The organism is Mesorhizobium sp. P3_A10 (assembly GCF_056403175.1).
Genome location: NZ_JBFUFZ010000005.1, coordinates 1 through 56414, shown reverse-complemented (window position 1 = coordinate 56414; position 56414 = coordinate 1). Strand labels below are relative to the sequence as shown.

At 63.9% G+C, this 56414-nt stretch carries 49 protein-coding genes (1 of these 49 running past the window's edge); 28 read left to right on the top strand and 21 right to left on the bottom strand.

The features are described from left to right. On the top strand, positions 1 to 463 hold the 3' portion of the coding sequence (locus AC1DXU_RS19740) for a response regulator (RefSeq protein ID WP_477371701.1). The gene continues 167 nt to the left of window position 1, outside the view; 463 of the gene's 630 nt are visible here — the last part of the coding sequence; its start codon lies beyond the left edge, outside the window; it ends in the stop codon at positions 461 to 463. A 7-nt stretch (positions 464 to 470) separates the two neighbouring features. Further along, a complete protein-coding gene (glcF, locus tag AC1DXU_RS19735) occupies positions 471 to 1796 on the top strand; it encodes a glycolate oxidase subunit GlcF (protein WP_477371699.1) in 1326 nt (441 codons plus the stop codon). A gap of 5 nt (positions 1797 to 1801) precedes the next feature. Here the strand turns inward: glcF and AC1DXU_RS19730 are convergent, their stop codons facing one another. After that, positions 1802 to 2722 carry a bifunctional 5,10-methylenetetrahydrofolate dehydrogenase/5,10-methenyltetrahydrofolate cyclohydrolase gene (locus AC1DXU_RS19730; protein WP_477311839.1) on the bottom strand — a complete coding sequence of 307 codons (921 nt, stop codon included), beginning with the start codon at positions 2720 to 2722 and terminating at the stop codon, positions 1802 to 1804. Between the two features lie 307 nt (positions 2723 to 3029). Continuing rightward, positions 3030 to 3776, bottom strand: a complete 747-nt coding sequence (locus AC1DXU_RS19725; protein ID WP_477371697.1) for a L,D-transpeptidase — start codon at positions 3774 to 3776, stop codon at positions 3030 to 3032. Positions 3777 to 3987: 211 nt separating this feature from the next. Here AC1DXU_RS19725 and AC1DXU_RS19720 point away from each other — a divergent pair, with 211 nt between their 5' ends. Further along, positions 3988 to 4626, top strand: a complete 639-nt coding sequence (locus tag AC1DXU_RS19720; RefSeq protein WP_477371695.1) for a DNA-3-methyladenine glycosylase I — start codon at positions 3988 to 3990, stop codon at positions 4624 to 4626. Position 4627: 1 nt separating this feature from the next. Here the strand turns inward: AC1DXU_RS19720 and AC1DXU_RS19715 are convergent, their stop codons facing one another. After that, positions 4628 to 4876: a hypothetical protein gene (locus tag AC1DXU_RS19715; protein WP_477371693.1), complete on the bottom strand. Its 249-nt coding sequence runs from the start codon at positions 4874 to 4876 to the stop codon at positions 4628 to 4630. Between the two features lie 489 nt (positions 4877 to 5365). Here AC1DXU_RS19715 and hisS point away from each other — a divergent pair, with 489 nt between their 5' ends. The 8 genes from hisS (at position 5366) to AC1DXU_RS19675 (ending at position 14203) form a co-directional block, all read left to right on the top strand. Further along, on the top strand, positions 5366 to 6868 hold the full coding sequence (hisS, locus tag AC1DXU_RS19710) for a histidine--tRNA ligase (protein ID WP_477371691.1): 1503 nt from the start codon (positions 5366 to 5368) through the stop codon (positions 6866 to 6868). Between the two features lie 312 nt (positions 6869 to 7180). Continuing rightward, positions 7181 to 8299 carry an ATP phosphoribosyltransferase regulatory subunit gene (locus tag AC1DXU_RS19705; RefSeq protein WP_477371689.1) on the top strand — a complete coding sequence of 373 codons (1119 nt, stop codon included), beginning with the start codon at positions 7181 to 7183 and terminating at the stop codon, positions 8297 to 8299. After that, positions 8299 to 8997 (top strand): ATP phosphoribosyltransferase, encoded by a 699-nt coding sequence (gene hisG, locus AC1DXU_RS19700; RefSeq protein WP_477371688.1) that lies wholly within the window; start codon positions 8299 to 8301, stop codon positions 8995 to 8997. The genes AC1DXU_RS19705 and hisG overlap by 1 nt, the downstream gene beginning before the upstream one ends. A 76-nt stretch (positions 8998 to 9073) precedes the next feature. Next, complete coding sequence (locus AC1DXU_RS19695) at positions 9074 to 10846, top strand: AMP-binding protein (protein WP_477371686.1); 1773 nt, start codon at positions 9074 to 9076, stop codon at positions 10844 to 10846. Between the two features lie 115 nt (positions 10847 to 10961). Then, positions 10962 to 12065, top strand: a complete 1104-nt coding sequence (locus AC1DXU_RS19690; protein ID WP_477371684.1) for a calcium:cation antiporter — start codon at positions 10962 to 10964, stop codon at positions 12063 to 12065. Positions 12066 to 12225: 160 nt separating this feature from the next. Beyond that, positions 12226 to 12729: a carboxymuconolactone decarboxylase family protein gene (locus AC1DXU_RS19685; protein ID WP_477371682.1), complete on the top strand. Its 504-nt coding sequence runs from the start codon at positions 12226 to 12228 to the stop codon at positions 12727 to 12729. Continuing rightward, on the top strand, positions 12726 to 13586 hold the full coding sequence (locus AC1DXU_RS19680; RefSeq protein ID WP_477371680.1) for a sigma-70 family RNA polymerase sigma factor: 861 nt from the start codon (positions 12726 to 12728) through the stop codon (positions 13584 to 13586). Before AC1DXU_RS19685 ends, AC1DXU_RS19680 begins: the two co-directional genes overlap by 4 nt. A gap of 239 nt (positions 13587 to 13825) precedes the next feature. After that, complete coding sequence (locus tag AC1DXU_RS19675; protein WP_477371678.1) at positions 13826 to 14203, top strand: hypothetical protein; 378 nt, start codon at positions 13826 to 13828, stop codon at positions 14201 to 14203. 247 nt (positions 14204 to 14450) lie between these two features. Here AC1DXU_RS19675 and AC1DXU_RS19670 read toward each other — a convergent pair whose 3' ends face one another. Further along, entirely contained in the window at positions 14451 to 15359 is a 909-nt protein-coding gene (locus tag AC1DXU_RS19670) for a hydrogen peroxide-inducible genes activator (protein ID WP_477371676.1), read from the bottom strand. A 127-nt stretch (positions 15360 to 15486) separates the two neighbouring features. Between AC1DXU_RS19670 and katG the strand changes: the two genes are divergently transcribed. After that, positions 15487 to 17676, top strand: coding sequence for a catalase/peroxidase HPI (katG, locus tag AC1DXU_RS19665; RefSeq protein ID WP_477371674.1), 2190 nt, complete (start codon positions 15487 to 15489; stop codon positions 17674 to 17676). Positions 17677 to 17750: 74 nt separating this feature from the next. On the opposite strand, the gene AC1DXU_RS19660 is transcribed toward katG, so the two are convergent. Continuing rightward, positions 17751 to 18428, bottom strand: a complete 678-nt coding sequence (locus AC1DXU_RS19660; RefSeq protein ID WP_477311856.1) for an MIP family channel protein — start codon at positions 18426 to 18428, stop codon at positions 17751 to 17753. A gap of 318 nt (positions 18429 to 18746) precedes the next feature. Here AC1DXU_RS19660 and AC1DXU_RS19655 point away from each other — a divergent pair, with 318 nt between their 5' ends. The 3 genes from AC1DXU_RS19655 to AC1DXU_RS19645 all read left to right on the top strand — a co-directional run bounded on the left by AC1DXU_RS19655 (position 18747) and on the right by AC1DXU_RS19645 (position 21273). Further along, positions 18747 to 20036, top strand: coding sequence for an RsmB/NOP family class I SAM-dependent RNA methyltransferase (locus AC1DXU_RS19655; protein WP_477371672.1), 1290 nt, complete (start codon positions 18747 to 18749; stop codon positions 20034 to 20036). A gap of 138 nt (positions 20037 to 20174) precedes the next feature. Continuing rightward, the gene (locus tag AC1DXU_RS19650) at positions 20175 to 20633 is read left to right on the top strand and encodes a PaaI family thioesterase (protein ID WP_477311858.1); all 459 of its coding nucleotides are present in this window, start codon (positions 20175 to 20177) and stop codon (positions 20631 to 20633) included. A 4-nt stretch (positions 20634 to 20637) separates the two neighbouring features. Further along, on the top strand, positions 20638 to 21273 hold the full coding sequence (locus AC1DXU_RS19645; protein ID WP_477371670.1) for a 5'-methylthioadenosine/S-adenosylhomocysteine nucleosidase: 636 nt from the start codon (positions 20638 to 20640) through the stop codon (positions 21271 to 21273). A 9-nt stretch (positions 21274 to 21282) separates the two neighbouring features. Here AC1DXU_RS19645 and AC1DXU_RS19640 read toward each other — a convergent pair whose 3' ends face one another. Continuing rightward, positions 21283 to 21600, bottom strand: a complete 318-nt coding sequence (locus AC1DXU_RS19640; RefSeq protein ID WP_477371668.1) for a hypothetical protein — start codon at positions 21598 to 21600, stop codon at positions 21283 to 21285. Between the two features lie 84 nt (positions 21601 to 21684). Here AC1DXU_RS19640 and AC1DXU_RS19635 point away from each other — a divergent pair, with 84 nt between their 5' ends. Both AC1DXU_RS19635 and guaA read left to right on the top strand, forming a co-directional pair. Then, on the top strand, positions 21685 to 22188 hold the full coding sequence (locus AC1DXU_RS19635; protein WP_477371666.1) for a MarR family winged helix-turn-helix transcriptional regulator: 504 nt from the start codon (positions 21685 to 21687) through the stop codon (positions 22186 to 22188). A gap of 56 nt (positions 22189 to 22244) precedes the next feature. Further along, positions 22245 to 23807 (top strand): glutamine-hydrolyzing GMP synthase, encoded by a 1563-nt coding sequence (gene guaA / locus AC1DXU_RS19630; protein WP_477371665.1) that lies wholly within the window; start codon positions 22245 to 22247, stop codon positions 23805 to 23807. 430 nt (positions 23808 to 24237) lie between these two features. Here the strand turns inward: guaA and AC1DXU_RS19625 are convergent, their stop codons facing one another. After that, a complete protein-coding gene (locus AC1DXU_RS19625; RefSeq protein WP_477371663.1) occupies positions 24238 to 25380 on the bottom strand; it encodes an NAD(P)/FAD-dependent oxidoreductase in 1143 nt (380 codons plus the stop codon). A 113-nt stretch (positions 25381 to 25493) separates the two neighbouring features. Between AC1DXU_RS19625 and AC1DXU_RS19620 the strand changes: the two genes are divergently transcribed. The 5 genes from AC1DXU_RS19620 (at position 25494) to AC1DXU_RS19600 (ending at position 32221) form a co-directional block, all read left to right on the top strand. Further along, a complete protein-coding gene (locus AC1DXU_RS19620) occupies positions 25494 to 26399 on the top strand; it encodes a LysR substrate-binding domain-containing protein (protein ID WP_477371661.1) in 906 nt (301 codons plus the stop codon). Positions 26400 to 26489: 90 nt separating this feature from the next. Beyond that, entirely contained in the window at positions 26490 to 28568 is a 2079-nt protein-coding gene (locus tag AC1DXU_RS19615) for a hydantoinase/oxoprolinase family protein (RefSeq protein ID WP_477371659.1), read from the top strand. Between the two features lie 4 nt (positions 28569 to 28572). After that, complete coding sequence (locus AC1DXU_RS19610; RefSeq protein WP_477371657.1) at positions 28573 to 30558, top strand: hydantoinase B/oxoprolinase family protein; 1986 nt, start codon at positions 28573 to 28575, stop codon at positions 30556 to 30558. Further along, positions 30555 to 30857 (top strand): (2Fe-2S)-binding protein, encoded by a 303-nt coding sequence (locus AC1DXU_RS19605; protein WP_477312603.1) that lies wholly within the window; start codon positions 30555 to 30557, stop codon positions 30855 to 30857. Before AC1DXU_RS19610 ends, AC1DXU_RS19605 begins: the two co-directional genes overlap by 4 nt. Then, a complete protein-coding gene (locus tag AC1DXU_RS19600; RefSeq protein ID WP_477371655.1) occupies positions 30854 to 32221 on the top strand; it encodes an FAD/NAD(P)-dependent oxidoreductase in 1368 nt (455 codons plus the stop codon). The genes AC1DXU_RS19605 and AC1DXU_RS19600 overlap by 4 nt, the downstream gene beginning before the upstream one ends. A gap of 143 nt (positions 32222 to 32364) precedes the next feature. Here AC1DXU_RS19600 and AC1DXU_RS19595 read toward each other — a convergent pair whose 3' ends face one another. Then, positions 32365 to 33690, bottom strand: a complete 1326-nt coding sequence (locus tag AC1DXU_RS19595) for an NAD(P)/FAD-dependent oxidoreductase (protein ID WP_477371654.1) — start codon at positions 33688 to 33690, stop codon at positions 32365 to 32367. Positions 33691 to 33913: 223 nt separating this feature from the next. Between AC1DXU_RS19595 and AC1DXU_RS19590 the strand changes: the two genes are divergently transcribed. Next, positions 33914 to 34390, top strand: coding sequence for an Lrp/AsnC family transcriptional regulator (locus tag AC1DXU_RS19590; protein WP_192259777.1), 477 nt, complete (start codon positions 33914 to 33916; stop codon positions 34388 to 34390). A gap of 130 nt (positions 34391 to 34520) precedes the next feature. Here the strand turns inward: AC1DXU_RS19590 and AC1DXU_RS19585 are convergent, their stop codons facing one another. The 7 genes from AC1DXU_RS19585 to AC1DXU_RS19555 all read right to left on the bottom strand — a co-directional run bounded on the left by AC1DXU_RS19585 (position 34521) and on the right by AC1DXU_RS19555 (position 42921). Beyond that, positions 34521 to 36176 (bottom strand): ABC transporter ATP-binding protein, encoded by a 1656-nt coding sequence (locus tag AC1DXU_RS19585; protein WP_477371652.1) that lies wholly within the window; start codon positions 36174 to 36176, stop codon positions 34521 to 34523. Then, a complete protein-coding gene (locus AC1DXU_RS19580; protein WP_477371650.1) occupies positions 36173 to 37024 on the bottom strand; it encodes an ABC transporter permease in 852 nt (283 codons plus the stop codon). The genes AC1DXU_RS19585 and AC1DXU_RS19580 overlap by 4 nt, the downstream gene beginning before the upstream one ends. Beyond that, positions 37021 to 37971, bottom strand: a complete 951-nt coding sequence (locus tag AC1DXU_RS19575; RefSeq protein WP_454585467.1) for an ABC transporter permease — start codon at positions 37969 to 37971, stop codon at positions 37021 to 37023. Before AC1DXU_RS19575 ends, AC1DXU_RS19580 begins: the two co-directional genes overlap by 4 nt. Positions 37972 to 38057: 86 nt before the next feature. Further along, entirely contained in the window at positions 38058 to 39668 is a 1611-nt protein-coding gene (locus AC1DXU_RS19570) for an ABC transporter substrate-binding protein (protein WP_477371648.1), read from the bottom strand. Positions 39669 to 39732: 64 nt separating this feature from the next. Then, on the bottom strand, positions 39733 to 40425 hold the full coding sequence (locus AC1DXU_RS19565) for an HAD-IA family hydrolase (RefSeq protein WP_477371646.1): 693 nt from the start codon (positions 40423 to 40425) through the stop codon (positions 39733 to 39735). 267 nt (positions 40426 to 40692) lie between these two features. Next, complete coding sequence (locus AC1DXU_RS19560) at positions 40693 to 42066, bottom strand: aminotransferase class III-fold pyridoxal phosphate-dependent enzyme (protein WP_477371644.1); 1374 nt, start codon at positions 42064 to 42066, stop codon at positions 40693 to 40695. A 15-nt stretch (positions 42067 to 42081) separates the two neighbouring features. Continuing rightward, positions 42082 to 42921 carry a GNAT family N-acetyltransferase gene (locus AC1DXU_RS19555; protein WP_477371643.1) on the bottom strand — a complete coding sequence of 280 codons (840 nt, stop codon included), beginning with the start codon at positions 42919 to 42921 and terminating at the stop codon, positions 42082 to 42084. A 320-nt stretch (positions 42922 to 43241) separates the two neighbouring features. On the opposite strand from AC1DXU_RS19555, the gene AC1DXU_RS19550 reads away from it, so the two are divergent. After that, a complete protein-coding gene (locus tag AC1DXU_RS19550) occupies positions 43242 to 43910 on the top strand; it encodes a haloacid dehalogenase type II (RefSeq protein WP_477371641.1) in 669 nt (222 codons plus the stop codon). 16 nt (positions 43911 to 43926) lie between these two features. Then, positions 43927 to 45201: an NAD(P)/FAD-dependent oxidoreductase gene (locus AC1DXU_RS19545; RefSeq protein ID WP_477371639.1), complete on the top strand. Its 1275-nt coding sequence runs from the start codon at positions 43927 to 43929 to the stop codon at positions 45199 to 45201. A 39-nt stretch (positions 45202 to 45240) separates the two neighbouring features. Here the strand turns inward: AC1DXU_RS19545 and AC1DXU_RS19540 are convergent, their stop codons facing one another. The 6 genes from AC1DXU_RS19540 to argE all read right to left on the bottom strand — a co-directional run bounded on the left by AC1DXU_RS19540 (position 45241) and on the right by argE (position 51821). Beyond that, on the bottom strand, positions 45241 to 46698 hold the full coding sequence (locus tag AC1DXU_RS19540) for an NAD-dependent succinate-semialdehyde dehydrogenase (protein ID WP_477371638.1): 1458 nt from the start codon (positions 46696 to 46698) through the stop codon (positions 45241 to 45243). Between the two features lie 18 nt (positions 46699 to 46716). Next, positions 46717 to 47760, bottom strand: a complete 1044-nt coding sequence (locus tag AC1DXU_RS19535) for a tartrate dehydrogenase (RefSeq protein WP_477371636.1) — start codon at positions 47758 to 47760, stop codon at positions 46717 to 46719. Positions 47761 to 47770: 10 nt separating this feature from the next. Further along, positions 47771 to 49234 carry an aldehyde dehydrogenase family protein gene (locus tag AC1DXU_RS19530; protein ID WP_477371634.1) on the bottom strand — a complete coding sequence of 488 codons (1464 nt, stop codon included), beginning with the start codon at positions 49232 to 49234 and terminating at the stop codon, positions 47771 to 47773. 150 nt (positions 49235 to 49384) lie between these two features. After that, positions 49385 to 49738, bottom strand: a complete 354-nt coding sequence (locus tag AC1DXU_RS19525; protein ID WP_477371632.1) for a cupin domain-containing protein — start codon at positions 49736 to 49738, stop codon at positions 49385 to 49387. Between the two features lie 23 nt (positions 49739 to 49761). Continuing rightward, entirely contained in the window at positions 49762 to 50685 is a 924-nt protein-coding gene (locus AC1DXU_RS19520; RefSeq protein WP_477371630.1) for a 2-hydroxyacid dehydrogenase, read from the bottom strand. An 11-nt stretch (positions 50686 to 50696) separates the two neighbouring features. Next, entirely contained in the window at positions 50697 to 51821 is a 1125-nt protein-coding gene (argE, locus tag AC1DXU_RS19515; protein WP_477371628.1) for an acetylornithine deacetylase, read from the bottom strand. Between the two features lie 240 nt (positions 51822 to 52061). Here argE and AC1DXU_RS19510 point away from each other — a divergent pair, with 240 nt between their 5' ends. The 3 genes from AC1DXU_RS19510 to AC1DXU_RS19500 form a co-directional block, all read left to right on the top strand. Then, positions 52062 to 52964 (top strand): GNAT family N-acetyltransferase, encoded by a 903-nt coding sequence (locus tag AC1DXU_RS19510; protein WP_477371626.1) that lies wholly within the window; start codon positions 52062 to 52064, stop codon positions 52962 to 52964. 476 nt (positions 52965 to 53440) lie between these two features. Further along, positions 53441 to 53629, top strand: coding sequence for a hypothetical protein (locus AC1DXU_RS19505; RefSeq protein ID WP_477371624.1), 189 nt, complete (start codon positions 53441 to 53443; stop codon positions 53627 to 53629). Positions 53630 to 54043: 414 nt separating this feature from the next. Then, on the top strand, positions 54044 to 56414 hold a 2371-nt coding region (locus AC1DXU_RS19500), incomplete at its 3' end, for a VCBS domain-containing protein (RefSeq protein WP_477371623.1).

Sequence of the window (56414 nt, the reverse complement as noted above, 5' to 3'; positions counted from 1 at the left end):
TGCTGATATTCAAGAAAGGCTGTCAAGCATTGAAGCAAGGATCGGTGACGCGTCGGACGTAAAACGTCCCGAAGTTCCGCGAGAACAAGAAGAACAAAAGAAGCGGCTTCTTTGGGTCGATGATTTCCCTTCGAATAATGCGTTTATCGTCGAGCATCTGCGGGAAAAAGGTATCGACGTTGAGATATCGCTGAGCACGGAAGACGCCTTGAAAAGGCTAGAGCATAGGTCATATCCGGCTATCGTCACTGATCTAGGAAGAATAGAGAATGGTGTGGACAACCCGTTTGCTGGGTTGGATCTGATAGAAAGAATTAGAGGAAAGGGGAGTAAGGTTCCTATTTTGGTGTTCGCAGGACAAAGGGGGATTCAAAATACACAAAAGTTAACGTCAGCGGGGGCCGAAAACGTTACTTCGTCAGGGGTGGACGTTATGACATTTATCGAAAAGTACGTTAGCTGATCTTCCGATGCAAACCTCGTTCACCCCCGCCCAGCTTGCCGATCCTGATGTCGCGGAATCGGAGAAGATCCTGCGCAAATGCGTGCATTGCGGCTTCTGCACCGCCACCTGCCCGACCTATGTGACGCTCGGCAACGAACTGGATTCGCCGCGCGGGCGGATTTATCTGATCAAGGACATGCTGGAGAACGGCCGGCCGGCCGACAAGCAGATCGTCACCCATATCGACCGCTGCCTGTCCTGCCTCGCCTGCATGACCACCTGCCCGTCGGGCGTCAACTACATGCATCTGGTCGACCACGCCCGCGCCCATATCGAGGAGACCTACAGGCGCCCGCTGCTGGACCGGCTGACGCGCGCCATGCTCGCCCTTGTCTTGCCTTATCCCACGCGCTTTCGCGCCGCGCTGAAACTGGCGAAACTGGGCAAGCCGTTCATCGGCCTGTTTGAAAAGCTCCCGGCTCTGAAGCCGCTCGGCGCGATGCTCAGGCTTGCTCCGGTTTCGATCCCGGCGGCCTCGCCGATGGCATCTCCCGGCATTCATGCCGGGCAAGGGGCGAAAAAGGGCCGCGTCGCCATCCTCACCGGCTGCGCGCAATCGGTGCTCGATCCCGCCATCAACGACACGACGATTGCATTGCTGACCCGGCTTGGCGTCGAGGTCGTGGTGCCCAAGGGCGAAGGCTGCTGCGGCGCGCTGGTGCATCACATGGGACGCGAGGAAGCAGCCCTCGCCTCGGCCAGGCAGAATGTCGACGCCTGGACGCGCGCCATCGAACAGGGCGGGCTGGATGCCATCGTCATCACCGCGTCGGGCTGCGGCACCACCATCAAGGACTATGGCTTCATGCTGCGCCTCGATCCGGCCTATGTCGACAAGGCGGCGCGGGTCTCGGCGCTGGCCAAGGACATCACCGAATATCTGGCAAGCCTCGACCTGCCGGAGCCGGTGCGCAAGCCGGGCACGGTGGTTGCCTATCACTCGGCCTGTTCGATGCAGCACGGCCAGAAGATCACCCGCCAGCCGAAGGAGCTTTTGCAGAAAGCCGGCTTCGTCGTGCGCGAGCCGCGCGAGGGCCATCTGTGCTGCGGTTCGGCCGGCACCTACAACATCCTGCAGTCCGAGATTTCGGCACAGCTGCGCGACCGCAAGGTGAAAAATATCGAGGCCACGGGTGCGCAAATCGTCGCCACAGGCAACATAGGCTGCATCACCCAGATCGCCTCGGCGGCGAAGCTGCCGGTGGTGCACACGATCAAACTGCTCGACTGGGCCTATGGCGGCCCGAAGCCGGAGGGTGTTTCGGAAGCAGAGCTCGTCGCGGCGGAGTAGCGCTCTTATTCGGCCGCCAGCCTGTCCACCACGCCATAGGTCGCCTGATAGCGTGCCCGCTGCCGGCTGAGCGCCACCATCGTATTGCGCAGCAGGATCGCCACGGTGATCGGGCCGACGCCGCCCGGCACCGGCGTGATCCACGACGCGACGTGCCTGACGCTCTCGGTGTCGACATCGCCGACGATACGGCTGGTCCCGTCAGGCCCGATCTCGGCATTGATGCCGATATCGATGACGGCGGCACCCGGCTTGACCATGTCGGCCTTGATCAGGCGCGGCTTGCCCACGGCGACGAACAGCGCGTCGGCGCGGCGCGCATGTGCGGCGACCGAGCGTGTCATGTGGTGGCACACCGTCACTGTCGCGCCTTCGCTCATCAAAAGGAAGGCGATCGGCTTGCCGACGATCTCGGAATGGCCGACGACCACGACCTCGAGCCCCTTGAGGTCGAGCCCGGTTTCCTTCAGCAGTTCGACCGAAGCCGCCGCTGTGCAAGGGGCGAGGTCGAGCTGGTTGTAGACGATGTTGCCGATCGAGGCCGGATGCATGCCCTCGACATCCTTCAGCGGATGCACTGCCGCCTGCAGCGTCCTGACCGGGATATGTGCCGGCACCGGCCGCTGGATGATGATGCCGGTGACGCGCGGATCGGCGTTGAGGCCATGGATCGCCGCTTCCAGTTCGCCGGCGGTGATGTCGGCGGCAAACCGCCTTTCCTCGAAACCGATGCCGGCCAGCTCCGCCTTGGCGCGTTGGTTGCGCACATAGACGCCGACCGCCGCGGTGTCACCGACGGTGATCGACACCAGCTTGGGCGGAAAACCCTCGGCGGTGGCGATCGCCGCATCCTCGCGCACCGCAGCGATGATGCGCTGGGCGACCGGGCCGCCCTTGAGATAGCGGCTGTCGTCGGACAGGGACATGGAAGAACCTCTGGAAGCGTTGCCGCCGACATAGCAAAAGAACAAGGCGGCAGGCAGTGCGAAAGCGAAGTGCTCTACGCGGCCTGATGGCGCAGGCCCGCTTCACCGGAACTTGCCTCACCGGAAACAGAAAGGGCAGCGCGGTTTCCCGCGCTGCCCTTTCGTGACTGACCGCATCCCCACACGGCCCGTCCCCCGTTAACTCGTTGCCAATTCTAAGCAGACTCCCAAAAGCGCGCTATGACTTGAGTGCAACAGCACGCGCTAAAAACTACTCAGCGCTGCCTAACCGGCTGATTCGCACTAACTATATCACCACCACGGTGGTTCCGACATTGACTCTTTCGTAAAGGTCAACCACGTCCTCATTGCGCATGCGGATGCAGCCCGAAGAAACCGCGCCGCCGATCGTCCACGGCTGGTTGGTGCCATGGATGCGATACTCCGTCGTGCCGATATAGAGCGCGCGCGCGCCAAGCGGATTCTCCTCGCCGCCGGCCAGATAGGTTGGGAGATAGCGCCCCTTGGCCGCCTCTCGCGAAATCATCTCCGCCGGCGGACGCCAGTCCGGCCAGACGCGCTTGTTGGTGATCTTGTGCGTGCCCGACCATTCGAAGCCCGGCTTGCCGGTGCCGACGCCATAACGCCGCGCCCTGCCGTTCTTCTCGACCAGATAGAGGAAATTCTGCGTCGTATCGATGACGATCGTGCCCGGCTTCTGCGTGCCGTCATAGGCAACTTCCTGCGGCAAATAGATCGGGTTGATCTGCGGGCGCATGACCATGCGCTTGGCCGGCGCCTGAACGGCGGCAGTGCGCACCTGATCGGGTTGCGCCTGTTGTGCATAACGAAGCCGCGGCTGCTGCTGCACCACTTGCCGGTTCTGCCGCACGATGCCGGGCGCCCGGCCAAGCTGCAGCACCCAGGGCGCCGAAAGGTCGGGGCTCACCATCACCGGCGGCCTCTCGGCATAGCGGTCGCCGGCACTGGAGGACGTGACGCCGGCGGCAAGTATGGCCGCGGCACCGAACAGGGAAATCAGCACTGTCTTCATCGGAACGCACCTTGATCGTCGAACATTTTCGGGGTGGAAAGCCTCCCCGGTTCGCCGAACATTGGCGGCAAGCAGCAACCGAAACATGAATCGGAATGCGTAAAATGCGGTTCTGTCAGTAAACCTTTTGGTGTGGTTACCGGCGGGTTCAGGAATCTGGTAAAGCCGGAGTAAACCGGCGCGAACGCTGTTAACGAACGGAATTTTGGCGATGGAGAATGAAAAACCCGGCCTGATCGTTGGCCCCGACGGTGTCGCGCGCTGCTTCTGGCACGGCAATCTGCCGGACTATCTGCATTACCACGACCATGAATGGGGCCGGCCGGTCGTCGACGATCGCCGGCTGTTCGAAAAGATCTGCCTCGAAGGCTTTCAGTCCGGCCTGTCCTGGCTGACCATCTTGCGCAAGCGCGAGAACTTTCGCGAGGCCTTCGCCAATTTCGAGTTCGACAAGGTTGCCGCCTTCACCGACGAGGATGTCGAGCGCCTGCTCGGCAATGCCGGCATCATCCGCCACCGCGGCAAGATCGTCTCCACCATCAACAACGCCAAACGCGCGCGTGAGATGGTGGATGAGTTCGGCTCGCTGGCCGCCTGGTTCTGGAAGTTCGAACCCGGCCCGGCCGAGCGGCCGGAGATCGTCGACCTCGCCCATCTGCGCGCCAACCCGACAACGGCGGTCTCGGTCAGGATTTCAAAGGAGTTGAAGAAGCGCGGCTGGAGCTTTGTCGGCCCGACCACCGTCTACGCCTTCATGCAGGCCATGGGCCTGGTCAACGACCATCTGGAGGGGTGTGTGTGCCGCGACAGGGTGGAGAAGGAACGCAGGGCGTTCAAGCGGCCGAAATGAGTTAGGTGCCGCTGGCGCCGGTGAGGAAAAGCCCGGCGACAATGGCCGCCAGTGCTGCGAAGGCCGGATAGATTACCAGCAGGCCGGTTATCAGCGCGTCGCGCAGCGTGGAGTTTGTGCGCTCGTCCGCGGCAACCTCAAACGGACCCGCCATCTGGCTTGCAGTTCGCGGTGCATGGCCATCGGCCGGCCGCAGCCGAACCGGCAGCGTGCGGGCGTCGATGCTCTCTGAATATCTTTCCGTGGCCATGGCCCCGAACCCCTTGTTTCCGCGCGCTTTATCAGCTGCGATTGTGTCGGCACGATGCCGCACCGATGGCGGAATTGTTTCCTTTTCGGTGTGGTTTGTTTCGGCCAGGCCTTAAACCTTTCCAAACTCCTAACCACAGCAATTGGCGTTTACGTCTTCAGCCGTTTGGCGCTGCCCCTCATCGCCCTGCCGGGCACTTCTCCCCGTATAGCGACGGGGAGAAGGACGCTGTCATTGCCGGTTTCGCCAATCGCCAACGCTGGGGCAATGGTGCCGGCGTTGAAGCTGCTCCCTTCTCCCCGTCACTATACGGGGAGAAGGTGCCGGCAGGCGGATGAGGGGCGGCGCGGCATTTACGAAACTATCGAACTGTTCCAGGCACCCTACGGACAGGGCTGCTAACCCTTGCCGCACCAAGCGGCATCGGCTAGGACACGCCCGCCGTGGAAAGCGGTAATTTGCCACCACGAAAAACCGAGTACCCATCCCATGGCCGACAAATCGGAAAAGACGAAAGCGCGGCTGCCGCGCGGGTTTGCCGACCGCAGCGCCGAAGACATCCGTGCCGTCGAGAAGATGATGGCGACGATCCGCTCGGTCTATGAACTCTACGGTTTCGAACCGGCCGACCAGCCGTTGATCGAATACACCGACGCGCTCGGAAAATTCCTGCCCGACCAGGACCGGCCGAACGAAGGCGTGTTCTCGTTCCAGGACGACGATGAGCAGTGGCTGTCGCTGCGCTACGACCTGACCGCGCCGACGGCGCGCTTTGTCGCCGAGAATTTTGAGCGCCTGCCCAAACCCTATCGCAGCTATCGCTCCGGCTGGGTGTTCCGCAACGAAAAGCCCGGCCCCGGCCGCTTCCGCCAGTTCATGCAGTTCGACGCCGACACGATCGGCACGCCGGGCGTCGCGGCGGATGCCGAGATGGCGATGATGATGGCCGACGTGATGGAAGCGCTTGGCATCAAGCGCGGCGACTATGTCATCCGCGTCAACAACCGCAAGGTGCTGGACGGCGTGCTCGAGGCTATTGGCCTTGGCGGTGAGGGAAATGCCGGCCGCCGGCTGACGGTGCTGCGCGCCATCGACAAGCTGGACAAGCTCGGGCCGGAAGGCGTGAGACTGCTGCTTGGTCCGGGCCGCTGGGATGGCGGCAAGGAGGGCGAAGGCGACTTCGCCAAGGGCGCTGGGCTGAATGACGGCCAAGCCGAGGCAGTCCTTCTCGCGACCGCGAAGAATGCACAAGCTGGCCAGGATTCCGGCGTCAGCGAGAACGCGACCTACCAGGAAGGCGTCAGCGAGCTCTCGACGATCGAAGCCTTGGTCAGGGCCGCAGGATACGCCGAAGACCGTATTGCCATGGACCGCTCGGTGGTGCGTGGCCTGGAATATTACACCGGCCCGGTCTTCGAGGCCGAGCTTCTCGCCGAGATCCCCAACGACGAAGGCCAGATCGTGCGCTTCGGCTCGGTCGGCGGCGGCGGCCGTTATGACGGGCTGGTCTCGCGCTTTCGTGGCGAGCCGGTGCCGGCGACCGGTTTTTCCATCGGCGTCTCCCGCCTGATGACGGCGCTGAAGAACCTCGGCAAGCTCGATACATCCGATGTCATCGCGCCGGTCGTTGTGCTGGTCATGGACAAGGACACCGAAAGCCTCGGCCGCTACCAGAAGATGGTTGGCGAGCTGCGTGCCGCCGGCATCCGCTCCGAAATGTATCTCGGCGGCGCCGGCATGAAGGCGCAGCTGAAATACGCCGACCGCCGCGGCAGCCCGGTCGCCATCATCCAGGGCGGCGACGAGCGCGCGAAGGGTGAGTTGCAGATCAAGGATCTGATCGAGGGCGCCCGCATGTCGGCCGAGATTACCGACAACGCCGAATGGCGGGCGGCGCGGCCGGCTCAGGTGACTGTGGCGGAAGGTGAGCTGGTCGCCGAGGTGAAGAAGATTTTGGCGGCGCAGGCCGAGGAGCGGGCACGTGGCAGATAAAGGCCGCGATCCTTCGCGCCCCCCTCTGTCCTGCCGGACATCTCGCCCACAAGGGGGGAGATTGGCTGCTTCGCCCGTCTCGCTTTTCTTGCAGCGTAGACAATTGGCGAAAGCCATCGCGATATTCGATCTCCCCCCAAGTGGGGGAGATGTCCGGCAGGACAGAGGGGGGCGCCGTAGAGCGCCGACCTCCGCACGCTGTCCAACACCCCTCATCCGTCTTGGCGCTGCGCGCCGATCCACCCCCGGGGCGAGCCGCGGGTCTCGCCCGTCCTTCGGACCCCACAAGGGGAGAAGGGAAGGTGGTGCTTCATGACCTCCCGCTACCCCGCAATATCAGCCGACATCACCAACCTCTTCGCCGCGCGCAACACACACGCGGTCGAGGTGGCGGTGCTGCAGCCGGCCGATCCGTTCCTCGACATGGCCGGCGAGGATCTGCGCCGCCGTATCTTCCTCACCGAAAGCGAGACCGGCCAGACATTGTGCCTGCGGCCAGAATTCACTATCCCCGTCTGCCTCGATCACATCAGCTCGCAGGCCGGCACGCCGCGCCGCTATTCCTATCTTGGCGAGGTGTTTCGCCAGCGCCGCGAGGGCGGCAATGAATTTTTTCAGGCTGGCATCGAGGACCTCGGCGACCGCGACACCGCGCAGGCCGACGCGCGCTCGCTGGCCGATGCGCATGCGCTACTGTCGCTGGTGCTGCCGGATCAGTCCCTGAAAATCACGCTTGGCGACCAGACCATCTTCGAAGCTGTGCTCGCTGCGCTCGGCCTGCCGCGCGGCTGGCGCATGCGTCTTGCCCGCGCCTTCGGCTCGGCGCCGATGCTGGAGGCAGCGCTTGCCGATCTCGCAAACCCGCCGCGCAACGGCCAGCTCTCCGGCCCGGTCGCAGCGCTGGTCCTTGACGGCGATCTCGAAGGCCTTTCCACGCACATTGCCGGCGGCATGGAAGAAGCCGGGCTACCTGCGTCCGCCGGGCGCTCGCCATCCGACATTGCGCGGCGGCTGATCGAAAAGGCCGAGCTGCGCAGCGTGCGTCTGTCGAACGAGGCATTTTCGGCACTGAAGAATTTTCTGGCGATCGACGTTCCACTCGATGGCGCAGCAAATGCGCTTGAAACCTTCGCAGCCAGCGCCGGTCTTTCGCTGGGCGCGGCGCTCGACAATTTCGCCGCTCGTGCCAAAGCCATCGAAGCATTGGGCCTGCCTATCAGGACAATCCGCTACGACGCCGCCTTCGGCCGTCCGCTGGATTACTACACCGGCATCGTCTTCGAGATCGCGGCTGAGAATGGCGAGCGGCCGCTGGCCGGCGGTGGCCGCTATGACAGGCTGCTGACGCTGCTCGGCGCCAAAACGCCGATCCCCGGTGTCGGCTTTTCCGTCTGGCTCGACCGCATCGAAGCGCTGCGGGAGAAGGCTTGATGATCACGCTGGCGATCCCGTCGAAAGGCCGGCTCAAAGAGCAGGCGCTGGAGGTTCTGGCCAAGGCCGGGCTGGCCGTCAGCCTGCCCGGCGACGAGCGCAAATACCGCGCCCGCATCGAAGGCACTGAGAGCATCGAGGTGGCTTTCCTGTCGGCATCCGAGATCGCCGGCGAGATCGGCCAGGGCACTGTCGATCTCGGCATCACTGGCGAGGACCTGTTGCGCGAAAATCTTGCCGACTGGGAGGCGCGCGCCGAAATCGTCGCCCATCTCGGTTTCGGCAATGCCGATGTGGTCGTGGCGGTGCCCGACATCTGGCTCGACGTCGATACGATGGCCGATCTCGACGATGTGGCCGCCGATTTCCGCCAGCGCCACGGCAGGCGGCTGCGCATCGCCACCAAATACTGGCGGCTGACCCAGCAATTCTTTTCGCTGAAACACGGCATCCAGGTCTACCGCATCGTCGAAAGCCTGGGCGCCACCGAAGGCGCGCCGGCCGCCGGCCTTGCCGACGTCATCGTCGACATCACCACGTCAGGCTCGACGCTGCGCGCCAACCATCTCAAGGTGCTGGCCGACGGCGTTGTGTTGCGGTCGCAGGCTTGCCTTGTCGCGTCGAGGAAGACGCGTGCTGCGGCGGATGAAGCGATGCTGCGCGACATCGCGGCCAAGATGGCGGGCCTCGTCAAGTAGAGCCCCAGTACCATCGACGGGATTTCCACCGCCCCGGCAGGCTGATAGGCTCGGCGCGTCGGTGGAGGAGATGGCGATGGCGATCAATCTCGACGAGTTGAAGAATGCCACCAATTTGCGTGGTCGCGGCCTGCGCAATGGCGGTACCTTCGTCGCGCCGCTCGACAGCAGGGCGCATGTCTCGGGCGAGCGCACCGTGCCGCTGCTGCACCAGACCATCCCCGCGTTGTTTTCCGACACCGTCAGCAAATACGCTACGCAGGACGCCGCCGTCTTCGTCGACCAGGACAAGCGCTTCACCTGGAGCGAACTGTCGGACACCGTCGATACGCTGGCCGCCGGCTTCCTGGCGCTTGGTCTCGAAAAAGGCGACCGCGTCGGCATCTGGTCACCCAACCGCTGGGAGTGGCTGGTCACCCAATTTGCCACTGCTCGCATCGGCCTGATCCTGGTCAACATTAACCCGGCCTACCGGCTGACTGAACTGGAATATGCGCTGAACAAGGTCGGCTGCAAGGCACTAGTCACCGCCGCCAAATTCAAGACCTCCGACTATCTCGGTATGATCGAGACGCTGGCGCCGGAGATCGCCACCACCACACCGGGCAAGCTCAAGGCGAAGAAATTGCCGGCGCTGAAAATCGTCATCCGCATGGGCGATGAGAACTCGCCCGGCATGTTCAATTTCGCCGACGTGCTGGCCATGGCCGGGCGCGACGAGCATGACAGCCTCGACCGCATCTCCGAGGGGCTGAAGCCGGGCGAGGCCATCAACATCCAGTTCACCTCCGGCACGACAGGCGCGCCCAAGGGCGCGACGCTGACCCACAACAACATCGTCAACAACGGCAATTTCGTCACCTCGGCAATCAAGCTCACCGTCGACGACCGGCTCTGCATCCCGGTGCCGCTCTATCATTGCTTCGGCATGTCGATGGGCACGATGGGCTGCGTCACCAAAGGCGCCACCATGGTTTTCCCGGGCGAGGGGTTTGACTCCGGCGCGACGCTGAAGGCCGTTGCGCAGGAACGCTGCACCGCTCTCTACGGCGTGCCGACCATGTTCGTCGCTCTGCTCGACCATGCGGATTTCGGCTCCTTCGATCTCTCCAGCCTGCGCACCGGCATCATGGCGGGATCGCCGTGCCCCATCGAGGTGATGAAGAAGGTAGTGTCGCTGATGCACATGTCGGAGGTGACCATCGCCTACGGCATGACCGAAACCAGCCCGGTGTCGTTCCAGAGCGGCGTCGACGATCCGCTGGAAAAGCGCGTCTCGACCGTCGGGCGCATCCATCCTTATGTCGAGGTCAAGGCCATCGATGCCGATGGCGCCACCGTCGCGGTCGGCGCGGCGGGCGAGCTGTGCACACGTGGCTATTCGGTGATGAAGGGCTATTGGGACGACGAGGAAAAGACCCGCGAGGCGATCGACTCAGACGGCTGGATGCACACCGGCGATCTCGCCACCATCGACGCCGAGGGCTATTGCAACATCGTCGGTCGGGTCAAGGACATGGTCATCCGCGGCGGCGAGAACGTCTATCCGCGCGAGGTGGAAGAATTCCTCTATCGCCATCCCAAGATCAAGGAAGTGCAGGTGTTCGGCATTCCCGACGCCAAATATGGCGAGGAGCTGTGCGCCTGGATCGTGCTCAGGCCCGGCCAGATCGCCACCGAGCAGGAGATCAAAAACTTCTGCGCCGGCCAGATCGCCCACTACAAGATCCCGCGCTACATCCGCTTTCGCACAGAATTGCCGATGACGGTGACCGGCAAGCCGCAGAAGTTCCTGATGCGCAACGCCATGGTCGAGGAGCTTGGCCTTGTGGTGCAGAAGACGGCTTGAGGGTGGGGCGCTCCGGTTTTGTCCCTGCGCTGAATGCGGCCAGGGTCGCCATCGCCATGATATTGTTGCTCCCCATAGCCTTTCCTCAAGGCTCGCAGAAACGCAAAGGGCGTGAATGAGCGGTTTCGCACGATCGGCGACGTCCTATGCGATGCCCTTGGCCGCCTTGGCGATGGCCGTTGCGGTCAGAGCCAGCGGGCTGTCGGTAGACGTAGGTTCGCCGAGCGTCAGAATCCTTGTCGGAGCGCTTTCGAGTGCGATTATGTTCGTCACTATTTTCGTCGTGCTCGACCACGCCGAAGCCGTCGCCCACCGTGTCGGGGAGCCCTACGGCACGTTGGTATTGACCTTTGCGGTGACGGCAATTGAAGTGTCGATCATCGTTTCCATGATGCTGCATGGAGAGAACAACCCGACACTCGCCCGTGAGTCTGTCTTCTCAACGGTGATGATTACATCCACCGGCGTTGTCGGCCTGTGTCTCGCGCTTGGCGGTTGGCGTCATCGCAAGCAGGTGATTGTCCGGCAAGGGACCAGCGCATATCTGGCGGTTCTGATCGCACTGACCGTGATGACGCTTATTCTACCGACCTACACGCGAACGACGGATCCCGGCACCTTTTCGGCGGCTCAACTCGGATTTGTGAGCGTACTTTCAGTCCTGCTTTATGCAGCTTTTGTCTTCGCGCAGACTGTCCGGCACCGGGACGACTTCATAGAAGGACAGGGGCATGATGTTTCGATCCGAACTGCCTCCCACGAAAGCATTACTGCCAGCGCTCTGCTCCTGTTGATCGGGCTGATCGGTATTGTCATGCTCGCCGAGCAAGTCGCCGCAGGTGTCGAAGATGCGCTCGTTACCTATCAGGTGACCCAGGCCGACGCTATTGTGGGGGCATTGATCGCGGGGTTGGTTTTGATGCCGGAGGCCATTTCGGCGGTTCGTGCTTCACTCAACAATGAGCTGCAGCGCGGCTTGAACGTTGCGATGGGTTCGGCTTGCGCGACCATCGGTTTGACAATACCGGCGGTCGCGGCCGCAAGCCTGCTGACGGGAAGAGGGTTGACCCTGGGGCTCCCGGAAACCGACACAGTGCTTTTGATTTTGGCGCTTTTCATATGCAACGTAAGCTTCAGCACTGACAGAACGACATTCTTGACCGGAATGGTGCATCTTGTAGTGTTTTTTACTTATGTTTTTCTGATATTTGTGCCGTGAAAGCTTTGTTACAGGGTAGCGATCAGCTGCAGGGATGAGGCAACCGCTATCGTGGCGCTGCTTCCTGGGATTGGCGACACGCATAAGATTTTTGGCCCCCATGTCACACTGGCGGCTCCTGGCTCGTCATGGTCTCGCAACCATCAGAAGGAAGCCAATCATGACTGTCAGACTTGAACCCTTTGCCGCCGCCCCTTCGCTGATGAACGAATGGCAACGCACATCGATCGCCATTGCCGCCAGCCTCGACCCGGGCCTAGCCGAGCTGGTGGAGATTCGCGCCTCCCAGATCAATGGCTGCGCCAACTGCATCAACATGCACACGACCTATGCCCGCGAGAGGGGAGAAACCGAGCAGCGCATCTACTTGCTGTCGGCTTGGCGCGAGGCACCCTGCTACACCGATCGCGAACGGGCAGCCCTGGGCTGGACCGAAGCGCTGACGCGGATCTGCGAAGGCCACACCCATGTCGCCGCCTATGAGGCGCTGAAAGCCCACTTCAGCGAGGAAGAGCAGGTGCAACTGACCTTGATGATCAACATCATCAATGGCTGGAACCGCATCGCGATCGGCTTCGGCGGCTGGGCCGATCCGGCAGCGGTGAAGGCTGCCTCCAGGGCGCTTACCGCCCAGGCGGTTACCGCCAAGGCGGCCGCGGCTTGACGGCGAAGCCAACAGCTGGGGACGCAGCGGCGGCGTTTGATCCGCTGCGTCCAAAACTCATGCGCGTCGCCTACCGCATGCTCGGCTCCGTCGCCGACGCCGAGGATATGGTGCAGGAGGCCTTCATCCGCTGGATGAGGGCCGACCGCGCGGCGGTGCGCGAGCCTGAGGCGTTCCTGCGCCGCACGCTGACCCGCCTCTGTCTCGACCAGCTCAAATCCGCGCGGCGCCAGCGCGAGACCTATATCGGTCCCTGGCTTCCCGATCCGGTCGTCGAAGAGGACGAGGTGGACGACGTCACCTTGCCGCTGATGCTAGTGCTGGAGCGTCTGTCTCCACTCGAGCGCGCGGCCTTCCTGCTGCACGATGTGTTCGGCCTCGGTTTCGAGGAGGTGGCGGAAACCATCCAGCGCGACCCTGCCGCCTGTCGCCAGCTCGCCGCCCGCGCGCGCAGCCATGTGCGCGACGCCCGGCCGCGTTTCCAGATGGAACGGCAACGCAGCCTGGCACTTGCCGAGGCGTTTTTCGCGGCGTCGCGCAGCGGCGACATGCAGGCGCTTGGCAGCATGCTGGCGGCCGATGTCAGCGCCCATGCCGATGGCGGCGGCAAGCGCCCGGCCGCGACAGAGGCGATCCTCGGCTTCGATGCCGTCCTCAAGCAATACGCCTACATAGCGAGCCGGATTCCGAAGGACGGCTCAAAGCTTGTTCGCGTCGGTTTCGTCAACGGACTGCCCGGCTTCGTCAGCCTGGAAGCAGACGGCGAACTGCAGACCACGGCGCTCGAGATCGAGGACGGAAAGGTCGCGGCGATCTATGTGGTGCGCAATCCGGACAAGCTGCGGCATCTGCATTAGCTGGCGCGGCCGTGTCGGCCCGGCTGGCCGAGCGCCTGCTTGTCGCGCATCGACTTGATCTGACCCTAAAGCGACCTTCAACGATCAGGATAGAAAGTCCGGAATGACTGGAAACCTGCCGTTCCTTCGATCAGCTTGAATGGTGTGGATGGCCAATAATCGCTTACTCTCTAAATGCGAGACAAACCCAGACTTTAAAGTTATCTTGCGTTATTCGTACCTTATCTGCGGAGTTCTCGATGACCGAGGAGCAGAAGCTTGCGCTCGACGTCTTACGCTACGAGTTAAACTACCGGCGCGAAAAGCAATGGAATATCTTCGCTTGGATTGCCACCATCCTTGTAGCGGTGATCGGAGGCATTGTGGCGGGCAAAAACCACTGGGAATTCGATGTCTGCCAAAAGGGTATCATGATCTCCGCCCTTGTCGTAATCGCTATATACGCTTGCACATGGGTGCGTGAAAACATGGATCTTGAAGAAAAAGCGAGAAATAAGGTCGCTTCTTATCTGAATAGTGAAGAAATTTTGCCTAAGCCGCGGCAGTTTAAACTGGGATACAATGGCACAATCTTGCTACTTTTACTGGGCGCGCTCGGTGTGATTTTGATCTCGTAACGTGCATCCGGCCCGAGTGCGGCAAGCCGTCGGTAGCCGTGATAACCGTTGTCAAAGGACGCAGTCGTGTGGCGAACGGCCGTGCCAAGTGACCGGGAGGATCGACTTTAGGGGTCTGATCGGATTTTCCGGCGGCAGCTCGCGTTCGTCTGCTGATGGCGCAAAGCGGTCGTGTGCGCTTTGACCTGGAAGAGTCGGTCTTGGGTCAACAGCAGACTCTGACGGACGAGCATGCCGTGTCGCCCCTTCACGCCGCCAGCACAGCCTCATCCAGCCCGCGAATGATCTTGGCCAGTTCCACGCACTCGTCATGCCGGACCTTGTTGCGCCGCCATGCCAGGCAAATCGTGCGTTGCGGCATCGGCTCCTGGAACGGCACGATCTTCAGGTCGCGCATGGTGCTGGCCGGCCGTGCCGCGATTTCCGGGATCAGCGTCACGCCGAGCCCGTGCGCCACCATCTGCAACAGCGTCGTCAGGCTGGTGGCGCCGTAGCTTGCCATCGCCACCGGGCGCACGCTGCCGCAGACGGCGAGCGCCTGTTCGCGCAGGCAATGGCCTTCCTCCAGCAGCATCAGCCTTTCCAGCGCCGGGCTTTCCGGCGGCACCGGCGGCGAGGCGAAAGCGGGATCGCCTGATGGCACGGCGAGGAAGAAGCGGTCGGCGAACAGCGCCTCGGTGATCAGGCCGGGATGGTCGAGGGGAAGCGCGGCGATGAAGGCATCGAGCTTGCCCGAATTGGTGTCGTCGAGCAGCGCTGCGGTCACCGCTTCGCGCAGTTCGAGTTGCAGCGCCGGGAAATGCCGTTTCAGCTCCGGCAGCACATGCGGCAGCAGGTAGGGCGCCACCGTCGGGATGATGCCGAGCCGGAAGCGTCCTTCCATGGCCGGGCGGCCACGCCGCGCCGTGGACTCGATCTCGCGAATGTCGGCAAGAATGCGCTCGATACGCGGCAGCATGACCAGCGCCTCGTCTGTCATCCGCACCGCTTTGCCGCCGCGCTCGAACAGCCGGCAGTTGAGCCGCTGCTCCATTTCGGCAATCTGCGACGACAGTGCCGGCTGGCTTACGCCGGCGAGTTTTGCGGCGCGGCCGAAATGCAGCGTCTGCGCCAGTGCTTCGAAATAATGCATCTGCCGAACGGTGAGGCCAATCATAAGGAAAACCTATCGCAACAAACAGGAAAGGCAATTTGTTTTTATCGGCTAGGCGGCCTAGTCTGGAACCATTCCAGAGTGGCGTGGCCCAAGGCCCGCCCGGGAAATCAGCGAATCGGAGAGCAAGATGGACGCGAACACTGACGATCCCAGCGCGGGTAAATGCCCGGTCGTGCATACGACAATTGCCAAGGCCAACCGTGACTGGTGGCCGAACCAGCTCAATGTCCAGGTTCTGCATCAGCAGTCGCCGCTGTCGGATCCGATGGGCGAGGCGTTCGACTATGCCGAGGAATTCAAAAGCCTCGACCTCGACGCCCTGATCAAGGACCTGCATGCGCTGATGACCGACTCGCAGGAGTGGTGGCCGGCCGATTTTGGCCATTATGGGCCGCTGTTCATCCGCATGGCATGGCACAGCGCCGGCACCTACCGCATCGGCGACGGCCGTGGCGGCGCCGGGGCCGGCCAGCAGCGCTTTGCGCCGCTCAACAGCTGGCCGGACAACGTCAACCTCGACAAGGCCCGACGCCTGCTGTGGCCGATCAAGCAGAAATACGGCCGCAAGATCTCCTGGGCCGACCTGATGATCCTCACCGGCAACGTCGCGCTGGAATCGATGGGCTTCAAGACCTTCGGCTTCGCCGGCGGCCGCGCCGATGTCTGGGAACCCGAGCAGGACATCTACTGGGGTCCCGAAGGCAAGTGGCTGGCCGACGAGCGCTACAGCGGGGACCGCGACCTGCAAAACCCGCTCGGCGCCGTGCAGATGGGCCTGATCTACGTCAACCCGGAAGGACCGAACGGCAACCCGGATCCGCTGGCCTCGGCGCGCGATATCAGAGACACCTTCGCCCGCATGGCCATGAATGACGAGGAAACCGTCGCGCTCATCGCCGGCGGCCACACCTTCGGCAAGACCCATGGTGCGGGCGATGCGGCCCTGGTCGGCGTCGAGCCGGAAGGCGCCGACATCGAGCAGCAGGGCCTCGGCTGGGCCAACAAGTTCGGCACCGGCAAGGGCGGCGACGCCATCGGCAGCGGCCTGGAAGTGACCTGGACCACGACCCCGACCAAGTGGAGCAACGACTTCTTCGACAATCTGTTCGGCTTCGACTGGGAACTGACCAAGAGCCCGGCCGGCGCGCATCAGTGGACGCCGAAGGGCGGCGCCGGCGCCGGCACGGTGCCGGATGCGCACAGCGCTGGAAAGCGCCACGCGCCCGCCATGCTGACCTCGGACCTGGCACTGCGCTTCGATCCGTCCTACGCAACGATCTCAAAACGCTTCCATGAGAATCCGGACCAGTTCGCCGACGCCTTTGCCCGCGCCTGGTACAAGCTGACCCATCGCGACATGGGCCCGCTGGTGCGCTATCTCGGACCGCTCGTTCCCAAGGAAGAACTGCCCTGGCAGGACGTTATTCCGGCCGTCGATCATGTGCTGATCGACGAGCAGGATGCTGAAGCGCTCAAGGCCAAGGTCCTGGCGTCCGGCCTGTCGGTGCCGCAGCTGGTCTCGGTGGCCTGGGCGTCGGCCTCGACCTTCCGCGGCTCGGACAAGCGCGGCGGCGCCAATGGCGCGCGCATTCGTCTCAGCCCCCAGAAGGACTGGGCCGTCAACCAGCCGCCAGAACTGGCCAAGGTGCTCGCCAAGCTCGAAGCGATCCAGAAGGACTTCAACGCGTCGCAGACCGGGAGCAAAAAAGTCTCGCTTGCCGACCTGATCGTTCTCGGCGGCAATGCGGCCATCGAGAAGGCCGCCGGCCACAGCGTGGACGTTCCGTTCTGGCCAGGCCGTATGGACGCGTCGCAGGAGCAGACGGACATCCACTCCTTCGCACCGCTGGAACCGACCGTTGACGGCTTCCGCAACTATGTCAGCGGCAAGCAGCGCCTGTCGCCTGAGGAGGCGCTGGTCGACCGTGCGCAACTGCTGACGCTGACCGCACCTGAGCTGACGGTTCTGGTCGGTGGTTTGCGCGTGCTCGGCGCCAATGCCGGGCAGTCGAAGCACGGCGTCTTCACCAGCCGGCCGGAAACGCTGAGCAACGACTTCTTCGTCAATTTGCTCGACATGGGCACGGAGTGGAAGGCGACGACCGACGCCAAGGACGTCTTCGAGGGCCGCGACCGCAAGACCGGCGAACTCAAATGGACCGGTACCCGTGCCGATCTCATCTTCGGTTCGCACTCGCAGTTGCGCGCCATCGCGGAAGTCTATGCGACGGCCGACGCCAAGACGAAGTTCGCGAAAGACTTCGTTGTGGCATGGACCAAGGTGATGAACGCCGACCGCTTCGATATCGCCGGCTGATCTACGCGCAAGACCCAACAAAATAGGCGCGGGCTTCGGCCCGCGCCTTTTTTACATTCAGACCCTTGGAGAAATCAGTCTTTCTCGAAGATACGCGCCTTGGCGACGACGCCGGCAATGGCGCCGCCGATCAGCGGCGCGACGATGAACAGCCAGAGCTGTTTGAGCGCGTCACCGCCCGTAAACAGTGCCGGGCCGATCGAACGCGCCGGATTGACCGAGGTGCCGGTCACCGGGATCATAGCGAAGTGAATGCCCGCCAGGGTCAGGCCGATGACCAGACCGGCGAACGCCGTCGAGTGCTTTTCCGCGGTCACGCCGAGGATCACCGTGACGAAGGTGAAGGTGCCGATCAATTCCCATAGGAACGCCGAGCTGACGCTCCATTTTGCCACGTCCCAGCCATTGGCGCCGAAGTTGGTGATGGGTTCGCCGGCTTTGCCAGAGACGATGATCCACAGCGCCAGCGAAGCCAGGATCGCGCCGATGATCTGCGCGATCCAGTAGGGGATGACATCCTTGGCCGGCAGCCGGCCGGCAAGGAATACGCCGAGCGTCACCGCCGGATTGAGATGCGCGCCCGAGATCGGACCGATCGCATAGGCCGCCGCAATCAGGCCGATGCCGAACGCCAGACCGATGCCTTCCTGGCCGAGTGGCAGCGCGCCGCCGAAGCCACCCGTCACCACCGACGCCGTGCCGATGAACACCAATAGAAATGTACCAAGAACTTCCGCCAGATAAGTCTTCATTGCCCTCTCCTCGTATCGATCCACGGCTCCGCTTTTCTGCGACGCGAATCATGCCGGGGAGAGTATTCCCAACGGAAAAACTTGGAAAGCAGAGCGGTTGCGCCACAGGTCATGCTTGCAGTCGCCTGTTGCGAACATTAGAGACCTGTCATCTATTGAGCGGTCTGTCGTTGCAGGGACATATACTGGTCGGGTAGCTTCGCCGGCCCCGATTGGCATTGCCTCACGCAGCGAGGCGGAAGCGGGGTTCAATCCGGGCGCGAAAGGCTCTAAGAGCAGGCCGAGAAGATCATGTGCTCGATTTTGGTGGAATGACGAATGCGACTGGGCGGACGGCTGGCGGCAGCCATCGAAGTGCTGGAAGACATTGGCCGGCGTCACCGGCCAGTGGCCGACGCGCTGAAGGACTGGGGCCTGTCGCACCGCTTCGCCGGTGGCGGCGACCGCGCGGCGATCGGCAACATCGTCTACGACGCGCTGCGCCACAAGCGTTCAGCCGGCTGGCTGCTCGGCGATGACACGCCGCGCGCCACCGGCTTTGGCGCCCTGCTGCTCGAATGGAACCAGACGGCGCAGTCGCTGAACCAGGCGCTGGACGGCGACAAGTTCGCACCGCCGCTTTTGACCGAAGAGGAATTGAAGACGCTCGCCGACCGCCGGCTTGCCGATGCACCGCCGGCGGTGCGGGCCGACATTCCCGACTGGTGCGCGCCGCTTCTCGAAAGGACCTTCGGCGCGGCCTGGGTCGACGAAGGGGCCGCCCTTGCCACACGCCCGCCGCTCGACCTCAGGGTCAACACGCTGCAGGCCGATCGCACCAAGGTGCTGGCCGAATTGGCCGAGACTGGCGCCAAACCAGCCCAGATCGCGCCATACGGCATTCGCATCCCGCCGATCGATGGCGACGGCAGGCACCCAAACGTTCAGGCCGAACCCGCCTTCCAGAAAGGCTGGTTCGAGGTCCAGGACGAGGGCTCGCAGATTGTCGCGGCCCTGGCCGGTGCCGAGGCCGGCATGCAGGTGCTCGACTTTTGCGCCGGCGCCGGCGGCAAGACATTGGCGCTGTCGGCGGCGATGGGCAACAAAGGCCAGGTGTTTGCCCATGATTCCGAGAAGGCGCGGCTGGCGCCGATCTTCGACCGCATGCGCCGCTCGGAAAACCGCAACGTGCAGATCGTCACCAAGCCGGCGGAACTCGCCCCGCTCACCGGCCACATGGACATCGTCCTGGTCGACGCACCTTGCACCGGCAGCGGTACCTGGCGCCGCCGTCCCGACGCCAAATGGCGGCTGACGCAAAAGCAGCTCGATGCCCGAAAGGGCGAGCAGTCGGCGATCCTCGATGCCGCCAAAGCCTACGTCAAACCAGGCGGACTGCTGGTCTACATCACCTGCTCGGTGTTCGATGAGGAGAACGGCGAACAGGTCGCCGCCTTCCGGGAACGCAACAGCGGCTTTGTCCCGGTCGATCATCGCGCGCTTTGGAACGGCCGCTTTCCAGGTCACGCGGCGGCTGCACGGGTCGGAGAAGCCGGCGATATTTCATTGTCGCCGGCGCTGAGTGGCACCGACGGGTTTTACTTCTGCGCGCTGCGCCGGGCGAACTGACCTGCCTGAAACTCCGGCAATCCGGAGCGGATCGGTCCACCGGGGGCAAAGGTGCTGATTGCTGCAGTGCAGCAATTGCGATTGCCTGCCGCCCATGCCTCTGCGATAAGCTTTGCCAGAGAAACAAAGGCGTTGGCCATGGCAGCAAAGATCGTACCCGCTCCCGACTATGAGGATCGCGTCAGGACCTCCTTTGCGCGCCAGAAGGCGATGGCAACCATCGGCGCCGAACTGACACTGGTGACGCCCGGCATCATCGAGATCGAGATGCCCTATTCGGCGGCACTGACCCAGCAGCATGGCTTCCTGCACGCCGGCGTCATTTCGACGGCGCTGGATTCAGCCTGCGGCTATGCGGCGTTTTCGCTGATGCCGGAAAGCTCCAGCGTGCTGACCATCGAATTCAAGGTCAATCTTCTGGCGCCGGGCAGGGGCGAGCGCTTCCTGTTCCGCGGCTCGGTGACAAAACCCGGCCGCACCATCATCGTCGCCGACGGCCAGGCCTATGCCTTTACCGCCGATGGCGAGGCCAAGCTGATCGCCACCATGACCGGAACGATGATGACGGTTGTCGGGCGTGATGGCATTGCGGGCTGATCCAATGGGTGACGTTGTGCGCATCGGCGGCAAGTCCGTTCTCTTCGTCATGGCGGCGCAGGCCGAATACGGCCCGCATTTGCAGCGCCTGTTCACGCCGCTGATGACCGGCGTCGGGCCGGTCGAGGCCGGCGTCAGGCTGGGCGCAGAATTGTCGCGGCTGAATTCCGAAGGCGGATTGCCGGATCTGATCGTGTCGCTCGGTTCGGCCGGCAGCCGGACGCTGGAGCAGGCGGAAATCTACCAGGCCGTTTCGGTCAGCTATCGCGACATCGATGCCTCGCCGCTCGGCTTTGAGAAGGGCGCCACACCCTTTCTCGACCTGCCGGTGACCGTGCCGCTGCCACTCCTGATTCCTGGTGTCAGGCAAGCCACGCTGTCGACCGGCGGCGCCATCATTTCCGGCGCCGCTTACGATGCGATTGCCGCTGACATGGTCGACATGGAGACCTTCGCCTGCCTGCGTGCCTGCCAGCTGTTCGGCGTGCCGCTCATCGGCTTGCGCGGCATTTCTGATGGCGCCGCCGATCTCAGGCATGTCGGCGACTGGACCGAATATCTGCACGTCATCGACGAGAAGCTGGCGGACGCGGTCGGGCGGCTCGAGCAGGCGATCGGTGACGGCCTGCTCGGCGCCTGAGCAACCGGATCAGGCAGCAAGGCGTTCCGGATCGCCGAAGTCGATACGCGAAATGCGCCCGCGCACGGTACCGGCGGCGTCGACATAGTCGATGGCTCCCGGTGTGTGGTCGAGTTTCCAGGCGCCGGTGGGGCCGTCCTGCCATTCGACCTTGTAGCCGTCGTCCTGCAGCGTCCAAAGTCCATGAAAACGGGTGCCGTCCGGCAGCAGCATATGCGCACGGGTCCCCGTTTCGTAGTGGATGAAGGCGCTTTTGCCGCCCATGTCGACGACATGCGTGGTGCCGATCATGATAATGGCCAGCGTATCCTTGTTCAGAATTGTCATTGTCCCTGTCCAAAGGTTTGAGTTCGAAAACGCTCGACGCAACGAAGATCGTCAAGTATCTTGACTATATGAGGCTTGGAGAAAATGGTCAAGGAGCTTGACGAAAAAACCGAAACGCTGCCCGATCACGTCGGCTGGCGGCTGTGGCAGGCAAGCCGTGCCTGGCAGGCGGAGTTCGCCGCCGCGATGCGCGCCGCCGGCCATGGCTGGTTCACCGAGGCGCGCGCCGGGCTGCTCGGACATATTCCCCGCGGTGGCACGCGCCAGTCGGCGCTGATCGAGCGCTCGGCGATCTCCAAGCAGGCGGTTCAACAATTGCTGGACGGGCTGGAAGCGGACGGCGTGCTGGAGCGTCTGCCCGATCCCATGGATGGCCGCGGCAAGCTGGTGCGCTACACGCGCCAGGGTCTGGACGCCTTGCGTGACGGCGACCACATCAAGCTGCAGATCGAACAGGGTTACATCGCCCGTCTCGGCCAGCAGCGGTTCGCGGCGTTGATGGACGCCTTGCGCTGCCTCGACGCCGGGCAGGCGGACGGATCGGAAAAACCCGCCGGCATTCGCGGCCAGGCACCCGAATCGAAGTGAGAGGCGCGGCTTTCTAACCCATTGCGCCGACTCATTTCTTTCTCTAAACGCTCGCCATGAAGACAGCCAATCACCCCGACACCGTCCTGATTGTCGATTTCGGCAGCCAGTTTACGCAGCTCATCGCCCGCCGCATCCGCGAGGCCGGCGTCTTTTCCGAGATCGTGCCGTTCCAGTCGGCCGAAGCAGCGTTCAAACGCATCAATCCGAAAGCCGTCATCCTATCCGGCGGCCCGGCCTCGACCTCCGATATCGGCAGCCCGCGCGCGCCGCAGATTGTCTTTGACGCCGGCGTGCCGGTGCTCGGAATCTGCTACGGCCAGATGGCGCTTTGCGTGCAGATGGGCGGCGTCGCCGAGAGTTCCGACCATCGCGAATTCGGCCGCGCCTTCGTCGAGATCGAAAAGGACAGCCCGCTGTTCGAGGGCCTGTGGGCGCCCGGCCAACGCCATCAGGTGTGGATGAGCCACGGCGACCGCGTCATCTCGCTGCCCAAAGGGTTCGAGGTGCTGGGAAAGTCGGAGGGCTCGCCCTTCGCCATCTTCGGCGATGTCGCGCGCAAAATGTACGGCATCATGTTCCACCCTGAAGTGGTGCATACGCCGGATGGCGCAAGGCTGCTGCGCAATTTCGTCCACAACATCGCCGGCATCGAGGGCGACTGGACGATGCGCGCCTACCGCGAGCATGCGGTCGAGACCATCCGCAAGCAGGTCGGCAAGGGCAAGGTGATCTGCGCGCTGTCGGGCGGGGTGGACTCCTCGGTCGCGGCCTTGCTCATCCACGAAGCCGTTGGCGACCAGCTCACCTGCATCCTCGTCGACCATGGGCTGATGCGCAAGGACGAGGCCGCAGGCGTGGTGGCGATGTTCCGCCAGCACTACAATTTGCCGCTGATCCTGGTCGACGCTTCGGAGAAGTTCATCTCGGCGCTGGAAGGCGAGTCGGACCCCGAGAAAAAGCGCAAGACCATCGGCCGGCTGTTCATCGAGGTGTTCGAAGAAGAGGCCAAGAAACTCGGCGGCGCCGATTTCCTGGCGCAAGGCACGCTCTACCCCGACGTCATCGAAAGCGTCTCCTTCTCCGGCGGCCCGTCGGTGACCATCAAGTCGCACCACAATGTCGGCGGCCTGCCCGAGCGCATGAACATGCAACTGGTCGAGCCGCTGCGCGAATTGTTCAAGGACGAGGTGCGGGCGCTGGGCAAGGAGCTCGGCCTGCCCGACAGCTTCATCGGCCGCCATCCGTTCCCCGGCCCCGGCCTTGCCATCCGCTGCCCCGGCGGCATTTCTCGCGAGAAGCTGGAGATACTGCGCGAGGCCGACGCCATCTATCTCGACGAGATCCGCAAGGCCGGCCTCTACGATGCCATCTGGCAGGCTTTTGCCGTGCTGCTGCCGGTGCAGACCGTCGGCGTCATGGGCGATGGCCGCACCTATGAATTCGTCTGCGCGCTGCGCGCCGTCACCTCGGTCGACGGCATGACGGCGGATTTCTATCACTACGACATGAACTTTCTTGCCGCCGCCGCCACCCGCATCATCAACGAAGTGCGAGGCATCAACCGCGTCGTCTACGACGTGACCTCGAAGCCGCCCGGCACGATTGAGTGGGAGTGAGGGCAAACGGTGGCGACAGCGCCGGAATGGCAGCCCTCTTCGCTCTCCGTTTTCACTGTGCGTCAGATGTCTTCGACTGTATCCTTCCTAACGATTTGGTGGATCTGATACGTCGTCGCTTCTGAAGTAAATCCCGCTCAGCCTCGCAAGGAGCTTTGGCGTACCAAGGCGTGCAAATCGGCGGGTCAGAAAAGACCGAACGGGAGAGCGAACTACGGCAACAGCATTCCCGCGTTTCCGATGTCGGCATTTGGGTATGATGCCTTGATGGCCACGTACACCTGACAATCCTCTTTTTGTCACGACTGGCTGGCACTTTTTGAGTTCAGCGGCTCAGTCGGAATAGTTCCTGCCTCCGGTTGGAACGCAGCTCGCGGTGAAATGTACGAGAGTGGCTAGGACCGAGTTCCAACGAGGCGCCCAAATCGCACTACGCCTCTGTCCTTTGCTGCTCTCGGGCAGCGCTGGCGAAGCGATCAACCCTGAAATTGTCGAGCGGCGTTTCGCAACGGTCGGTCGTGATGAGTTCGGCCATGGCGTCGCCGACGCCCGGACCGAGCTGGAAGCCGTGTCCGCTGAAGCCGAAGGCGTGGAACAGGCCTGGCGTCGTCGCCGAGCGTCCCATGACCGGCAGCATGTCCCTGACATAACCCTCGCAGCCGGACCAGGTGCGGATGACCGTAGCCTGGGCGATCGCCGGCAACAGTCGCGCTACGGCGCGCAACTGCGTCGGCAGGCGCATGGGGTCGGCTGCCGCGTGGCCTGGATCGAGGTCCACCGCTACCCTTTCGGCCGCTCCGCCGAAGACGATGTTGCCGCGCTCGACCTGACGCAGATAGGCGCCATGGTCCTTGTTGTGCGTCCAGATACCGACCACCGGCAGGATCCGATGCGGCAGCGGCTCGGTCACGCCCATCTGCGGGCCGCGGGCGTCGAGCGGAACCGCTTCGCCGAACTGCGCGGCGATGCGCGCGCCCCAGGCGCCGGCGGTGTTGAGCAGACAATCGGCGGCGAATGCACCTTTTGAACTGGTGACAAGGAAGCTGGAGCCCGTGTGGGTGATCTTCTCGACCTCAGCTCCCTCAATGATTTCCGCGCCCAGCCTGCGGGCAGAATCGGCAAAGGCCGGAGCGATCAGCCGCGGATTGCCGCTGCCGTCGTGCGGCGAGAACGACGCCGCAATAGCATCAGGACCGAGACCGGGAAAACGGGCGCGAACCTCGCGTCGGCCGAGCTCCTCCAGCTCAAGCCCCCAGGGCAGCGCCGCCTTGGCATAGGCCCGCATGTCGGCGAGGCTATCTTCATCGAAGATCAGCCGGATGTGACCGGTGGCGCGAAATTCCACGTCGCGGCCAAGCATTCTTTCGGCCTCGCCCCACAGCCTGAGCGAGCGATGGGCCAGCGGAAGCTGGGACAGATGACGCCCCGTGCGTCGGATGTTGCCGAAGGAGGCTACGGTTGCCCCAGTACCGATCCGGTTTCGATCGATCAGCGTCACGCGCGCGCCGCGCCTGGCAAGGAAATAGGCCGAAGCCGTCCCCATCAGGCCGCCGCCCAGCACGATCACATCCATGGCGCGCCCTCTTGCAAAACAGCACTCTATCTTTGACTGATCTTGTCCGCGCCGCGGCATTGCGTCAAAGATGCGTTTGAACAGAAGCCATAAGCTTTACCTATGGAGTGGCAATGCGGGCCCGGCAGCTCGAAGTGTTCATCGCCGTCATGCGCGCGGGCACCGTGACCGCCGCGGCGCGGATGCTGAACATCTCCCAGCCCGCTTTGAGCCAGATCCTGCTCCACACCGAGGACGAGCTCGGCTTCACCCTGTTCGAGCGTGTCAAGGGCCGGCTGCGGCCGACCCCGGAGGCGCTCGAGATCTTCCCTGATGCCGAGAGGTTGTCGGCGGGGCTAGAAGGCCTGCGCCGCAAGACCACCGATCTGCGTCTGGGCCGAACCGGGCTGGTGCGGGTCGCGGCTTCGCCGCCGCCGGCCATAGCCATATTGCCGCGCGCCTTCACCGGATTTCGGGCGCAGCATCCCAATATTCTGCTGCGTTCCCACATGGCGCCGATCGCCGCCATCATCGATATGCTGCGCGCCGGCGATGCCAGCCTCGGCGTGGCCATGGACGACCGCCTGCCTCCCGATATAGAGGCGGAAGTGGTCGGCAGCGTCGGCTTTTCATGCCTGCTACCCGCCGGGCATGTGTTGGCCGGGAAAACCGAGCTGACGCTCGCCGATCTCGCCGGCGAAGAATTGATATCGTATCGCGGCAACACCCGTCCCGCCGACGAACTGGCCCATGCGGCCCGCGCACAGGGCGTCACGCTTTCGCCGTCGCTCGAGGTCGACGTATCCATCTCCGCGGTCGGCTTCGTCCAGGCTGGCTTGGGCATCGCGCTCGTCGATGCGCTGCTGCCGTGGCACCAGTTTGCCGGGCTTGCCGTCAGGCCGCTCGCCGCGGGGCCGGAATTTCCGATCGCGCTGCTGACCTCGCGCACACGGGCTCTCTCGCGGGCCGATGAGATGATGCGCGACGAAATCCGAGCCGCCTGTACCGCCGTCCTGGATGAGCATCGCGCGAACGCATAAGCAAGACTTATATCCTTGCTCATCATACGTCTTGGACCCGCACCGTCCGGTCATGCCAGTTTTGCGTTGGCAGACAGGAAGGGACGCATCATGGACAGTGCCATCACGGCGGATGCCGCGCAGAGCGGGGCCGACTGGAAGGTCGGCGTCGATATCGGCGGGACATTCATCGATTTCTGCGCGCTCGAAGCCCGTTCCGGACGGGTCGCCTCGCTGAAAGTGCTGACGACGCCGGAAGATCCGGGTGCCGAACTGATGACCGGCCTCACCCTTCTGGCCGAACGCGAAGGCTTTGATCCTACGCTCATGACGCGCTTTGTGCACGGCACGACCGTCGGCATCAACACGATCATCCAGCGCAAGGGCGCGCCGCTGGCGCTGTTCACCAATGCGGGCTTCGAGGACGTGATCGAACTCGCACGGCTGCGCATGCCGGACATGTATTCGCTGTTCTGCTCGCGGCCGGACCCGCTGATCTCGCGCGACATGGTGTTCGGCATTCCGGTTCGCATGCGTGCCGATGGAAGCGAATCCAAGGCACCGGACATGGCGGCGGTGGCCAGCGCGGTGGCGGCGGCAAAAGCGAATGGAGCGCAGGGGATCATCGTCTCCTTCCTCCATTCATGGCGCAACGCCGCGCAGGAGGCCGCCGTCAAGGCGACGATCGCGCGTCTCGCGCCAGACCTCTTCGTCTTCTCCGCGGCTGAGGTGTGGCCAGTCATCCGCGAATACGAGCGCAGCTCGACCGCCATTCTCAACGGCTATGTCCATCCGCGCGTCTCGGGCTATCTGACGGCACTGGAAGAGCGGCTGAAGGACCGCGGCGTGCCGGCCCGCCCGATGCTGACGAAGTCGAACGGTGGGCTGATGAACGCTGCCGAAGGCAAGCGCGCCTGCGTCAACATGCTTTTGTCGGGAACGGCCTCTGGGGTCATAGGCGCCTCGTGGCTGGCGCGCCAGGCAGGCGAAGACAGAATTCTTACCCTCGACATCGGCGGGACCTCGGCCGACTTCGCGCTCATCATCGGCGGCGAGGCGCAGTTCGGAACCGGCGAGCTGATCGGCGAATTTCCACTGCATATCCCTTCCGTGTCGGTGAGCTCGATCGGCGTCGGCGGCGGCTCGATCGCAAGTGTGGACGCGCAAGGGGTGCTGCGCGTCGGGCCGGAGTCGGCCGGTTCGACGCCAGGGCCGGCATGCTACGACCGGGGTGGCGAGCGGGCGACGGTGACGGACGCCATGGTGGTGTGCGGATGGCTTGGCCACAGCGAGATGGCCTACGGCCAGCTCAGGATCGATGCCGGACTGGCGCATCGCGCGGTCGGCGACCTTGCCGCCCGGCTCGGCCGCCCGATCGAGCAGACCGCGCAGGCGATCCTCGACATCGCGGTGTCGGAAATGTTCGTCGAGGTCGAGAAACTCGCCTCGCGCGCCGGCGTCGACCTGCGCGATTTCACGCTGATGCCCTTCGGCGGCGGCGGCCCCATGCTCGGCGCCTTCCTGGCCCGCGAACTCGGGATGAGGCGCGTCATGGCGCCGCGCCGCCCCGGCGTGGTGTCGGCGCTGGGCGGGCTGGTAGCGGATCTGCGCGGCGACTTCATTCGCACCATCTTCAGCCCGCTGTCGAGCATGTCGCTTGCCGGGATTCGCGAGGCCTTCGAAGCCCTGGCGCGCGAGGGTCGCGACTGGCTTGCGGCGCAAGGTCATGACGGGGAGGGGGAGCTCAGTCTGTCCTGCGATATGCGCTATGTCGGGCAGAGTTATGAGATCGAGGTCGTCCTTCAACCGGAATGGCTGACGGACAGCAATACGGCCGCCATCGCGCAAGCCTTCCACCTCACCCATGAGCAGCTCTACGACTTCCACGATCCGGACGGCGAGATCGAACTTGTGAATGTCCGACTATCCGCCGTAGGCGCGGGGCCGAAACTCTCCTTCCCGGACGTCGAGGAGATCGGCGCCGCCGCCATTCCGGCGCGCCGACTGGCGGTCTACACGGGCGTAGCCGTCGAGACCATCGACCTCCACGACCGGCAAGTCCTCGTGCCGGGCAGCACGTTCCACGGGCCTGCCGTGGTCGTTCAGGAAGACACCACCTTCGCTATTCCCGCGGGAGCGCAGGTACGGGTCGACCGTCACCTCAACCTTCTGCTGACCTTCTCGGAGTAAGGCCATGTTTGACCGGACAAACCTGCAGGTTCTGGCGAACCACACCCGCGCTGCGGCCGAGAACATGGCGCACACGCTGCACCGCACCGCGCACTCCGCCTTCGTCAAGGAGACGCAGGATTTTACGGTGATGCTGATGGACCGTTCAGGCGCGACCTTCGCCGTGCCGATGGACCTCGGCGCCACCTGGTACCCGGGGCTCTCGTATCACCGCGCGATCGCGATGGTCGACGACTACCGGCCGGGCGACGTCGCGTTCACCAACGATCCCTATTCCGGCCATGTCGCCACGCACGCGCCCGACACGCATCTGTGGAAGCCGGTCTTCGTCGACGGCGAGATCGTCGCCTGGACCGGAGGGCATATCCACAACACCGACATGGGCGGTGCGGTGCCGGCTTCGCTCAGCCGGGCGCTGACCGAAATCCATCAGGAAGGCATCCGCTTTCCGCCGATGAAGCTGGTGAACGAGGGCGTCTTCGACGAGACGATACTGCGGATCATGAGCACCAATGTGCGCAAGCCCGACCTCAACATCGGCGACATCAAGGCACTGGTCGGCGCGCTCAACACCGGCGAGCGCAAGATCCAGGCGATGGTGAGGAAGTTCGGCAAGGCCGGCTTCATCGAAGGCGTTTCCGCGCTTCTCGACCATGCGGAGGCGCAAGCGCGCGACGTGCTGCGCTCGATGCCCGACGGCACGTGGGAATTCGCCGACTATGCCGACGAGGATTCGGTCGAGGCCAATCCGTGCCGGCTGAAGCTGACGCTGACGATCAAGGGCGACGAGGCGGTGCTCGACTTCACCGGCTCCGATCCGCAGCTCGGCTCTTCGCTCAACGTGCCTTCAGGCGACGACCCGCGCCACACCATGCTGCTGGTCGGCGTCTACTACGTGCTCTACACGCTCAACCCGAAGCTCCTGCTCAACACGGGCCTCACCCGGCCTGTCACCTGCATCGCACCCAAGGGGTCGGTGCTGAACCCGGTCCACCCCGCCGCCGTGGGCATGCGCTCGCTCACCTGCGCCCGGCTGCGATCGGTCATCTTCGGCGCCTTCTCGCAAGCGGTGCCGGAGCGCCTGCCAGCAGCGCCCGCCGGCAACAACTGCATCGTCAATGTGATGACCACGGACGAGCGGACCAGCCGGACCGTCATCGCAGCGGTGAACCCGGTGGTGGGCGGCGGCGGCGCGATGCCACATCGCGATGGGACCAACGGATCGGGCGCCGATGCCGCCTATCTCAAGAACACGCCGATTGAGATCACCGAGACCGAGACCCCGGTCGAGTTCGTGAAATACGGGCTTGCCCAAGACAGCGGCGGCGCGGGCCGCTGGCGCGGTGGGCTGGCGACCGAGATGGCCTTCCGTGTTTTCGCCCCCGATTCCAGGATCACGGCGCGCAACCGCGACCGCAGCTTCTTTCGTCCCTGGGGCGTGCTGGGCGGCAAGGCGGCCGGACTGTCGGACATGGTCGTCAATCCGGGGACCGAGCACGAGCGGCGGCTGGGCAACATCGACACGGCGGTGCTGCAGCCCGGTGACGTGCTCGATATCCGTTCCGCCGGAGGCGGCGGGCGCGGCGATCCGCATCAGCGCGAGCCCTGGCTGGTCGTGCAGGATGTACGGCGCGGCTATGTCTCGCCAACGGTTGCCGAGCGCGACTATGGCGTCGTCATCCGCGACGGCGAGGTCGACGAGCAGGCGACGAAGCAATTGCGTGCGCGGCATAAGCCGTCCGCCGGCCATTTCCATTTCGGCCCGGAGCGCGATGGCTACGAAGCGCAGTGGACGCCGGCGGCCTATGACCTGCTGACCGCCACACTGCGGGACTTGCCGGTCCACTGGCGGTTTTTCGCCAAGACGGAGATCTTCCGTCGCATGAAGGGGCGCTCGGGACCGGAAGGCGTCCAGGCCGCATTCGATGCGGTCTGCGAACGCTTCCCCGAACTGCCCCGTCCTCGCCCCGTGCGAGAGGCAGCGGAATGATCACCGCCGGCCGCATCGTCCGGCTGGCCGAGCGCGACCGCGCAGTGGTGCATTTCTTTCTCGACGGTGAGATGCGCGGCGCCCTTGCGGGCGACACCGTGCTGACCGCAATGCTGGCATCAGGACACGCATTGCGAAAATCCGAGTTCGGACCCGAGCCGCGCGCCGGCTTCTGCCTGATGGGAGCCTGCCAGGATTGCTGGGTATGGCAGGACGAGGGACCGCGCCTGCGGGCGTGCTCGGCACTTGTCAGCGAAGGCATGCGGTTGCGCACGACGCCACCGGAGAGCTGGCCGTGAGCGAGAGCTCGTCGCCGCGGGTCGTGATCGTGGGCGCCGGTCCGGCCGGGATAAGGGCGGCCGCGACGCTGATCGAGGCGGGACTCCATCCGGTGGTGATCGACGAAGGGCAGCGCGCAGGCGGGCAGATCTACAGGCGCCCCCCGGCCGGGTTCACCCGCACCGCGAAGCAGCTCTACGGATCGGAGGCGGCAAAGGCGGAGGCGCTGCATTCGCTCTTCGACCGGCTGGCAGAAGAGGGGCGGCTCACCCATAGCGCAGCGAGCTCGGTCATCGCCGTGCAGGACGGGCGACTGCACGTGCTGGGGGAGGGTGGCGTGCAGGTGGTCTCCTGTGACCGCCTGATCCTTGCCGCCGGCGCGTCCGACCGCGTCGCCCCGGTGCCGGGCTGGCAGAGCGCTGGCGTCTACAGCCTTGGCGCGGCGCAGATCGCGCTGAAGGCGCAGGGCGTGGCGCTTGGGCGGCGCATCGTGCTGTTCGGATCGGGGCCTTTGCTGACGCTGGTCGGCGCCCAGCTTGTCAAGGCGGGAGCTGATGTGACGGCGGTGTTGGACACCTCGCCCTGGCGCCAGCAGATGCGAGGGGCCTGGGGACTTGCGGCCCGGCCATTGGTTGCGCTGCGCGGCCTGGCCCTGCGAGCAAGGCTCGGCAGCCGCTACCATGCGGGTGTGACGCTCGAACGGATCGAGGCCGACCAACATGGTGTCACAGCGATGCGCTGGCGCGACGCCGGCGGAAGGCAGCGCCTCACCCCATGCGACATGATCGGCATGGGCTGGCACCTGCGGGCGGAAACGCATCTGGCGGAGCTCGCGCGATGCACCTTCACCTATGACGAACAGTGGCGGCAATGGCTGCCAAAGACCGACCAGATGGGTCGTGCCGGCAACGACGTCTATCTTGCGGGCGATGGGGTTCATCTTCTGGGAGCGGATGGCGCGGAGATTGCTGGGCGTCTCGCTGCGGCGGCATGCCTTGCCGATCTCGGACATCCGTTGCCTTCCGCAAGTGCCGATTTGCGCAAGCTTGCGCGGCTCGAGCGCTTTGCCCGTGGCCTGGCTCGGGCCTTTCCCTGGCCGGCCGCGATGGTGCGCGCGCTCCCCGATGAAGCGATCGTTTGCCGCTGCGAGAATGTGAGTGCCAAAGACGTACGCCAGAGTGTGGATTTCGGCGGCGGCGAAGCCAACAGGGCGAAATCGCTGTCGCGCGTCGGCATGGGGCGATGCCAGGGGCGCTATTGCCAGTTGGCTGCCGTCGAGCTCGTTGCGGCGCAAGCCGGCTGCATGCCCGACGCTGTCGGCCGGTTTCGCGGGCAGGCGCCTGTCCGGCCGGCGCCTATCGGCGCCTTTCTCCGGAACGGCTGATGCAGTTCCGGAGGCCGTGCACGGATGGCATGGATCACGTCCTAGAGCAATTCCAGGAAAAGTGTGAAACGGTTTTCCGTCCGGAATTGCGTAAAAACAAAGACATAGAGCGGTTCGGCGTTTCCGTTAAACGATGAACCGCTCTAGAAATCGGCGACCTTCCCCCAGGCCGAAGCGTCGAACCGCCGGGGATCATAGGATGTCGGGTCGACGATCGGCTCCGCTCCAGTCATCAGATCGGCGACGAGATGCCCGGCGCCGGGCCCGATGCCGAAGCCGTGTCCCGAAAATCCGGCAGCTAGGAAGAAACCCGGCACAGTATCGATCTCGCCGATGGCGGGCACGCCGTCCGGCGTGCTGTCGATGTAGCCGGCCCAGGCCGCATTGATCCTGGTCTGGCGCAGTGCCGGCAGCAGCTCGAGCGCCCGGGCGTGGGTAAGCCGAATGGTCGCGCGATCCGGAACCGGGTCGAGGATGCGCATGCGCTCCATCGGCGTCGGCTGGTCAAGCCGCCAGTGCCGGAGCGTTTCGTGGCCCGAGCACATGCCCTGAAGACCGCCGGGCGCGAGGCTTCGCCACCGCTTCAGGAACATCGGCAGGAATTGCGACGAGAAGCGCAGTTGCTGCGGCGTGATGTCCACGCGGCCACGGCCGCTTATGGCGAGGGTGTAGCCACCATCGCTGCGACGTGTGGCCGAGATCCTTGCCGTGTGCAGCGCATCCGGCAGCCCCTCTGCGCCGGGCGAGACGGACAGGATGGAGGAACGGATCGACGCCTGGGGAAAGCGGAAGCCGAACTGCCGGCAGAAGGAGGAGGCCCAGGCGCCGCCGGCCAGGACGGCCAGCTTCGTCCGGATCGTTCCGTTTTCGGTGACCACGCCACTCAGGCGGCCACCCTCGGTCTCGATACCGCGCGCGGCGCAATTCTGGTGCACGGAGCCGCTGAGCTTGAGGATGCCGCGGGCGACAGAGGGTGCGGCCCGCGACGGGTCGGCGGTGCCGTCGGTCGGCGAGAAGACGCCGCCCTTCCAGGTCCGGCCCGTGGCGCGACCCCGCTCGCTGGCCTTGGCGCCGTCGAGCATGTGCGTGGTGACGCCGGCCGTCCTGGCGAAGTCATGCCAGCGCGCCCAGCCGGCCAGCTCCGCCTCGTCATCGCTGAGATAGAGCAGGCCACAGCGGCGAAAGCCGGTGTCCTCGCCGGTTTCCGCCGCGAAGCTGTTCCACAGATCGAGGCTTCGGGTTGCCATCGGCAGCTCGCGGGCGTCGCGGTTCTGTTGGCGGCACCATCCCCAGTTTCTGGAGGATTGTTCGGCGCCGATGCGCCCCTTTTCGACAAGAGCGACCTGCATGCCGCGTCTGGCCAGATAGTAGGCCGCAAAGACGCCGACGATGCCGCCGCCGATCACCACGGCGTCCGCGGACTGTGGCGGTTCGCCAGATGTCTCGATTTGCTGCAGCTGCGCGCGCATGGTCTCTCTGCCTCGATACGCCAATCTAACGCGTTGCGCGGGCAGCCGCTGCTGCAGTTGAGGCCGAGGCAGAATTTTATTCCGGCAGCTCGGTTAAAATCGGAAGTCGCTGCGTTTCAAAGTGGTGTCGGCTTGGATGGACAGGCCGGCCGGCTGTGGTAGTGTCGATGGCTGTTGATACGGCAGCATTTTGTGCTGTGGCATGCGTTCTCCGGAGACGGCCGTGAAACTGGATCGGATCGACATCAAAATTCTGCACGAATTGCAGAAGAACGGTCGCATCACCAATGTGGAACTGGCCGATCTGGTGCATCTGTCGCCGAGCCCATGCCTGATGCGGGTCAAGAAACTCCAGTCGGAAGGCTACATCGAAGGCTATTCCGCGCAGATCAATATTGGCAAGCTTGGCCAGACGCTGACCGTTTTCACCGAAATCACCTTGAAGAACCACCGTCAGATTGACTTCGCCCGCTTTCTCGCTGTCGTGGAGAAGATCGAGCAGGTCATCGAATGCCATCTCGTGTCGGGTGGCTACGACTATTTGATGAAATTCGTGACCTCCGGCATTAGTGAGTATCAGACGATCATGGAGCGGCTGACCGACATGGATATCGGCATCGACAAGTATTTCAGCTTCGTGGTGCTGAAATCCCCCATCGTCAAGGCGCACATGCCGCTGCCCAGCCTGTTTCCGATGTAGTCAGAGCAATTCCAGGAAAAGTGTGAAGCGGTTTTCCCGGGAAAAAGCGCGCAACGCTTTGCCTTCGGAATTGCGTCAAAAAGGTAAAGAGATAGAGCGGGTCGCGGCTTCCGTGAATTGGCGAACCGCTCTATCGGTGGCCGTACTGGCTGACGAGTTCGGGGTCGCGGACGAGGCCGTCGAGCCAGGTCGGGTCAAGCTTCGGTACCGAAGAGAACAGAAGCTTGGAGTAGGGGTGGGTGGGAGCCGTCAGCTTGTCGGGCGTGATCTGCTCCACCCGCTCGCCATTGTACATGACCATGATCTCGTCGCAGATGGCCTCGACGACGGAGAGGTCGTGGCTGATAAAGATGTAGGAGAGGCCCAGCTCGCGCTGCAGTTCCTTGAGCAGTTCGATCACGGCGGACGCCACCACCGTGTCGAGCGCCGAGGTGATTTCGTCGCAGATGATGAGCTTGGGGTCGGCCGCCAGCGCGCGCGCGAAGTTCACGCGCTGCTTCTGGCCGCCCGAGAGCTCCGATGGGTGACGGTAGCGCAGCGTCTTGGGCAGGCGCACCATGTCGAGCAGTTCGTCGACGCGCTTCGAGCGCGCCTGCCTGTCGAGCCGGTGATAGAAGGCCAGCGGGCGGGAGATGATGTCCTCCACCGGCTTGGCCGGATTGAGCGCGGTGTCGGCATACTGGAACACAATCTGCATCTCGCGCAGTTGATCCTGGCTGCGTTTCCTGGCGGCACGCTGCAGTTCCTCACCGTTGAAGACGATGTCACCGGCAGCCGCCGGATGGATGCCGGCGATGACGCGCGCCAGCGTCGATTTTCCGCAGCCGGATTCGCCGATGATGCCGAGATTGCGCCCTTTCTCGACAACGAGGCTGACAGAATCGACGGCGCGGATAAGCGGCAGTCCGTCATCCCGCACGGCGCCATAGCCGGCCGTCACATTGTCGATACGCAGCAGCTGTTTCGTCCCGGTATCCGCGTCCGCACGCGCTTGCCGCGGCTTCGGTTCGAAGGCGGCCAGCAGTTCGCGCGTGTAGGGGTGCTGGGCGGCCGAAAGGATTTCCGCCGTGGTGCCGGTCTCCTGCACTTCGCCGCCTTTCAGCACCACGATGCGGTCGGCGATCTGGGCGACAACCGCGAGGTCGTGGGAAACATAGACACCCGCTATCCCGCCCGCCCGCATGACCGACTTGAATGCCTTCAGCACGTCGATCTGCGTCGTCACGTCGAGTGCTGTCGTCGGCTCGTCGAAGATCATCAGCTTGGGATCGCCGATGAGCGCCATGGCCGCGGCCAGCCGCTGCAATTGCCCGCCCGAAACCTGGTGCGGATAACGCGCGCCGATCCCTTCCGGATCTGGTAGCGACAAGGCCCGGAACAGCTCGACCGCGCGCTGGCGCGCTTGCTCGGGTGGCATCAGCTTGTGGATGCGCGTGACCTCGATGACCTGCTCCATGATCGTGGAGGAGGGGTTGAACGAGGCGGCGGCACTTTGCGGAACATAGGCAATGTCGGTGCCGCGCAGCCTGGCGCGTTCCTTTTCGGAAAGCGCAGCCATGTTCTTGCCGTTGACGTTGATCTCACCGCCGGCGATGCGGCAGCCGGGCCGCGCATAGCCCATGAGCGAGAGCGCTACCGTCGTCTTGCCGGAACCGCTCTCGCCGATCAGGGCAACGATCTCGCCGTCAGCGATGTCGAGGCTGACGCCCTTGATGATTTCGACTAGCCGTCCGGAGTCGGTCTTCGCCTCGATCCTCAGGTTCCTGACCTCGACGAGATTGCTCATGCGTCCCGGTCCCTGATCTTCTGCGGCAGGTTGTCGATCAGCAGGTTGACGCTGATGGTGAGGCTGGCGATTGCCAGCGAGGGCACGATGACGGCAGGGGCCGCGAAGGGCAGGGCGCCGATGTTCTCGCGCACCAGCGCGCCCCAGTCGGCGAGCGGTGGCTGCAGGCCGAGCCCCAGGAAGGACAGGCCGGAGAGCAACAGCACGATGAAGACGAAGCGCAGGCCGAAGTCGGCAAGCACCGGGCGGATGATGTTGGGCAGGATCTCGGAGCCGATGAGGTAGGCGGTGCTCTCGCCACGGACACGGGCGACGGTGATGAAGTCCATGGTGTTGATGTTGACGGCGAGCGCGCGCGCGAAGCGGTAGGCGCCGGGGATATAGATGACTGCCAGCGTCAGGATCAGCACCGGGATCGACGAGCCGACCGCAGCGACGACAACAAGGCCGAACAGCTTGCTGGGGATGGAGTTCATTGCGTCCAGGAAGCGGCTGAGGCAAGTGTCGAGCCAGCCACCGGTGACGGCAGCGATCATCCCCAGCACGACACCTGAAAAGCAGGCGATGGAGACGGCGGCGAGCGATATGCCGACGGTGTAGCGAGCGCCCATCAGAACTCGCGAGAGCATATCGCGCCCAAGATAGTCCGAGCCGAGCCACAGTCCCTGGCGCATCGGGCCGAAATAGTCGTCGTCGACAATGTCGCCGATCGAATGGGGAATGACGTAGGGCGCCAGGATCGCGACGAGCGTCCACGCCAGGATGACCAGCGCGGCCACGACGCCGACGAGGCTAAAGCTGTGGCCCAGGAAGGATCGTCGGGGGGCTGCGACGTGCGCCATTGTCATCTGAGCCTCGGGTTGGACATGATAGCGACGATGTCGGCGGCGGTGATGAGGAAGAGGTAGCCGAGGCAGAAGATCATCGCGCAGCTCTGGATAAGCGGCAGGTCGCGGGTGGCGACGGCATCGACCATCAGCTTGGCGATGCCGGGATAGTTGAAGATCGTCTCGACGATGATGACGCCGCCGACCAGATAGGACAGCGAGAGCGCGATAGCGTTGACGATCGGCCCGAGCGCGTTGGGGAGCGCGTGCCTCAGCACCATGCGGCCGCGCGAGGCGCCTTTCAGAAGCGCCATCTCGACGTAAGGCGTAGAGAGCGTTTCGATCACCGCGGCGCGGGTCATGCGGATCATCTGGGCGGAGATGACGAAGGTCAGCGTGATCACCGGCATCGCATAGATGCGCACGAGGTCGGTCAGCGAATGTGCCTCGTTGACCGAGGACAGCGCCGGCAGCCATTTGAGATAAACGGCGAAGAGCAGGACCGCGAGTGTCGCGACCATGAATTCCGGTACGGAGATGATGCCGATCGACAGGATGGTAACGGTGCGGTCATAGACGGAGCCTCGTAGCATGGCGGCGGTGATGCCGAGCGTCAGCGCCAATGGCACCGAGAGCAGCGTAGTGATGCCCGCGAGTTTCATGGTGTTGACCAGGCGTCCGCCGATCAGTGTCGCGACCGGCATCTCGTTGGCATAGGAGGTGCCGAGGTCACCGTGGAGCAGTCCGACAAGCCAGAGCAGGAAGCGCAGGATCGCCGGATCGTTGAGATGCATTGCCTCGCGCAGGCCGGCGACTGCTTCCGGAGTCGCCGCCTGGCCGAGCAGGATCGATGCGGTGTCGCCGGGCAGCATGCTGGTGGCGAAGAACACAGCGAACAGCACGATCAAAAGCGTGACGGCCGCGATCCCCAGCCGCTTCAGCACGAGGTTGAGAACCCCAGACGTCATGGAAGCGCTCCCTGCGGTTGTTCGGCCAAGCAATCTTGCGCAATGAAGTGCCGGGGGCTGGCTGACCGGCCCCCGGCTGGCTTCTCTCAGGCTTCGAGCCAGAGATATTCCGCCATTGCGTATCCCATCATGCCACCGAGCGGGTTCGCCTCCAAACCCTTCACCTTGCTCGAGAGGGCATCCACGTTGGAAATGTAGGCCGGGATGATGGTGCCGGCCTCCTCGGAGACCATAGCCTGCATCTGGCCGTAGATCTCCTTGCGCTTGGCCTGGTCGAGCGAGCCGCGCGCCTCGATGAGCATCTTGTCGAACTTCTCGGACTTGTACTGGCTTTCGTTCCACGGCGCGTTGGAAGCGTAGAGGAGCGAGAACAGGATGTCCGGCGTCGGGCGCGGATTGATGTTGCCGAAATGGATTGGCGCCTTCAGCCAGTAATTGTCCCAGTAGCCGTCGGCCGGGACGCGCTGGACGTCGAGCTTCATGCCGATATCCGCGCCGGCGGCCTGGATGATCACCGCCATATCGATCGACGAAGTCGCGGCGTCGGAAGCTATCACCGGGATGGACTGGCCGAGCAGGCCTGCCTTCTGGAAGTGGAACTTCGCTTTGTCCGGGTCGAAAGCCTTCGGCTTGACGTCGGGATTGTGGAAGATATTGGCCGGCGAGACGGGCTGGTCGTTGCCGATTTCGCCAAGGCCGCGCAATGCCGATTTGACGATCTGCTCGCGGTTGACGAGATACTTCATGCCGGCCACGAAGTCGGCCTTGCTGCCGGGATCCATGTCGAGCCGGATGTTGAGGTCGGTGTAGTTGCCCGAGGTGCTCTTCGACAGCTCGAAGCCCTGCTGGCCGCCGATGAGCTTCATCGCGCGGGGATTGATCGAAGCCGCAAAATTGATGTCGCCGGAAAGCAGGGCGTTGACGCGGGCACTATCGTCGCTGATGGCGATGAACTCGAACGAGTCCAGATAGGGCTTGCCCGACTTCCAGTAATTCTTGTTCTTGACGACCACCGAACGCACGCCCGGTTCGAACGTTTGCAGCACGAAGGCGCCGGTGCCATTGCCCTTGGAGAAGTCCGTGGTGCCGTCCTGGACGATCATGAAATGGTGCAGCGCCAGGATGGTCGGAAGGTCGGCATTCGGGTCGGCGAGCGTGATTTCCACGGTCGACTTGTCGACCGCCTTGAAGCCAGTCATCTGTGCGGCGATCTTGGCGACCTTGGAGCCGACCGCCGGATCAAGATGACGCTTCAGCGAGAAGACGACGTCGTCGGCCGTGAGCTCCTTGCCGTCGTGGAAGGTGACGCCCTTGCGCAGCTTCACGGTCCAGGTCTTGGCGTCCTTGCTGTCGAAGCTCTCGGCAAGCTCCATCTGCGTGACGCCACCCTTGTCGAGGAAAGTCAGGCGGTTGTAGAGCGAGCAGCAGCGGACATAGTCGGTGGAGAGCGACGCCTTTGCCGGATCAAGCGTGTCGGCGGTCGATGACGACCAGCCGGCGGCCTTGAAAGTTCCGCCGGAAACTGGCTCAGCGGCGACGGCATTGGTGGCGCGGCCGAGCACCAGGCTGCCCGCGGCAACCGCGGCGCCGCCGGCCAACAGCATCTTGAGAAGTTCGCGGCGACTTGCGCCCCGGCGGATAGCGTTTTCGACCATGGCATCGTCTGCGCTGGTCCAGTTCGTGATCTTGTCGGTCATAGTATTCCCCTTTCTGGTTGTTTGGTCGGGATGCTCGTCTTGCTGCGGCTTTCCGGGTTTGGGCTCAGGTTCGTTCCTTCAGGCTTTCCCGCACGGCCGCCGCCAATGCGGCCATTGAGGTGAAGTGGTAGTCCGGCGCGGTGAAGCGCTCCGGCTCGATCGTGCCGCCATAGCCCTTCTGGGCGTGCCGGCGTTCGATCCAGCAGTTGGTCAAGCCAAGCGCCCGGGATATGCCGATATCGTGATACTGGCTCTGCGCGACGTGCAGGATGTCGTCCTTGCTGTCACCTCGGGAGGCGACGAAATCGAAGACCTTCTGGAAGAACGCCGGATCCGGTTTCTCCGTTCCGGTATCGTCGGCGGTGAAGGTGGCGAAGAAGGGCGATCCGAGCTGCTTCTCGAAATGGTCGAGCGCCCAGCGCCGGGCATTGGTCATGGCAATCAGCTTGTGTGACTTCGCAAGCTCGGCCAATGCCGCCGCGCTGTCGGGGAAACCTTGCCAGGCGCTGGCGGAGTCGCGCAGGCGGACGCCGTATTTCTCCTCGGCCGGAAGGCCGAGCTGCGGCGCGATGACCATGTAGACACGCACGAGGTCGTCGGGGAACAGGCCCGCATCGGGCATGTAGCGGGCCTGCCGATACAGGGCCAGCGCGGCTTCGCCATCGACGGAAACGCCAGCGTCGGCGGCAATCCCGGCCAGGCAGGTCGTGATGCCACCTTCGAAGTCAATCAGCGTGCCGACGACGTCGAAGGTCATGTATTTGAATTCGCTAAAGCCCCTGGCCAAGACTGGCTCTCCTCTGCGCGCGGCCGAATTGCATGTGCTGAACAGAACAAAATTCCGTGCTGTCCGGGGCATCGGCCTTTTTCAAAGGCCCGGAGATCCGGGCTTTCTGGCCTTGTCTTAACTGCAGTCTGGCACTTCCCCCGCGCTGGATTCGCCGAAAAGGCGCTGGGCTGCGGCACAAAATTGCGAAATCGTCTGCCCCGGCGCTATTTCGAAACACGTGGTATTCGTCGCCCATCATGCCAGGGCCTGGCGGACGTCGGGATCGTTCAGGGTCTGGTCGAGCGTCCGGCGCGTGCGCTCGATGATCGCATCGATGTCGTCGTCGGTGCAGCAGAGCGGGGGAGCGTAGCCGATAACCCCGTTGGCAAAGGCACGAATGATCAGGCCATTGTCCCACGCCCTGTCGAAGACGCGCCGCGCCGGCATGGCCGATGCGGGAAGCGGTGTCTTCTTCTTTTTGTCGACCACCAGTTCGATCGCGGCAAGCATCCCGCGACCGCGAACATCGCCGACGAGCGGGTGATCGATCAGGCCTTCCAGTCCCGCCATCAGGCGCGCGCCGGCCTTGATGCCATTCTCCAGCAGGCCGCCTTCATAGAGCTTCAACACCTCGAGCGCGACGGCGGCGCTGACGGGATGGGCGGAATAGGTGTAGCCGTGGCCGACCGCCGAAGCGCCCGCGCCGTCGGCGATGACGTTGTAGACATGATCGGCCATGAATACGGCGCCCATTGGAACATAGCCCGAGGTCAGCCCCTTCGCGGTCGTCATGAAATCGGGAACGATGTCCTCCTCCGTACAGGCGAACAGGGGCCCAGTGCGGCCGAAGCCGGTGATCACCTCATCGGCGATGAACAGGATGCCGTGCTCCCGGCAGAGTTCGCGTATCGCCTTGATCCAGCCCTTCGGCGGGACGATGACACCGCCCGAGCCCTGGATCGGCTCGGCATAGAAGGCGGCGACCCGCTCCGGTCCAATCTCCTCGATCTTGGCCCTCAGCGCTGCGAGCGATGCAGCGATGATCGCGTTCCCGTCCTCGCCCACCGGGTTGCGATAGGGGTAGGGGGAAGGGATCTTGTGCTGCCATTCAAAGGGAATGCCGAAACCGGCGTGAAAGGCGGGCAGGGCTGTCAGGCCCGCTCCGACCACCGACGACCCGTGATAACCCAGCTCGATGGAAATGAACTGGTCGCGTTTCGGCTCGCCCCTGGCATTCCAATAGTAGCGGACGAAACGGATTGTGCTGTCGACTGCGTCAGACCCGCCGAGGGTGAAATAGACGTGATTGAGGTCGCCTGGCGTGCGCTCGGTCAACTCCGAGGCGAGGCGGATGGCCGGCTCCGAGCCGAGGTCGAAATAGGCGGTGGCGTAGGGAAGCTCGCGCATCTGCCGGGCCGCAGCCTCGACGATGCTGTCGTGGCCGTAGCCGGCATTGACGCACCACAGCCCCGCAAAACCGTCAACGAGTTGCTTGCCGGACGCATCGGTCACGGTCGCGCCCTTCGCCGATTTCAAGACGCGCACGCCGAGCGCCTCATGGCCGCGATAGGATGAGACCGGATGGATCAGATGGGCGCGGTCGAGTTCGATCAGGGAATTGGCGAGCATTGTTGTCCTCCGGCTTTAGCCGAGCGCTTGGTTGGCGAGTGCGTAAACTTTTGGCCGGGCCTGTGCCGCACTCCTGCTGGACGGGCGGTCCATGGTCACGCCGCCCCCGACATGGGCGAGGCCGATTTCCGTGAGCCAATCGGCGAGGCCGGTCCTGCTGTCGGTATCGACGCGCAGGAAGGCGCCGGGGCGCGATGCGGCGAAGAAGCGGATCAGGGACTTGGCTTCCTCCGCATCGCCCGCGATGACCGGGCCGATCACCTCGCCGCGTCCGAACGGACGGATCGCGGCATAGGCTTCGATGGCGCCGTTGCGGCGGATGACCGCGAATTGGCCGCGCTCGGCCAGCGCATCGATCAGAGTTTCACGGTCGGCGCCATAGGCGCCGCGGTCCAGCGTCTTGATGTCAGGCAGATCTCCGGCGCCTGCTGCTTCCACACCATCGGGCGCGCCGAGCGCTGCAACCGTACCTTGATGCTGCCGGATCGTGCCGGAGGGCACAAAGCCCAGCTTCTCATAGAGAGGCATGCCGTCAGTCGTCGCGACGAGCCGCAGCGGACGGTCGCCGGCAAGGGCGAGGGCCTGATCCATTAGCCGGCGCCCGAGCCCCTTGCCACGCACGTTCCTGTCGACGATCACCATGTTGATCATGGCGCAATCCGCGCCGTAGGGCGTTACCAGGATGGTTCCTGTGACGCGGCCCTGGTCGTCGAGCGCGACCACGCCGCTGGAGAGCCGCAGCGCCATCTGCCAGTCCTGTGGGCGATGCGGCCAATTCTCCTGGCGAGAAAGCGCCACTGCTCCCTCGATATGCTCCGGCCCGAAGTCCTGAATCTCGATCTCGCCCTGCTGCATGAGGCATCCTTCCGTCTGCCCTCAAGTCTCGACCATTGTCGCGTCGCAAATCGTCTGAAGGCTTCGGCCTCGGCGGTATCTTTCGCCGTAGCGCGAGGGGTGCGCCGCATCTTGTGCTGGCGCCCGCCACGGCGGAGGCGCTTCACGTCACGCGCGGCGCCGCGTTCGACACACCAGATGCTACAGCGTGCCAAACCGGATGGTGGATACGGAACTTTCTGCTTTCGGGAGGGCGATTTCGGTCAGGTGGGTCGCCACGACCCGTCCTATGATGAAAATACATCCCAACGCGAATGTGCTTCCACTGGAGATCGACGGACATGGCTTCTTTCTGGCCCAAATATATCACCTTCGACTGCTACGGCACGTTGACCAATTTCCAGATGGCGGAAGCGGCGCGAGACCTCTACGGCAGCCGGCTCGACGAGCCGCGCATGCTGGAGTTCATCAAGAATTTCGCGGCCTATCGGCTCGACGAGATCATGGGCGACTGGAAGCCCTATGCCGACGTCGTCCACAACGCGCTCGAGCGCTCCTGCAAGCGCAACGACGTCGCCTTCAGCGCCGACGACGCCAGGATGGTGTATGAGCGTGTCCCGACCTGGGGGCCTCATGCAGACGTTCCGGCCGGCCTGGCGAAGGTCGCCAAGGAAATTCCGCTGGTTATCCTCTCCAACGCCATGAACGCGCAGATCATGTCCAATGTCGAGAAGCTCGGCGCGCCGTTCCATGCCGTCTACACGGCCGAGCAGGCGCAGGCCTACAAGCCCCGCTTCAAGGCGTTCGAATACATGCTCGACATGCTGGGCTGCGGCCCGGAGGGCATCCTTCACTGTTCGTCTTCGTTCCGCTACGACCTGATGTCGGCACACGATCTCGGCATCAAGAACAAGGTCTGGGTCAATCGCGGCCACGAACCGGCAAACCCGTATTATGGCTATGTCGAGATATCAGACATTTCCGGTCTTCCGGGCGTGGTCGGGCTTTGAAACAGGCGGATCGTCGATGAAACTGAGCTCCTACTGGCACGATACCGCCCCTGTCTTTTCCGGCGGAGCGCAAGGCCCGGTCGAGGGGCACTATGACACCGTCATCGTCGGTGGCGGCTTCACCGGTCTCGCCGCGGCGCGCCAACTGGCGAAGGGCGGCGCGAAGGTGGCGGTGCTGGAGGCGGAGCGGGTGGGCTGGGGCGCATCCGGTCGCAATGGCGGGCACCTCAACAACGGCCTCGCTCACAGCTATCTTTCGGCCAAGGCGGAGCTTGGGAAGGAACGGGCAATCGCGCTCTACCGGGCGCTGGACGCCTCCGTCGATACCATCGAGGCGCTGGTCGCCGAAGAAGGCATCGACTGCAATTTCCGCCGCGCCGGCAAGCTGAAGCTTGCCTCCAAGCCGCAGCATTTCGAAGCGATCGCCCGCAATTTCGAAACCCTCCATGCGGAAGTGGATCCGGATACTGCACTGCTGTCGGCGGTCGACCTCAAATCCGAGATCGGCTCGCCCTTCCACGGCGCGATGCTGTCGAAGAAGAGCGCCATGATGCATATGGGCCGCTATGTGGCAGGCCTGGCCACGGCGGCCGTTCGCCACGGCGCCATCATCCACGAGAACGCGGCGGTGACCGACCACAAGCAGGTCGGTGGCAGGCATGAGCTAACGACCTCCCGCGGCCGGATCAGCGCCGACAATGTGCTGGTGGCGACCGGCGCCTACACCACGCCGAATTTCGGCTATTTTCGCCGCAGGATCATCTCCGTCGGCAGCTTCATCATCGCTACGCGGCCGTTGAGTGACGCCGAGATCGCGGCGACCATGCCCGGCAATCGGACATGCGTGACCTCGATGAATATCGGCAACTACTTCCGGCTTTCACCGGACAGGCGCCTGATCTTCGGCGGTCGCGCGCGCTTCTCGGCGACCTCGGACCAGCGCTCCGATGCCAGGAGCGGACAGATATTGCAGGCCGGCCTCGCGGCTATCTTCCCGCAGCTCGCCAAGGTCGAGATCGACTATTGCTGGGGTGGGCTGGTCGATATGACCAAGGACCGTTTTCCGCGGGCCGGCTACCAAGACGGTGTCTGGTACGCGATGGGCTATTCCGGCCACGGCGCGCAGCTTTCCACCCATCTCGGCATGATCCTGGCCGATGCCATGCTTGGCCGCGAAGACCGCAATCCGGTGAAGGGGCTAGAGTGGCCTTCCATCCCCGGCTATTCCGGCAAGCCCTGGTTCCTGCCGATGGTCGGCCTCTATTACAAGGCGCTCGATCGGATTCAGTGATCGTCGACCGGGACCGGCCAGGCTGCCAGCCAAATTGCCTCAGCTGAGCCCGCCCATATGGAAGCTCTTCATCTCGAGATATTCCTCGATGCCGACCTGCGCCCCCTCACGGCCGAGGCCGGACTGCTTGACGCCGCCGAAGGGGGCGACTTCCATCGAGACCGAGCCGGTGTTGAGCCCCACCATGCCGAACTCCAGCGCCTCGCCGACGCGCCAGGCGCGCTTCAAATTCTCGGTGTAGAAGTAGGAAGCAAGGCCGTAGGGCGTGCCGTTGGCGAGCGTGATCGCCTCCTCTTCTGTCTCGAACCGGAAAAGCGGCGCGACCGGGCCGAACGTTTCCTCGCCGGCGAGCTGCATGTCCTTTGTGGCGCCGGTCAGCACCAGCGGCGCCACATACTGAGGACCCTCCGGCAGCGCCTGCTTCTCGGTAATGATCACAGCACCCTTGGCGAGCGCGTCCTCGACATGGCGGTTGATCTTCTCGACCGCCGCCATGTTGATCATCGGCCCGATGGCGACGCCGGGCTGCGTGCCGGGCCCTACCGTCATGGCGTTGACTCGAGCAGTGAGCTTCGCAGCGAACGCGTCATAGACGCCAGCCTGGACGAGGATGCGGTTGGCGCAGACGCAGGTCTGGCCGCCATTGCGGAATTTAGAGACAAGCGCGCCCTCGACGGCGAGATCGAGATCGGCGTCGTCGAAGACGATGAGGGGCGCGTTGCCGCCGAGTTCGAGGCTGAGCCGTTTCACGCTGTCGGCCGCGCCGCGCATCAGCAGCGAACCGACCCGTGTCGAGCCGGTGAAGGAGATCTTGCGGACGGTCTCATTCGCCATGATCTCGTTGCCGATTTCGGCCGGCATACCGGTGACGATGTTGATGACGCCGGCGGGGATACCCGCCCGTTCGGCCAGCACGCCAAGCGCCAATGCCGAATAGGGCGTGAACTCGGATGGCTTGATCACCACGGTGCAGCCGGCGGCCAGCGCCGGCGCGACCTTGCGGGTGATCATCGCGTTGGGGAAGTTCCACGGCGTGATGATGCCGCACACACCGACCGGTTCCTTAAGCACGATGATGCGCCGGTCCGGCGTCGGCGAGGGGATGGTGTGGCCATTGATGCGGCGTGCCTCCTCCGCGAACCATTTGACGAAGGAAGCGCCGTAGCGGATCTCGCCCTTGGCCTCGTCCAGCGGCTTGCCCTGTTCGGTCGTCAGGATGAGCGCGAGATCGTCCAGATGGGCGAGCATCAGGCCATGCCAGGCCTCCAGGAGGCTGGCACGCTCGGCGTTGGTCTTCTTCTTCCAATCCCCATAGGCGGACGCTGCGGCGTCTATGGCCGCGCGGGTCTCCGGGCCGGCCATATCGGGCACCGTGCCGATCGCGCACTGAGTCGCCGGATCGACGACATCGACCGTCTTGCCGGAGCCGGCAGCGACCCATTCACCGCCGATCAGGCCGGCTTCGAGGAAGAGACTTTTGTCTTTCAGGTTTTTCATCGAAAACGACCTTTGCAATCAGGAGAGCGCTGCGACGACAGCGGCGGTGATGGCTTCCGTCCTGTCTTTGCCCGGAGTGGTTCCAATGCCTCGCGCGGTTGTCGCTTCCACCGCCTGCATGACTCGGCCGGCGGCGGCCGCTTCGCCGAGATGGTCGAGCATCATGGCGCCGGACCATATGGTGGCGATCGGATTGGCGATGCCCAGATGCGCGATGTCGGGCGCGGAGCCGTGCACAGGCTCGAACATCGACGGCGCCGAGCGGTCGGGATTGATGTTGGCGGAGGCGGCGTAGCCGAGCCCACCCTGGATCGCCGCGCCGATGTCGGTCAGGATGTCGCCGAACAGGTTGGAGGCGACGACCACGTCGAGGCTCTCCGGCGCCATGATCATGCGCGCGGCGAGCGCGTCGACATGATAGCTGGTCACGTCGACATCAGGATAATCCGCGGCCAGCTTTCGCGTGATGTCGTCCCAGAACACCATCGAGTATTTCTGCGCGTTGGACTTGGTGACGGAGGCGAGTTTGCGTCGCCGCGACCGTGCCTGCTCGAAGCCGAAGCGCAGGATGCGCTCGACGCCGGCGCGGGTGAAGATCGAGGTCTCCACCGCAACCTCGTCCAGCGTGCCTTGATGCACGCGCCCGCCGGCGCCCGAATATTCGCCCTCGGTGTTCTCGCGGATGCACAGGATGTCGAAGTTTTCCGCCCGCAGCGGTCCGGTGACGCCCGGCAGCAGGCGGTGCGGCCTTATGTTGGCATATTGCACGAACGCTTTGCGGATCGGCAGCAGCAGACCGTGCAGCGAGACGGAATCCGGCACCTCCGCCGGCCAACCGACGGCGCCGAGAAGGATGGCATCGAAGCCGCGCAGGGTCTCGATGCTGTCTTCCGGCATCATGCGGCCGGTTTCCTTGAAGAAGCGGCAGGACCAGGGGAACTCGGTTCCCGTCAGCGCAAAGCCGAATTTCTTGGCCGCGGTCTCCAGCACCGTCCAGGCGGCGGCGGTCACATCGCGGCCGATGCCGTCACCGGGGATCAAAGCGATCGAGTAGGACTTCATCGGAATCTCTTCACAGGCTGATCAGGACGCTCTTGGTCCTGCGGTTGGCGAGATAGGCCTCGCGGCCGAGATCCTTGCCGATGCCGGAGCGCTTGTAGCCACCGGTTGGCAGGATATGGTCGCGCGAACGGCTGTAGCGGTTGACCCAGACGGTGCCCGCTTCGAGCCTGCGTGCCAGGCGGATGGTACGGGACAGGTCGGAGGTGAACAGGCCGGAAGCCAGCCCGTAGGTCGGATGGCTGGACAGCGCCAGCGCCTCTTCCTCGGTCTCGAAGGTCTGGACGGTCAGAACCGGGCCGAAGATTTCCTCAACGATCGCCGGGTTAGACTGGTCGACATTGGCGATCAGTGTCGGCTCGTAGAAATAGCCGGGGCTGTCCATGGCGCCGCCGCCGGTCAGGCACTCGCCGCCGGTCGCGACGGCCGCCTGCACGATGCCGTCGACGCGTGCCCGCTGCCGCTCCGAGATGATCGGCGAATAGTGTGTCGACTCATCCCAGGTTGGGCCGGGCCGCACCGCCTTCATCTTCTCCAGGATCGCGGCCGTCAGCCTGTCGGCTACGCTCCTCTCGACGATCAGGCGCGTGCCGGCGACGCAGGCCTGGCCGGCGTTGAAGGTGACGCTGCCGGCGATGGCTGTCGCCGCCCTCTCCAGATCGGCATCGGCAAAGACGATCTGCGGGCTCTTGCCGCCGAGTTCCAGTGTCATCGGCTTGACGCCGGTGCGGGCGATGTTCTCCATGATGGCCGAGCCGGCGCGGGTCGAGCCGGTGAAGCTGACCTTGGCGATCTCGGGATGACCAGTCAGCGCCGTGCCGGTCGTCGGACCGTCGCCGAGCACCACGTTGATCAGCCCGGCCGGCAGGCCAGCCCTGACGGCGAGCTCTGCCAAATAGACGGCCGAGAAGGGCGTCATTTCCGACGGCTTCAGCACCACCGCATTGCCCGCGGCCAGTGCCGGACCAAGTTTCCAGCCGGCCATCGAGATAGGAAAATTCCAGGGCGTGATCGCGCCGACCACGCCATAAGGCTCGCTCATGATCATGCCAAGGGTGGCATCGTCCGTGGGCACGAGTTCGCTGCCTTCCTTGTCGGCGAATTCGGCAAAAAAGCGGATCTGCTCGGCGGTCACGGCGATGTCGCCTGCAACGAGCTGGCCGATGGGCCGCGTCGAGCACAACGCCTCGATTTCTGCCAGCGTTTCGGCTTCCGCCTCGATCAGGTCGGCCCAGGCCTGGAGTGCCCTGGTGCGCTCACGCGGCCGAACGCCGCCCCAGTTGCTGGCCTTCAGCGCCGCCTTGGCGCTCGCTACCGCACGGTCGACCATATCGACGCCGGCCACGGGGCTGGCGGCGTATGCCTTGCCATCCGACGGCCGGCGCATCTCGATCGCACCCTCGGCCGCGATCAGCTCTCCGCCAATGAAATGGCCGACAGGAAGGGAGACAGTATCCGGATCGAAGCTCAACTTCATAGGCGACCACCTTGCAGCATTCTGCGGGAACCTAGCGCGAGCAGGAGCGCAGCATGCACCGTTCGACGATCAGTCGCGGATGTTTGTTGCGTACTGGCGATGAGGGACGGCAAAATCTGTTGCGGGGGCCGGCACCTCACGCGGACGCTTTCAGCCGACCGTCACGTAGATCTTGCGCACCGTCTCGATGGTCTTCCAGACACCGGTGAAGCCAGGCTTCATCACGAAGCTGTCGCCAGCGCGGTAGGTCACCGCCTCGCCGCCATCGGGTGTGATTTCAATCACGCCCGTGAGGATGTGGCAGAACTCGAAAGTCTCCCCCTTGATCGAGCGCGTCTCGCCGGGCGTCGCTTCCCAGATGCCGGTGTGGACGAGATCGTCCTTGGCGGCGTCCTGCGCCCAGGTCTTGAAGGCGGGGTTGCCGGCTATCAGTCGTTCGGGCAGCGCCCTGGATTCGCGCGGCGGGAAGGCAGGGCTGGTATCGACAGTCTTGAGCAGGGACAATGGATGGCCTTTCAGGTTGGACTTCAATAGCCGCGCGACCGGTCGACGAGCCCAATGGGGTCGAGCCCAGCGCGGTGGCGTCGGATGTTTTCAATGACGGCGCGCGCAGCAGTCGCGGGCTGGGTGACGCTCGCGACATGCGGGGTCAGGATGATCTTCGGATGCGACCAGAAAGGATGACCCGCGGGCAGCGGTTCGGGATCGGTCACATCGATCATCGCCGCCGAAAGGTGGCCGCTGTTCAGCGCGGCGACAAGTGCTTCATGATCGAGCTGTGGTCCCCGGCCGGTGTGGACGAGCGCCGCGCCCTTGGGCAGCTTCGCGAACAGGGCGGCATCGAGGAAACCGCGCGTGTCTTCGGTCAGCGGCAGAAGGCAGATGAGTATCTCGCTGGTCGCCAGCATCTCCTCCAGTCCAGGTTCGCCATGATGACAGGTCACGCCTTCGATTTGCCGCGGCGAGCGGCTCCAGCCGGCGAGCGGAAAACCGAAGGGCTTCAGTCGGTCGACGACGGCCTGGCCGAGTTGCCCAAGGCCGAGCACGCCGATCCGGCGCGACCCGGCCTGCAGCTGTGGGATGTCGCGCCATTCGCCAGCGCGTTGCTGTGCCAGATATTCGGGGAGGTTGCGATGCAGGGCGAGCACGGCAAGCGTCACATATTCCTGCATCATGCGCACGATGCCCTCCTCGATCGTCCGCACGATCTTCACCTTCGCCGGCACGGCATCGAAGCGAAATTGGTCAACGCCTGCGCCCAGGGAAAACAGGATCTCCAGATACCGGTAGCGGGCGAGGTCTTCTGGCGCAGTCCAGGTGATGAGATAGCGAACGGCGTCGGGATCGACCGTTGCGGCATCCATCGTGAAGGCGACGTCCGGCAGTTCTTTGGCGAAGGCTTCGGCGAAGATCTCCCCGCGCCGCGCGTCGGAATTGAACAGGAATGTCATTCCGGTTCCCCTTAAGCCGCGCAGCGGGTGCCCAGCGCCTCGATCAACCGCTGGCAGGCGATGAGTTCGCTGGTGAGAATGTACTCATCGGGCTTGTGGGCGCGGCCGATGTCGCCGGGGCCGCAGATGATCGCGTCGAAGCCGGCGGCCTGGTAGAGCCCGGCCTCGGTACCGTAGCTGACGGCGGCGATCGGCGTTTCGCCGGTCAGCTCTTGCAGTAGCGCCGCCACCGGCGCGTCCTGTGGCAGCGACAGCGCCGGATAGGCGCTGAGCGGCGTCCATTCGACCCGAAAGCCGTCGGCCTCACAGGCCTCTGCCTTCGCCCTTACCGCTGCAAGCAGGCTGGCCGGGTCGACGCCCGGAATGGCGCGCGCCTCCAGCTCCAGCGTGCAGCTGTCGGGAATGATGTTGACCGACTGTCCGCCCTTGATCACGCCAGCTTGCAGCGAGGAATAGGGCGGCTCGAAGGCCGAGTCGAAAGGGCCATGCGTCAGCCGCTCGGCTTCGCTCACGACCGTAGCCAGCGTTTTGGCCATGGCGTGGAGGGCGTTGAGGCCGAGGTCGGGTCGCGAGGAATGGCCGGAGCGCCCGTTGATCGTCACACGGGCGGCCGCCTTGCCCTTGTGGCCGCGTACAGCGCGCAAGCCGCTCGGCTCGCCGACGATCACGCCGAGCGGCTTGGCGCAAAGTTCGGCAAGGCGGGCGATCAAATGCGGCACGCCGCGGCATCCCACCTCTTCGTCATAGGAGAAGGCGAGATGGATTGGCCTGGCAAGGCGCAGCTTCGCCAGCGTGGGCACGGCCGCGAGCACCGCGGCCAGAAACCCCTTCATGTCCGTGGTGCCGCGTCCGTAGAGCCGTTCGTCCTCCCGGCGCAGCGTGAAAGGAGCCGAACTCCATTGCGGCTCGCCGGCGGGAACGACGTCCATATGGCCGGACAGGATGTAGCCCGGGACATCGGCGGGGCCGATCGTCGCGAAAAGATTGAAACGGTCGCCTTCCGGACCCGGCAGCACGGTGACCTGCGTGCCGTGCTCCGCGAGATACGTCTCGATCCAGCCGGTGATATCACCGTTCGGCTTGCCGGCGACCGACGGAAAGGCGACGAGACGGTCGAGGATGTCGAAGACGTCCATTCCAGCCCTCAAAGCATATCGGGTTCGCCGGGATCGGTGCCGTCGACCATAGTTGCAACATTGCCGGAAAGGATGTGCGCGTTCTGACGCGATTGCATGCCGAAAGCGGAAATGTTTCAGTTGAATCTTGCGTTGGCAGGTGGCTTTCGAGCAAATCGTGTGGGCCTGTTTGTTTAGCGTTGGTGGACAGAGGGCGGCTGCGGCGTGTCGCCCGTCAATTTGCGGGGATATTTCAGAGGCATGGACTTGAAGCCGTCCGGAAAGTTGAAGATCGACACCTTCTCGATGCGCATCGGCGACATCGAAGGCGTCGAGCTGGACCGGCTGCATGCACTCTCGCTCTCCGTGGGATGGCCGCATCGCGCCGAGGATTGGCAATTCCTGCGTGAATCGGGACAGGGGTTCGTGGCGCTCGATGAGATCGGCCGGGTTCTCGGCTCGGCCATGTGGTTCGCACATGGCACCGATTTCGCGACCGTGGGGATGGTCATCACCTCGCCGCGACTCCAGACGCTGGGGGCGGGGCAGTGGCTGATGAAGCGGGTCTTTGACAAGGTCGTCGGCCGCGATCTGCGCCTCAATGCAACGCGCGCCGCAAGACGGCTCTATCTCTCGCTCGACTTCCAACCGGAGAAGACCGTTTACCAATGCCAGGGCATCGCCCGGATGCAGGCGACGGCCAGGCCGGCAGATAGGCGAGGCGATCTCCGGACTTTGGACGCAAGGGATATTCCCGCAGCGATCGCGCTCGACGCGGCAGGATTTGGCGTGAGGCGGGCGGCGCTCATCGAAAAGCTTTTCGCGCACTCGGCCGGCTATGGTCTTTTCAAGGGTGACACGCTGAAGGGTTTCGCGCTCTGTCGGCCGTTCGGGCGGGGCCATGTCGTGGGGCCGGTTGTGGCGGAAAGCGACGCGGACGCCGTGGCGGTCGTGCGGCCGCACGTGGCCGACCATTCGGGGTCTTTCCTTCGGATCGACACCCACATGGACAATGGCGAGTTCGCCGCCTTTCTGTCGCACAGCGGAATGCCGGTTTTCGACACGGTCCTCACCATGTCGATGGGCAAACGCCTTTCCGATTTTGCCGTCGGCGGCGTAGTTGCACCGGTGACCTATGCCCTCGCCAGTCAAACTCTCGGGTAGTTCAGCCCAGGACGCGGGCAGTCGCGGCTGTCCACGTCTCGCCGGCACCGTCAAATGCAACAATCGGTTAGACAATGACGGTATTTTTCGCGCTGTCGCCAAGCGGACCAATGGCAGTCTGCGAGGAAAAATCAGCTCGTCTTGTCGATAGTCCGCGAAAGCAATGAGTTCACGGACAGCGAAAATTCATCAATAAAATCAAAGGTCCAAATTTCTGACGGCACGTTCGTCGGTATATGTGTTGAGTAAAACAAATTGCCGTTCAAAATCAAATAGTTAACATAGGTTGAAACAATCGAGTGGGCAAACGGCGGCAATAGAGTAGCTGGGACTGCGATTTTCGCCGTCGTATGAATTGTTTTCGCGTCCGTATCTCACTTCCCGCCGAACTGGCATTTCTCCATCTCCAAACTCACAAGTCCGATCTGCGGCCACCTCGCTGATGAAGTAAAGCCCTTTCAAAAGGGGAGAGGCCTATGGCGTGGAACGGCGTGCAAAAAGGCGGGTTCGCTTCGTGCCGCATCTCGGTCATTCCGGCCGACTTGACCGCGTACCAAAAGCGGGCATTGCTGGTGCCGACGCCAGAAGCAGTCGCCGATGCACAGAAATCGGCTTCCTCGAAATATTTGGCCTTCAGCCATGTGGTCGACGCTCCGCTCCTGTAGCGGCTGTCAGCGCGTTTCGAGACGATCCGCAGCGGCATAGGCGTACGCCTTTTGACGTTAACTATTCATCGAATTGGCTGTTGACGCGCCCGGGTGAGTAGTTAATAAATTACTAATATAGGGGTAGCGTCAAGAAGCTCCTGGTCAGCAACAACGAGTTACGGCGCTACTAGGGTTGGGGAGACGCAACGCGAAATTGCTAAGCCGTGGCAGCAATTGCCAGAGCTATCGTCAGCTTGTGAAATTGCCATAGTGGGGTGGCCATTCACGGGATGGGCTGCCGCTTTGCGCCTGGTAGTCTGAGGATCTCCTCTCCCTGAAACGCTGCGCGCCGACCCTTACGGCATGGGTAGTTAGCCGTTGCGCACGGCCAACGGGCTGGCGCCGGACGCGTCTGCCGTCAGGGGGGATACAATGGCCACACAGATCGCCGGTGCCGGTGGCACCACGACGTCGTTTTCCAACACGCCGCAGGCCAAGGATGACGTCTTCAACTATACTGAAGACAATGTCGTCATCGTTTCCGCCTCCCAGTCCATCATTCTTTTGGATGTGATGGCCAACGACCTTGGGGGAAACGCCAAGACCCTCTATTCGGTTGATGACGGGACTTCAGACTCGACCTCCACCAAGCAATACGCGCCGATCGATCTGACGACCCAGGACGTTCAGGCGACCGGCATCTCCGCCTGGGAGTGCATAGGCGGCGGCGTCTACATCCGGATCAACAACGGCAAGGTCGAAATGGACCTTAGCCAGTATCTGCAGCAGCATGGCTTCGCCAGCCTGCAGGCGCTTACCGCGACCGACCGGATCAACGAGACCTTCACCTACGCGATCAAGCTCGGCAACGGAACGCTGAGCTGGGCCAGCGTGTCCGTCAATATTCAGGGCACCAACGACGGCGCGACGATCACCGCGGCTGCCAACGTCGACAACACTGTCGTGGAAGCGGGCGGCGTCGCCAATGGCACGCCTGGCGACGCCAGTGCGCACGGACAGCTGACCGTTTCGGACGTCGATGCCAATCAGAACAATTTCCAGGCGCCCCCGAGCCTGCAGGGCACTTACGGCACCTTCACCTTCGACACCGCGACGGGCGCCTGGACCTACGCGCTCAACCAGGCCCTTGCCGACCCGCTGAAGCAGGGCCAGCAGGTAACCGACACGCTCCAGGTGAAATCGGCGGACGGCACCGCCACCTACAACATCGTCGTCAACATCACCGGCAGCAATGACGTGCCTGTCATCAATGGCGTGCACACCGGTTCGGTGACCGAGGACGTCGCGGTTGTCGCCAGCAAGCTGAACGCCAGCGGCGCGCTGACCATCAATGATGCCGACCAGGGTCAGTCGAACTTCGCCCCGCAGGCCAGCGTGGCCGGCAGCAACGGCTACGGCACCTTCACCCTGGACGCAGCCGGTAACTGGACTTATAGCGCCAGCAACACACAGGCCGCGATCCAGCATCTCGCCGCCGGCCAATCGATCACCGACAGCTTCACCGCCGTTTCTTCCGACGGCACCGCCGGCCAACTCGTCACCGTCACGATCTACGGCACTAACGACAAGCCGACCATTACAGTCGCCGGCACCGACGCCGATGGCGCGGTCATCGAGGATTCCGCATCGCCGACCCTGTCTAACACCGGCACCATCGCCTTCAGCGACCTCGACCTCATCGACGTCCACACCACCAGTGTCACGGCCGCCGCCGCGAATACTCTGGGGGGCACCCTCATCATGGGCGCAGCCAGCGAGAATGCCCTGACCGAGCCCGGCACGGTCGGCTGGACCTATCAGGTCGCCAACGCCGCAACCCAGTACTTGGCGCAAGGCCAGACTGCGACCGAGAAGTTCACCGTCACCATCGATGACGGCCATGGCGGCACGGTCAGTCAGCTTGTCACCGTCACGATCACCGGCACCAACGACGCGCCCAACATCACTGTTGGCGCTGGCGATAGCGCTGCCACCGGCATCAATGAGACCAACCTGCCCCTCAGCACCAGCGGCACACTAACGGTCACGGACGCCGATCTTTCCGACACGGTGAGCGCGAGCGTGACCTCGGTGTCGCTCGGCGGCACCCTGGGTGGCCTGAACAGTGCCGCTGTCATCAACATGCTGACGGTGTCGCCGGCCTCGCTGACGGCCGATTCGGGCGAGACCCACAATTTGACGTGGTCGTTCAACTCATCTCCGCAGGCCTTCGACTTCCTGGCCGCCGGCGAGACGCTGACGCTCACCTATACGATCAAGGCCGACGACGGTCATGTCGGTGGCACTGACACACAGACAGTGGCAATCACCATCACCGGCACCAACGACGCGCCGCTGATCACCTCGGCTGCGCAGTCGGGCAACGTCTCGGAAGGCGACGACCTGCCGACCTCGGCACAGAAGGCAACCGGCCAGGTCACCTTCAGCGACGTCGATGCCTCCGACAGCCACAGCTTCTCGGTCAGCATCGCCGCCGCCCACGGCACGGCCAGCGTCGATCCCGACGGCACCTGGCACTATACGGTCAGCGACAGCGGCGCCGTCGATGCGCTTGCCGTCGGCGAGCATCTGTCGGATTCGTTCACCGTCCAGGTCGATGACGGCCATGGCGGCCTTGCCGCCCAAGTGGTGTCGATCGACATCGTCGGCACCAACGACGCGCCGCTGATCACCTCGGCTGCGCAGTCGGGCAACGTCTCGGAAGGCGACGACCTGCCGACCTCGGCGCAGCAGGCAACCGGCCAGGTCACCTTCTCCGACGTCGATCTTCTCCGACGTCGAT

What these genes read in the sequence shown, in the direction of transcription:
- glcF (WP_477371699.1), top strand. Translation starts at nt 471, where the DNA reads ATGCAAACCTCGTTCACCCCCGCCCAGCTTGCCGATCCTGATGTCGCG.
- AC1DXU_RS19730 (WP_477311839.1), bottom strand. Translation starts at nt 2,722, where the DNA reads ATGTCCCTGTCCGACGACAGCCGCTATCTCAAGGGCGGCCCGGTCGCC.
- AC1DXU_RS19725 (WP_477371697.1), bottom strand. Translation starts at nt 3,776, where the DNA reads ATGAAGACAGTGCTGATTTCCCTGTTCGGTGCCGCGGCCATACTTGCC.
- AC1DXU_RS19720 (WP_477371695.1), top strand. Translation starts at nt 3,988, where the DNA reads ATGGAGAATGAAAAACCCGGCCTGATCGTTGGCCCCGACGGTGTCGCG.
- AC1DXU_RS19715 (WP_477371693.1), bottom strand. Translation starts at nt 4,876, where the DNA reads ATGGCCACGGAAAGATATTCAGAGAGCATCGACGCCCGCACGCTGCCG.
- hisS (WP_477371691.1), top strand. Translation starts at nt 5,366, where the DNA reads ATGGCCGACAAATCGGAAAAGACGAAAGCGCGGCTGCCGCGCGGGTTT.
- AC1DXU_RS19705 (WP_477371689.1), top strand. Translation starts at nt 7,181, where the DNA reads ATGACCTCCCGCTACCCCGCAATATCAGCCGACATCACCAACCTCTTC.
- hisG (WP_477371688.1), top strand. Translation starts at nt 8,299, where the DNA reads ATGATCACGCTGGCGATCCCGTCGAAAGGCCGGCTCAAAGAGCAGGCG.
- AC1DXU_RS19695 (WP_477371686.1), top strand. Translation starts at nt 9,074, where the DNA reads ATGGCGATCAATCTCGACGAGTTGAAGAATGCCACCAATTTGCGTGGT.
- AC1DXU_RS19690 (WP_477371684.1), top strand. Translation starts at nt 10,962, where the DNA reads ATGAGCGGTTTCGCACGATCGGCGACGTCCTATGCGATGCCCTTGGCC.
- AC1DXU_RS19685 (WP_477371682.1), top strand. Translation starts at nt 12,226, where the DNA reads ATGACTGTCAGACTTGAACCCTTTGCCGCCGCCCCTTCGCTGATGAAC.
- AC1DXU_RS19675 (WP_477371678.1), top strand. Translation starts at nt 13,826, where the DNA reads ATGACCGAGGAGCAGAAGCTTGCGCTCGACGTCTTACGCTACGAGTTA.
- AC1DXU_RS19670 (WP_477371676.1), bottom strand. Translation starts at nt 15,359, where the DNA reads ATGATTGGCCTCACCGTTCGGCAGATGCATTATTTCGAAGCACTGGCG.
- katG (WP_477371674.1), top strand. Translation starts at nt 15,487, where the DNA reads ATGGACGCGAACACTGACGATCCCAGCGCGGGTAAATGCCCGGTCGTG.
- AC1DXU_RS19660 (WP_477311856.1), bottom strand. Translation starts at nt 18,428, where the DNA reads ATGAAGACTTATCTGGCGGAAGTTCTTGGTACATTTCTATTGGTGTTC.
- AC1DXU_RS19655 (WP_477371672.1), top strand. Translation starts at nt 18,747, where the DNA reads ATGCGACTGGGCGGACGGCTGGCGGCAGCCATCGAAGTGCTGGAAGAC.
- AC1DXU_RS19650 (WP_477311858.1), top strand. Translation starts at nt 20,175, where the DNA reads ATGGCAGCAAAGATCGTACCCGCTCCCGACTATGAGGATCGCGTCAGG.
- AC1DXU_RS19645 (WP_477371670.1), top strand. Translation starts at nt 20,638, where the DNA reads ATGGGTGACGTTGTGCGCATCGGCGGCAAGTCCGTTCTCTTCGTCATG.
- AC1DXU_RS19640 (WP_477371668.1), bottom strand. Translation starts at nt 21,600, where the DNA reads ATGACAATTCTGAACAAGGATACGCTGGCCATTATCATGATCGGCACC.
- AC1DXU_RS19635 (WP_477371666.1), top strand. Translation starts at nt 21,685, where the DNA reads ATGGTCAAGGAGCTTGACGAAAAAACCGAAACGCTGCCCGATCACGTC.
- guaA (WP_477371665.1), top strand. Translation starts at nt 22,245, where the DNA reads ATGAAGACAGCCAATCACCCCGACACCGTCCTGATTGTCGATTTCGGC.
- AC1DXU_RS19625 (WP_477371663.1), bottom strand. Translation starts at nt 25,380, where the DNA reads ATGGATGTGATCGTGCTGGGCGGCGGCCTGATGGGGACGGCTTCGGCC.
- AC1DXU_RS19620 (WP_477371661.1), top strand. Translation starts at nt 25,494, where the DNA reads ATGCGGGCCCGGCAGCTCGAAGTGTTCATCGCCGTCATGCGCGCGGGC.
- AC1DXU_RS19615 (WP_477371659.1), top strand. Translation starts at nt 26,490, where the DNA reads ATGGACAGTGCCATCACGGCGGATGCCGCGCAGAGCGGGGCCGACTGG.
- AC1DXU_RS19610 (WP_477371657.1), top strand. Translation starts at nt 28,573, where the DNA reads ATGTTTGACCGGACAAACCTGCAGGTTCTGGCGAACCACACCCGCGCT.
- AC1DXU_RS19605 (WP_477312603.1), top strand. Translation starts at nt 30,555, where the DNA reads ATGATCACCGCCGGCCGCATCGTCCGGCTGGCCGAGCGCGACCGCGCA.
- AC1DXU_RS19595 (WP_477371654.1), bottom strand. Translation starts at nt 33,690, where the DNA reads ATGCGCGCGCAGCTGCAGCAAATCGAGACATCTGGCGAACCGCCACAG.
- AC1DXU_RS19585 (WP_477371652.1), bottom strand. Translation starts at nt 36,176, where the DNA reads ATGAGCAATCTCGTCGAGGTCAGGAACCTGAGGATCGAGGCGAAGACC.
- AC1DXU_RS19580 (WP_477371650.1), bottom strand. Translation starts at nt 37,024, where the DNA reads ATGACAATGGCGCACGTCGCAGCCCCCCGACGATCCTTCCTGGGCCAC.
- AC1DXU_RS19575 (WP_454585467.1), bottom strand. Translation starts at nt 37,971, where the DNA reads ATGACGTCTGGGGTTCTCAACCTCGTGCTGAAGCGGCTGGGGATCGCG.
- AC1DXU_RS19570 (WP_477371648.1), bottom strand. Translation starts at nt 39,668, where the DNA reads ATGACCGACAAGATCACGAACTGGACCAGCGCAGACGATGCCATGGTC.
- AC1DXU_RS19565 (WP_477371646.1), bottom strand. Translation starts at nt 40,425, where the DNA reads ATGACCTTCGACGTCGTCGGCACGCTGATTGACTTCGAAGGTGGCATC.
- AC1DXU_RS19560 (WP_477371644.1), bottom strand. Translation starts at nt 42,066, where the DNA reads ATGCTCGCCAATTCCCTGATCGAACTCGACCGCGCCCATCTGATCCAT.
- AC1DXU_RS19555 (WP_477371643.1), bottom strand. Translation starts at nt 42,921, where the DNA reads ATGCAGCAGGGCGAGATCGAGATTCAGGACTTCGGGCCGGAGCATATC.
- AC1DXU_RS19550 (WP_477371641.1), top strand. Translation starts at nt 43,242, where the DNA reads ATGGCTTCTTTCTGGCCCAAATATATCACCTTCGACTGCTACGGCACG.
- AC1DXU_RS19545 (WP_477371639.1), top strand. Translation starts at nt 43,927, where the DNA reads ATGAAACTGAGCTCCTACTGGCACGATACCGCCCCTGTCTTTTCCGGC.
- AC1DXU_RS19540 (WP_477371638.1), bottom strand. Translation starts at nt 46,698, where the DNA reads ATGAAAAACCTGAAAGACAAAAGTCTCTTCCTCGAAGCCGGCCTGATC.
- AC1DXU_RS19535 (WP_477371636.1), bottom strand. Translation starts at nt 47,760, where the DNA reads ATGAAGTCCTACTCGATCGCTTTGATCCCCGGTGACGGCATCGGCCGC.
- AC1DXU_RS19530 (WP_477371634.1), bottom strand. Translation starts at nt 49,234, where the DNA reads ATGAAGTTGAGCTTCGATCCGGATACTGTCTCCCTTCCTGTCGGCCAT.
- AC1DXU_RS19520 (WP_477371630.1), bottom strand. Translation starts at nt 50,685, where the DNA reads ATGACATTCCTGTTCAATTCCGACGCGCGGCGCGGGGAGATCTTCGCC.
- argE (WP_477371628.1), bottom strand. Translation starts at nt 51,821, where the DNA reads ATGGACGTCTTCGACATCCTCGACCGTCTCGTCGCCTTTCCGTCGGTC.
- AC1DXU_RS19510 (WP_477371626.1), top strand. Translation starts at nt 52,062, where the DNA reads ATGGACTTGAAGCCGTCCGGAAAGTTGAAGATCGACACCTTCTCGATG.
- AC1DXU_RS19505 (WP_477371624.1), top strand. Translation starts at nt 53,441, where the DNA reads ATGGCGTGGAACGGCGTGCAAAAAGGCGGGTTCGCTTCGTGCCGCATC.